56 protein-coding genes and 1 tRNA gene are annotated in these 41,555 nt (G+C 41.7%); 1 reads left to right on the plus strand and 56 read right to left on the minus strand.

The genetic code is table 11. The annotated features are described in order from the left end of the window. The 29 genes from WC356_02675 to WC356_02815 form a co-directional block, all read right to left on the minus strand. The coding region (locus WC356_02675; GenBank protein ID MFA5382043.1) for a DUF4116 domain-containing protein at positions 1 to 229 on the minus strand (229 nt) is incomplete at its 3' end. Positions 230 to 610: 381 nt separating this feature from the next. After that, a complete protein-coding gene (locus WC356_02680) occupies positions 611 to 1,234 on the minus strand; it encodes a hypothetical protein (protein ID MFA5382044.1) in 624 nt (207 codons plus the stop codon). A gap of 38 nt (positions 1,235 to 1,272) precedes the next feature. Further along, positions 1,273 to 1,470 carry a helix-turn-helix transcriptional regulator gene (locus WC356_02685; GenBank protein ID MFA5382045.1) on the minus strand — a complete coding sequence of 66 codons (198 nt, stop codon included), beginning with the start codon at positions 1,468 to 1,470 and terminating at the stop codon, positions 1,273 to 1,275. A 495-nt stretch (positions 1,471 to 1,965) separates the two neighbouring features. After that, complete coding sequence (locus tag WC356_02690; protein MFA5382046.1) at positions 1,966 to 2,220, minus strand: hypothetical protein; 255 nt, start codon at positions 2,218 to 2,220, stop codon at positions 1,966 to 1,968. A gap of 1 nt (position 2,221) precedes the next feature. Continuing rightward, the gene (locus WC356_02695; protein MFA5382047.1) at positions 2,222 to 2,476 is read right to left on the minus strand and encodes a hypothetical protein; all 255 of its coding nucleotides are present in this window, start codon (positions 2,474 to 2,476) and stop codon (positions 2,222 to 2,224) included. A 36-nt stretch (positions 2,477 to 2,512) separates the two neighbouring features. Continuing rightward, the gene (locus tag WC356_02700; GenBank protein ID MFA5382048.1) at positions 2,513 to 7,669 is read right to left on the minus strand and encodes an LPD38 domain-containing protein; all 5,157 of its coding nucleotides are present in this window, start codon (positions 7,667 to 7,669) and stop codon (positions 2,513 to 2,515) included. Further along, positions 7,660 to 8,436: a hypothetical protein gene (locus tag WC356_02705; protein MFA5382049.1), complete on the minus strand. Its 777-nt coding sequence runs from the start codon at positions 8,434 to 8,436 to the stop codon at positions 7,660 to 7,662. Before WC356_02705 ends, WC356_02700 begins: the two co-directional genes overlap by 10 nt. 15 nt (positions 8,437 to 8,451) lie before the next feature. Beyond that, positions 8,452 to 8,982, minus strand: a complete 531-nt coding sequence (locus tag WC356_02710; GenBank protein MFA5382050.1) for a hypothetical protein — start codon at positions 8,980 to 8,982, stop codon at positions 8,452 to 8,454. A gap of 9 nt (positions 8,983 to 8,991) precedes the next feature. Next, positions 8,992 to 10,077, minus strand: a complete 1,086-nt coding sequence (locus WC356_02715; protein MFA5382051.1) for a hypothetical protein — start codon at positions 10,075 to 10,077, stop codon at positions 8,992 to 8,994. Next, positions 10,077 to 10,493: a GNAT family N-acetyltransferase gene (locus WC356_02720; protein ID MFA5382052.1), complete on the minus strand. Its 417-nt coding sequence runs from the start codon at positions 10,491 to 10,493 to the stop codon at positions 10,077 to 10,079. Before WC356_02720 ends, WC356_02715 begins: the two co-directional genes overlap by 1 nt. After that, the gene (locus tag WC356_02725; protein ID MFA5382053.1) at positions 10,493 to 10,726 is read right to left on the minus strand and encodes a hypothetical protein; all 234 of its coding nucleotides are present in this window, start codon (positions 10,724 to 10,726) and stop codon (positions 10,493 to 10,495) included. The genes WC356_02720 and WC356_02725 overlap by 1 nt, the downstream gene beginning before the upstream one ends. Positions 10,727 to 10,730: 4 nt before the next feature. After that, positions 10,731 to 12,767 carry a hypothetical protein gene (locus WC356_02730; GenBank protein MFA5382054.1) on the minus strand — a complete coding sequence of 679 codons (2,037 nt, stop codon included), beginning with the start codon at positions 12,765 to 12,767 and terminating at the stop codon, positions 10,731 to 10,733. Between the two features lie 19 nt (positions 12,768 to 12,786). Beyond that, positions 12,787 to 13,659: a hypothetical protein gene (locus WC356_02735; protein ID MFA5382055.1), complete on the minus strand. Its 873-nt coding sequence runs from the start codon at positions 13,657 to 13,659 to the stop codon at positions 12,787 to 12,789. A 2-nt stretch (positions 13,660 to 13,661) separates the two neighbouring features. Then, positions 13,662 to 14,699 (minus strand): hypothetical protein, encoded by a 1,038-nt coding sequence (locus WC356_02740; GenBank protein ID MFA5382056.1) that lies wholly within the window; start codon positions 14,697 to 14,699, stop codon positions 13,662 to 13,664. A gap of 53 nt (positions 14,700 to 14,752) precedes the next feature. After that, the gene (locus tag WC356_02745; protein MFA5382057.1) at positions 14,753 to 16,681 is read right to left on the minus strand and encodes a hypothetical protein; all 1,929 of its coding nucleotides are present in this window, start codon (positions 16,679 to 16,681) and stop codon (positions 14,753 to 14,755) included. A 39-nt stretch (positions 16,682 to 16,720) separates the two neighbouring features. Then, positions 16,721 to 17,350: a hypothetical protein gene (locus WC356_02750; protein MFA5382058.1), complete on the minus strand. Its 630-nt coding sequence runs from the start codon at positions 17,348 to 17,350 to the stop codon at positions 16,721 to 16,723. A 52-nt stretch (positions 17,351 to 17,402) separates the two neighbouring features. Continuing rightward, positions 17,403 to 18,026 carry a hypothetical protein gene (locus tag WC356_02755; GenBank protein MFA5382059.1) on the minus strand — a complete coding sequence of 208 codons (624 nt, stop codon included), beginning with the start codon at positions 18,024 to 18,026 and terminating at the stop codon, positions 17,403 to 17,405. A gap of 45 nt (positions 18,027 to 18,071) precedes the next feature. Further along, positions 18,072 to 18,995, minus strand: coding sequence for a N4-gp56 family major capsid protein (locus WC356_02760; protein MFA5382060.1), 924 nt, complete (start codon positions 18,993 to 18,995; stop codon positions 18,072 to 18,074). A gap of 21 nt (positions 18,996 to 19,016) precedes the next feature. Beyond that, a complete protein-coding gene (locus WC356_02765; GenBank protein ID MFA5382061.1) occupies positions 19,017 to 19,892 on the minus strand; it encodes a hypothetical protein in 876 nt (291 codons plus the stop codon). 334 nt (positions 19,893 to 20,226) lie between these two features. Beyond that, a complete protein-coding gene (locus WC356_02770) occupies positions 20,227 to 20,436 on the minus strand; it encodes a hypothetical protein (GenBank protein ID MFA5382062.1) in 210 nt (69 codons plus the stop codon). Then, positions 20,433 to 20,651 (minus strand): hypothetical protein, encoded by a 219-nt coding sequence (locus WC356_02775; GenBank protein MFA5382063.1) that lies wholly within the window; start codon positions 20,649 to 20,651, stop codon positions 20,433 to 20,435. The genes WC356_02770 and WC356_02775 overlap by 4 nt, the downstream gene beginning before the upstream one ends. Beyond that, entirely contained in the window at positions 20,644 to 20,781 is a 138-nt protein-coding gene (locus WC356_02780; GenBank protein MFA5382064.1) for a hypothetical protein, read from the minus strand. The genes WC356_02775 and WC356_02780 overlap by 8 nt, the downstream gene beginning before the upstream one ends. A gap of 2 nt (positions 20,782 to 20,783) precedes the next feature. Further along, on the minus strand, positions 20,784 to 22,832 hold the full coding sequence (locus WC356_02785; protein ID MFA5382065.1) for a hypothetical protein: 2,049 nt from the start codon (positions 22,830 to 22,832) through the stop codon (positions 20,784 to 20,786). 2 nt (positions 22,833 to 22,834) lie between these two features. Further along, entirely contained in the window at positions 22,835 to 23,050 is a 216-nt protein-coding gene (locus WC356_02790) for a hypothetical protein (protein MFA5382066.1), read from the minus strand. 25 nt (positions 23,051 to 23,075) lie between these two features. After that, entirely contained in the window at positions 23,076 to 24,191 is a 1,116-nt protein-coding gene (locus WC356_02795) for a hypothetical protein (GenBank protein ID MFA5382067.1), read from the minus strand. Positions 24,192 to 24,516: 325 nt separating this feature from the next. Beyond that, entirely contained in the window at positions 24,517 to 24,882 is a 366-nt protein-coding gene (locus WC356_02800; GenBank protein ID MFA5382068.1) for a hypothetical protein, read from the minus strand. Beyond that, entirely contained in the window at positions 24,883 to 25,389 is a 507-nt protein-coding gene (locus WC356_02805; GenBank protein ID MFA5382069.1) for a hypothetical protein, read from the minus strand. It abuts the gene before it with no gap. A gap of 26 nt (positions 25,390 to 25,415) precedes the next feature. Continuing rightward, positions 25,416 to 27,653 (minus strand): sialidase family protein, encoded by a 2,238-nt coding sequence (locus tag WC356_02810; GenBank protein MFA5382070.1) that lies wholly within the window; start codon positions 27,651 to 27,653, stop codon positions 25,416 to 25,418. Between the two features lie 784 nt (positions 27,654 to 28,437). Continuing rightward, positions 28,438 to 28,731: a DNA cytosine methyltransferase gene (locus tag WC356_02815; GenBank protein ID MFA5382071.1), complete on the minus strand. Its 294-nt coding sequence runs from the start codon at positions 28,729 to 28,731 to the stop codon at positions 28,438 to 28,440. A 63-nt stretch (positions 28,732 to 28,794) separates the two neighbouring features. Here WC356_02815 and WC356_02820 point away from each other — a divergent pair, with 63 nt between their 5' ends. Next, entirely contained in the window at positions 28,795 to 29,295 is a 501-nt protein-coding gene (locus WC356_02820) for an HNH endonuclease signature motif containing protein (GenBank protein ID MFA5382072.1), read from the plus strand. Between the two features lie 235 nt (positions 29,296 to 29,530). On the opposite strand, the gene WC356_02825 is transcribed toward WC356_02820, so the two are convergent. From WC356_02825 to WC356_02955, 27 genes are all read right to left on the minus strand, one after another. After that, the gene (locus tag WC356_02825) at positions 29,531 to 29,953 is read right to left on the minus strand and encodes a hypothetical protein (GenBank protein MFA5382073.1); all 423 of its coding nucleotides are present in this window, start codon (positions 29,951 to 29,953) and stop codon (positions 29,531 to 29,533) included. 27 nt (positions 29,954 to 29,980) lie between these two features. Beyond that, on the minus strand, positions 29,981 to 30,661 hold the full coding sequence (locus tag WC356_02830) for a hypothetical protein (protein ID MFA5382074.1): 681 nt from the start codon (positions 30,659 to 30,661) through the stop codon (positions 29,981 to 29,983). Then, on the minus strand, positions 30,662 to 31,309 hold the full coding sequence (locus WC356_02835) for a DUF551 domain-containing protein (GenBank protein ID MFA5382075.1): 648 nt from the start codon (positions 31,307 to 31,309) through the stop codon (positions 30,662 to 30,664). It lies immediately after the preceding gene. Beyond that, positions 31,306 to 31,680, minus strand: a complete 375-nt coding sequence (locus WC356_02840) for a YopX family protein (protein MFA5382076.1) — start codon at positions 31,678 to 31,680, stop codon at positions 31,306 to 31,308. Before WC356_02840 ends, WC356_02835 begins: the two co-directional genes overlap by 4 nt. Next, positions 31,661 to 32,005 (minus strand): hypothetical protein, encoded by a 345-nt coding sequence (locus WC356_02845; protein ID MFA5382077.1) that lies wholly within the window; start codon positions 32,003 to 32,005, stop codon positions 31,661 to 31,663. Before WC356_02845 ends, WC356_02840 begins: the two co-directional genes overlap by 20 nt. Before the next feature lie 327 nt (positions 32,006 to 32,332). Next, positions 32,333 to 33,355, minus strand: coding sequence for an SPFH domain-containing protein (locus tag WC356_02850; protein ID MFA5382078.1), 1,023 nt, complete (start codon positions 33,353 to 33,355; stop codon positions 32,333 to 32,335). A gap of 45 nt (positions 33,356 to 33,400) precedes the next feature. After that, a complete protein-coding gene (locus tag WC356_02855; protein MFA5382079.1) occupies positions 33,401 to 33,706 on the minus strand; it encodes a hypothetical protein in 306 nt (101 codons plus the stop codon). Position 33,707: 1 nt separating this feature from the next. Beyond that, positions 33,708 to 33,977: a hypothetical protein gene (locus tag WC356_02860; GenBank protein ID MFA5382080.1), complete on the minus strand. Its 270-nt coding sequence runs from the start codon at positions 33,975 to 33,977 to the stop codon at positions 33,708 to 33,710. Positions 33,978 to 33,991: 14 nt separating this feature from the next. Further along, complete coding sequence (locus WC356_02865) at positions 33,992 to 34,213, minus strand: hypothetical protein (protein ID MFA5382081.1); 222 nt, start codon at positions 34,211 to 34,213, stop codon at positions 33,992 to 33,994. After that, the gene (locus tag WC356_02870) at positions 34,210 to 34,650 is read right to left on the minus strand and encodes a hypothetical protein (GenBank protein MFA5382082.1); all 441 of its coding nucleotides are present in this window, start codon (positions 34,648 to 34,650) and stop codon (positions 34,210 to 34,212) included. The genes WC356_02865 and WC356_02870 overlap by 4 nt, the downstream gene beginning before the upstream one ends. 73 nt (positions 34,651 to 34,723) lie before the next feature. Continuing rightward, entirely contained in the window at positions 34,724 to 35,221 is a 498-nt protein-coding gene (locus WC356_02875) for a recombination protein NinG (GenBank protein ID MFA5382083.1), read from the minus strand. A 61-nt stretch (positions 35,222 to 35,282) separates the two neighbouring features. Next, complete coding sequence (locus WC356_02880) at positions 35,283 to 35,453, minus strand: hypothetical protein (protein ID MFA5382084.1); 171 nt, start codon at positions 35,451 to 35,453, stop codon at positions 35,283 to 35,285. Continuing rightward, a complete protein-coding gene (locus WC356_02885; protein MFA5382085.1) occupies positions 35,450 to 35,701 on the minus strand; it encodes a hypothetical protein in 252 nt (83 codons plus the stop codon). The genes WC356_02880 and WC356_02885 overlap by 4 nt, the downstream gene beginning before the upstream one ends. Before the next feature lie 47 nt (positions 35,702 to 35,748). Beyond that, positions 35,749 to 36,720: a hypothetical protein gene (locus WC356_02890; protein MFA5382086.1), complete on the minus strand. Its 972-nt coding sequence runs from the start codon at positions 36,718 to 36,720 to the stop codon at positions 35,749 to 35,751. Position 36,721: 1 nt separating this feature from the next. Further along, positions 36,722 to 36,871 carry a hypothetical protein gene (locus tag WC356_02895; protein ID MFA5382087.1) on the minus strand — a complete coding sequence of 50 codons (150 nt, stop codon included), beginning with the start codon at positions 36,869 to 36,871 and terminating at the stop codon, positions 36,722 to 36,724. After that, the gene (locus WC356_02900; protein ID MFA5382088.1) at positions 36,868 to 37,578 is read right to left on the minus strand and encodes a DNA methyltransferase; all 711 of its coding nucleotides are present in this window, start codon (positions 37,576 to 37,578) and stop codon (positions 36,868 to 36,870) included. Before WC356_02900 ends, WC356_02895 begins: the two co-directional genes overlap by 4 nt. Beyond that, complete coding sequence (locus WC356_02905; protein MFA5382089.1) at positions 37,578 to 37,745, minus strand: hypothetical protein; 168 nt, start codon at positions 37,743 to 37,745, stop codon at positions 37,578 to 37,580. The genes WC356_02900 and WC356_02905 overlap by 1 nt, the downstream gene beginning before the upstream one ends. Further along, positions 37,742 to 38,248: a hypothetical protein gene (locus WC356_02910; protein MFA5382090.1), complete on the minus strand. Its 507-nt coding sequence runs from the start codon at positions 38,246 to 38,248 to the stop codon at positions 37,742 to 37,744. The genes WC356_02905 and WC356_02910 overlap by 4 nt, the downstream gene beginning before the upstream one ends. Before the next feature lie 18 nt (positions 38,249 to 38,266). Beyond that, the gene (locus WC356_02915) at positions 38,267 to 38,542 is read right to left on the minus strand and encodes a hypothetical protein (GenBank protein ID MFA5382091.1); all 276 of its coding nucleotides are present in this window, start codon (positions 38,540 to 38,542) and stop codon (positions 38,267 to 38,269) included. A gap of 153 nt (positions 38,543 to 38,695) precedes the next feature. Beyond that, positions 38,696 to 38,929: a DUF736 domain-containing protein gene (locus WC356_02920; GenBank protein ID MFA5382092.1), complete on the minus strand. Its 234-nt coding sequence runs from the start codon at positions 38,927 to 38,929 to the stop codon at positions 38,696 to 38,698. A gap of 2 nt (positions 38,930 to 38,931) precedes the next feature. Continuing rightward, positions 38,932 to 39,171: a hypothetical protein gene (locus WC356_02925; protein MFA5382093.1), complete on the minus strand. Its 240-nt coding sequence runs from the start codon at positions 39,169 to 39,171 to the stop codon at positions 38,932 to 38,934. Next, entirely contained in the window at positions 39,171 to 39,857 is a 687-nt protein-coding gene (locus WC356_02930) for an ERF family protein (GenBank protein MFA5382094.1), read from the minus strand. Before WC356_02930 ends, WC356_02925 begins: the two co-directional genes overlap by 1 nt. Positions 39,858 to 39,868: 11 nt before the next feature. After that, positions 39,869 to 40,477, minus strand: coding sequence for a lambda exonuclease family protein (locus WC356_02935; GenBank protein ID MFA5382095.1), 609 nt, complete (start codon positions 40,475 to 40,477; stop codon positions 39,869 to 39,871). A gap of 22 nt (positions 40,478 to 40,499) precedes the next feature. After that, on the minus strand, positions 40,500 to 40,763 hold the full coding sequence (locus WC356_02940) for a hypothetical protein (protein MFA5382096.1): 264 nt from the start codon (positions 40,761 to 40,763) through the stop codon (positions 40,500 to 40,502). 34 nt (positions 40,764 to 40,797) lie between these two features. After that, on the minus strand, positions 40,798 to 41,106 hold the full coding sequence (locus WC356_02945) for a hypothetical protein (protein MFA5382097.1): 309 nt from the start codon (positions 41,104 to 41,106) through the stop codon (positions 40,798 to 40,800). Positions 41,107 to 41,109: 3 nt separating this feature from the next. Next, positions 41,110 to 41,319, minus strand: coding sequence for a hypothetical protein (locus WC356_02950; GenBank protein MFA5382098.1), 210 nt, complete (start codon positions 41,317 to 41,319; stop codon positions 41,110 to 41,112). Between the two features lie 25 nt (positions 41,320 to 41,344). After that, positions 41,345 to 41,416 (minus strand) — tRNA-Met (locus tag WC356_02955). Positions 41,417 to 41,555 lie beyond the last annotated feature (139 nt).

The following is a 41,555-nucleotide window of genomic DNA, read 5'->3' on the forward strand; positions in this document are numbered from 1 at the left end:
TTCTTTCAACAGCTTTAAGGCAAACGGCCTCTGTCTGTTCTTTGACGTACTGGAGAGCGTCGCCGTTTCTTTCAACAGCTCTAAGGCAAACGGCCTCTGTCTGTTCTTTGACGTACCGGAGAGCGTCGCCGTCGCTTTCAACAGCTCTAAGGGCTTCTTTTTCAGAAGCGTACGCAATAATATCGCCCTCTTTTCCGCCGACTTTTTTTAAAAATTCTTGCAAAGTCATTTTCTTAATCCTTTCTAAGTTTTTAATTTTAAGTTTATAATTGCTGGCGGGCGGCCTTTAAAGCCACTCCCGCCGCTGTGCTAAACACCTAAGTGGATAAGCGTTTTATTTTCGGGGGTCGCTATTCACCAGATAACGACCGCCCCGTTTTGAGAAGAAGTTACAAAATTATTTCAAGGAGCAAAAAAACTAAAGAGCGACACGTTCCATATTTCTTAATTCACGCCGAAAATCATCGGCGCGGGCTATGTATCTGTTTCCAAGTTTGCTTAAAAGACCTCGCATAAATCCACGATTGTAAATCCATTTTCTCACCGTGTCGGACTTGATTCCGTGCTGTTTGCAAATCTGCGATAGATAAATTCTTTTCGACATAAGCTATTATCTTTTTAGATTGGGATTATTGGAGCAGTACAGTACCGTAGCATTTGGCGCGTCAAGAGAAGTCAGTTGATTATTGGAGCAGTACAGTACCGTAGCATTTGGCGCGTCAAGAGAAGTCAGTTGATTATTGGAGCAGTCCAGTTTCGTAGCATTTGGCGCGTCAAGAGAAGTCAGTTGATTATTGTAGCATCGCAGTTCCGTAGCATTTGGCGCGTCAAGAGAAGTCAGTTGATTATTGGAGCAGTCCAGTTCCGTAATTATTAGACCGCCGAAATCGGGCATTTTTTTATAATCCAATGACGACAAATCAAGACTCTTAATAATTCCTAATCTTTTGTATGTTGCCAAAGCCGTATTAAACAACCAGTCAAAAACCCTCTGCGTTTCTCTGTGTTCATTAAACCAAACAGGTTTATTTTCAAAGATAATCTTCCAGTCTGTTTCTTTTTGGGACAAAAAGGATTCGCCCACTGGAATCGCTTCGACTATAAGTAATTCTTTTAAGTCGCTCTTATGGTTATCGTTGAGGTTGAAAGCTTTTTTAATAACAGTGTGGCTATTAGAATCTTCGAGCCAATAAACGTCCTGTTCCGTAAATACACTTGAAACACCCTTACACATTTTTCAATTCTCCGTTTAAAAAATATAATTGCAAAGAGCTATTCTATTTTTGTCAATTCCGATACAGTAGTTTTCAGACTATCGGCAATTTTCTGCAAAGTAGCCAAACTCGGCGTTCCGTTATCGCCCTCGATTAGACAAAGGTGATTCTGGCTGATTCCGATAGTTTTTGCTAAATCACCTTGCGATATGTTTTGTTTTATTCTGGTTACTTTTATATTTGTTCCTAAGCTCATTTTTATCACTCCAAAAAGTATATCGGCAAATTACCTGCTATAAAATTACAAGTCAAGGATAATTTTTTAAAGAATTACGGCACAGTTATACAACCACAAGGAAAACAAGGGCTTATGAATTGATTTTAATTTAGTCCAGAATTTATTTTATTTAAGACCTTTGTTTTTGGGCTTCACATAACCGAACTTTATTAGCATTGCTGTTCTGGCTTTGTTGCCGTACCTTTAATGAGATTGTTTGTGAATGAAACGTGAATAAACTTATTACGCTGGAATGGATTAAGGGTCTTTGAAAGTCGCATTTTTAGCCGAATAATCCCGAATGTCCACAAATTTGTGGGCTAATTTTGATATTTGATAAGTTGTATGGATACGCACAGGGGTTAGGATTGGCGGTCTTAACCCCTGATTTTTATTCTTTGTCGGGAGAAAACGAACAGGCGGCCTACTGTTCGCAATAAACCGCCCGCCGTCGGAGGAGGATGAAGAAAACTATTATGCTTTCGGATTGTTCAGGTCTTTGATTTCGTCAATGGCAGTTATTTTGTCCCGCTCTGTATTGTCGTCTTTATTGCGATTCATAGCGATTTTACTCAACACTTTAACCGTAGGCAGTATTGGATTGTCCTGCCTAAGCGTAGGCAGTAGTTTGACGATTGCCGATGCCAGAGTAATAAAACTGGTAATTGCAAAAGTGATTATTACGCTGATTTTTTCCCAGTTGTCCAAGAGCCATTGCAACTTTTCCATATTAGTTACCTTTCATTATTCGATGAAAACCAGACGCTAATAACCAACCAATTATTAACGTTAAAATACCAAAGACAAACGTAGCCCAGACAGGCAAACGGTTTTGAATCTTTTGTATTAAATCCCATTGTCTCTTGTCTGATTCCTGTAAATTAGTAATATCGGAATCGTGCCGACCACATTTTTGCAAATCAACACTTATTCCATTTGTGCCATTTTGGCCGTTTCTGCCGTCCCTGCCGTTTTGTCCGTTCATTTGTTATTCCTTATCAAAGTTAGTTTGGCTGTGAATTTATCCTATTTTTCGTTGTTTCAATTCCGCGAGGTCTTTTTGGTTATATTTTTTAATCATATAATTTCGTACATCTTCTTTTGCGTCTTGTATGGTTTTCTCGATGGCATTTCTTCTCTGTTTGACAGAGGCTTTTTGCCAGTTAAAAGTTATGTCGAAGCCGTCTTTATTTTTAAATTTCATCTGGCCGTTTATGAGTTTGGTTATCTGGTAATCAATAAACTTCGCAGAACCGTCTTGATATTCTTTATACCTTTCATCGTTCAAATACCAGTCTTTTCCGATACTGCGAGACACCTGCGGAGTTGGTATTAAATTTTTCTTGAGTACTTCCTTTGTTTTATCGTTCAGTTTTAGCGGGTCTGGTTTGAGTTCAAAACTACCACCTCTTTGTGAGCGTTCAAATTTTGCTTTTTGTTCGGCCTCTGTTATTGCAGGATTTTTCTTTATCAAATACTGTTGAGCGTCTTGGCCGAGTTCGTCCCAATTTTTGCCGGAAATCTGATTAGCAAAATAGTCTTGGATTACTTTACGTTCTGAATCGGGATAAGAACCTCTGGCCTTAGAAAATCTGGCTGCTATTGCTTGGAGTGTGTCCTGACCGCCAATTTGTTCTGGTAGAATTACGCCTAACTTAGCTAATGTTTTATCGCTGGCATTAAGAGCCTGCGAGCCTACGCCGCCCAAAGTTCCTTTGATAAATTCTTCTACCTTTATAGGCGAAACATTAAGACCTGCCCCTATTTTTCTGGCAGTTCCAGAAGTATAAGGCTTAACCTGCATATCAACCGGCGCATTTTCTAAGCTTCTTGGTACTTGCTTTGAGCCGGTGAAGAAATTTTTATTAGCATACGCTTCAAGTGTCGGTTTGATAATCTGCGGGGTAAGCGTTGAGATAACACTGCCCTTTGTTGGATTTATTGGAGATACCGTTCCTATCAATGCCTTAGCGACATCATTAACAGAGACAGGCGATAGACCATACATCTGTTCAATAGGTCGTCTTGCCATTGACGCTATGTTGTTTATTTCCTGCGATAATGGAATTTTAATTACATTCCATTTGCCGTCTTTGCCCTTAACTGGATTCGGCGGAATGATGATAATGTTATTCTCTTTTTCCCATTCAGCAATATCCTCATAAGCCTTACGCCGTTTATCGTCTATCAGATTCCACGCCGTTGTAATTGCGACAGGAGCAAAAACAACTAAAGCCACTTTTGCGGCTGTCTGTATTGGTCTTTGCGATAAATTTCTCACGAAAGTTCTTGAACCCTGAATACTGGCTGGCAAGTAAAGAAGAGTGGCATTAAGTACTTGTTTCCATTCCCCGCCTCTGCGGAAATTGACAGTATTTTCTCTTGCCGCTCTTGACGCTAAAATTTGAGTATCAGATTCAGTTCGTCCTCGTTGTAAAGATTGTCTTTTTTTGCTAACATAATTTTGTATTCGCGAAAACTCCTCGCCCTTATTAACTATGTTCTCTGCTGCCCTTAGTAGTTCGTGAGGCCGCGTTACTGTGTAAAGTATCTTACTTTGTATATTTTTCCCTGCTCTTATTCTTTTAACCGTTAAAGGATTTGGATTTCTTGCAATATCAAAAGATGTTGATAGTGCGGAATTTCTCATCATCTCGTTATATATTTTACCGTGTCCAAAAGTCTCGAATAATACTTGTGTAAATACAAATGGATTTGCTATTGAATTACGAAGTGAAATATCGCCATTTATTATACCCGTAACTTGGTCTTTGGCTACGTTGGCCGCAAGAAAGGGTAGATTTACTCCGGTGATACCTAATTTAGCAACCCTGACAGGCGTGCTAACAATACGAAGAACTGTACCAAGTTGCTGGACATTGAGGCTTTTTGCGGCGTTGGCTATTTCGGGTGTGGTCTCAAAAGTTCTTTTAACGCCATTGTCTAAAAATGAGATTGTGTGTTGTGCTGATTCGCCCTTTTTTAATTCTCTCAATCCATAAGGATTATCGGGCAAGTCTTTATAACCTGCCAATATTCTGGCTGCTTTATTTTTTTCGCCTTGCTTGAAAGCGTCTGCGGTTTTCGCAAGTAACGAAGCGACCGGACTTTCAATTTCTCTTTCAGAGCCTTCAAGTTTTTGCACTACGGTTTGTTTTGAAAGCGAAGCGACCGCCTTTGAATTGAATTGTCCGCCTTTTTCAAGTTCATTAAAAACCCTATTCAATGGTACATAATTCGGGTATCGTTTTTTAAGCATATCCGAAATGTCTTTGCTGATTAAACCAGAATCAATAGAATAATCCAAAAGTTTTTGGGAATACTGATTTATTGCTTTTGCCTGTTCCTCATATCTCGGTGCGAATTGTTTTATCAACAAAGCGTCTTTTAATAAATCTCTGCCGGTTTTTATTCCTAACGCCTCGACATCACGGGCTTGTTTGGCAATCATATATTGGTCGAGATTACCAAGATTATCTGTTCGTCTAATAACCTCAACCAACCCATTATCTTTGGCAAATTGACTTGCAGGCGTAACCGTATCTAATACTTTATCGATTTGATTTGTAATATGGTTTTCCGGCAATACTTCATAACCGCCTTTTTTCTGTGCAATTCTCAAAGTGTCTTCAATCGGCGAAGCAAAGTCCACAAGTTTTGACTTTGCCTCTTTATATAGTTTGCTTGCATTTCCGATAATACCCAAAGATTCTGATTGTCTTGCGGTATTTTGTTTAGCCGTTTGCTGTTCAGCATATTTTTCAGCGTCAAAAGATTTTAAATCCTCCGGCGACATTATCGCCGCTTTCACTTCCGGCTTATTATATTGCAGTTTTACTTCGTCCCATATTTTTGTAAGGTGAGGCTTAATCCAATCACCGGCGTATTCCGTAACAAGTTTAGACCATTTCGCAAAATCTCTAACACCGTTTTCAAAGTGGTATGCGCCGATAATTAAAGCATCTGAAAAATCGCGGGGGTCAAGACCGCTTCGTAAACCTTTGCCGAATAATCTCTTTTTAGCTGCGGCGGCGGCTTCATCGGAAACAAAGCGAGTTTGTTTTAATTCTGTCGGGGCAAGAAATTCTCTGGCGTTTTTACGAGCAATCTCTAATGCTTTTGCCGTTTCAGTTTCAAGAGTAGTTTTCGCGCCCCCGCTTTCGGGGGCGGGCGGGTTAAAAGTTCCTTTTTCTGTCGATAGATATGTTATATTTTGTACGGAATCTTGCAACCTCGCGTCCGTTAATGCTTTTGCTACTCTTGTTCTAATTGTTTCAAGAGGAATTTTTTCATCATAATAAATCGTCAGTTTTGAATTATTTCCGTCCCAATATGATTTTTCTATTCCATCTAATTTATCTGTACGTTCTGTTATTTTCCCCTTTCCCGCTTCGGCTGTGTCTTGAGGGGACATAGCAGGCTCTTTTAAGTCGGGATATTCTGCGATAATTTTCTGTGAAAGTAATTCGGGATATTTTTTGATTAAGACTAACTGTTTATCATCTAATGGCTCGCCCCATAAATCAAATTCACTGACAGTTTTTTTAATAACAGCTTTTTCTATGGCAGTATTTATTGCTGAACGTATTTCAGATTCGGTATGCTTCCCAGCGTCAAAAATCAAATCAGAATCAAGACCCGCGTTCTTGCCTATTCCAATTACTACATCTGATTCGGATTCAGAATGAACTACTGGGTGTTCGGCTAATCTTATTCTCACTTCTCCATTGTCGAAATAATGAGCTTCACTTTTAGCGGAACGGTTAGGCGCAGGGAATCGTTCACGGAGTATTCGACTGACAGCGTTAAATACATCGTCTTGTTTTTCAATTATTCCATCATTCCCGCTTGGCTGTTGTTTAGATGGCTCTATGTTATCGCGGGCAGCCTGTTTTTCTGCCATTGAGGGAAGTGTAGCAGATTCGGGGGTTTTTGCAACAGGCTCTCTGTATTTAGCCTGTGGAACACCAAAACTACCCTCTGCTGTGTCCATCTGCACCGGCTCATTTTTGAAGTCTTTGGCGGTATGTTCTTCCCAAGTCTTTTGGGCAATGTCTTTCAGGTTTTTAGCGTTTTCTGCTACTTGCGCCCAAGCCTCTTTAGGAGATAATTTCTCATATCCGATATTGCCCTCGGCGGTTTCAATCTGGCCGGTTTTCGGTATCTGTGCCATTTTCAAGCCGAACTGCACAAGTGATTCAGGCGGTACGTCTTTTAATTCAGGGTGTTTGTTTTTTATGGCATCACCGGCCTTGATTATCTGTTCTCTGTATTTAGGTCTAAAGAACAAATCCGGCGTTCTCAAAATCGCACCGGATAATTCAAATCCCAAAATGGTTAGTACGGTGTCCTCAATATCTTTCTTTGTGCCACCCTCTAATGCCGTTAAGCCTGCAAAGCCACTGGTAATAGTTCCAATTCTTGCTATCTCTTTGGCCGTTTTTCCGGCTAATGATTTTGGTATCCACGGCTCGAAAGCCGCACCTGCAAAATGCAATGCCTGTCCAGTCATAGCAGAAGTTAAAGCCTCTTTCCCGATTTCTCCAGCAGTTTTATCGCTTCCGATATTTGTTAATGCAGAATGACCCGCAAATAGAGGGGCTAAATACCTTTTGCCTGGCAATGCGGCAAATTCCGCACCAACTCGGCTTACGGTAGAGGCAACGCCGGTAAGTCTTTCGCCTATTGGTAGTTTTTGCTCGGTATCATATTCTGAAAGAGCTTGTCTGAAAGTCGAATATAAGCCTTTTTTTGCATCATCGCTCCCTTTCATAAAAGCGATAAAAGACGGCTCAACAAGACCTCGCTTGCTTAACTGATTCATTTTATCGAAAAAGTCAAAAGCCGTTGAAGCCCTTAGTAAATTTCGTTCGTAAGGTTTCATTCCGGCAATTACGTCTTTTGCGTATTCCACAGGACGGCGTGCCTCTTGTTCAACCTGTGCGGCCTGTTGTATGTTCTGTTGTACAATTTGCGGTTTCGTCCCCATTCCAAACCGCTCTAACTGTGCAAAGTTCGGCTCTTGAATAAAAGGAGAGGTTATTGACCGTTCTTCCTGCTTCGGGGACTGTCCGATGTCGTCAAACGATTTAACGGCAGGCTTGCCAATTTCATCAAAAGGCTTGACTTGTTGAGATTGAGAATTTGTACCTATTTCTTCAAATGACTTTATTGCCATTTTTTAGCCCATTTATTATAATACTCTTTGGCTTTTTTTACATTTTTGGTTTTAAGGGTTTCTGTGTTTGCGTAAAATTCTTCAAGAGATTTAGGCTCTCCGGTTGATTGTATAGAATTTGCGTCCGCCCCGCCATTTTGTTGTTGATTTAAAAAATTATCAAAATCAGTAGCCGTATTGTCGCCGATAGGTATTTCAAGTTTTGTCTGTTCGCCAGTTGTCGGGTCGATACCATAATAACCATCCGCGCCTTTTACAATTCTCATTCTTGCGCCATAAGCTCTTGATTTCTGTCCTGATGCTATTTTAGCTTCTGGCGTGTTTTTGTATTTATCATTCATATACCACGGCGCATCGCTAAATTCCTGATTACCATTTTGCAATCTGCGTTTTGTGTATTCGGCCTGTGCCTGTTCGAGCGGAGACATCATTTGCTGTTGCAACATTTTTTGAGCCATTTCCATACCACCCGGCGTTTGGAACTGCGGTAACTGACCACCCATTTGTTGAGGATTCTGACCCTGATTCATCTGCGGATTAGCAAAAATACTACCCGAACCACTCGCGGAAAGCATAGGGTTTAATTGCATATTTGCAGGAGATATTCCACGTTGCATAAGATACTGATTCATTGCCTGCAAATCGGCGTTGCCCATATTTCTTTGGCGTTTTTCCTGATAACTTCGCTCGTAACCCTGCATCATATTATTGAGCATTTGAGCGTAAGGGGCGTATTTGTCCGCTTCAATTTGATATATCGTCTGCATAACTTATCCTTAAAATTATCTACCTAAAAAACCACTTAACAAACCACGATTATTTGTATTATTTGCCGGATACCCCCTACTTTGCCAATATCCCTCTCCGGTAGTTCCTTTATTACCGAGCAACATCGAAGATGCCATAGTTCCCGCTGCCTTACCGGCTACGCCGCCAAACATCGGAAGAAACATACTACCGGCAATTTGACCGGCTATCGGCAAGCCATCTCTGCCGGTTGCAATCATACCTTTGGGGAGTATTCCATTAAGCCCAAAAAAACCTAAGAGGCCATTTATTCCAGTTTGGGGTACATCTTCGTTAAACAAACCCTCAATTGCGCCGGGTTGACCATTTAAACCGCCCATTAAACCGAGATTATTTATCATACCGAGAGGCATATTTACCATACCCATCGGATTAGAAAGCATTCCCAGGGGATTTAAAAGACCGCCTATGCCGCCCGATTGTCCGCCGCCGCCGAACAGTCCGCCCAACAGTCCACCACCGCCGCCGCTACTTTGATTACCGGAATTTTGATAGTTTATTATCATATTAACCTTTTAAGCAAACATTGTTCCCATACCACTTGCACCAAATCCACCCATCATAGAGGCTGCACCGCCAAATGTATCACCACCCATTCCGCCGCCCATTAAACCGCTAAAAAGTCCACCCATCATATCTTGTCCCATTCCAGAACCCATAAACGAACCGAGTAATGGCATAAATGATGAACTTGCCGATGGCGCGGATTGTTGAACATTTGCCACATTTTCAAAGGCCGGAGTGCCAAGAGCCAAGCCCATAGTATTCAACCACGGATTATTGTAAGCCTGACTTTGCAACCACTTCTGTTGTTCCGCTGTTAAGTTCTGTTGAGTGTTTTGCTGTTGCAACGCACCGGCATTCATTGCTTGCCCCATCGTATCCATACCCATAGCACCTATCTGTCCGGCCTGTTGAGCTAATTGGCCGGGCATCTGTGCCATATTCATAGCCTGATTTATTCCGGTTTGTTGTCGGCCTAATTGCGCATTCCTACCCTGATACATCAAGTTTGCAAGTTGGGCGTTCATATTTGTTGACAAATCAACACCGCTGTTCGCAATAGCTCTGTTCATCGCACCGCTGCTGCCCGCACCCTGACCGGCATACTTTTCGAGAAGTTGGGGCATTATATTTCTCTGGTAATTCTGCATAGCGGGATTTACAAAAGCAGATTGCCAGTATTCCTTATCAGAAGCAGGGTTATAATCAGCAAGCATTGAGTTTAATGCCGGATTGGCTTGATTGAGATAGTTTTGGCCTGCATTTGCATCATAACCCTGCAATGCTTTGCTGAAGATATTCGCGCCCTGTTGCGCGGTCGGTATCATACCGCCATAGAAATCTATGCCCTGTTGTTGAAGATTGGAAAGCGGCGCAACCGTCTGGCCGGAGTAGGCAGGCATACCCTTGCCAAACTGTTCACCCAAAAGCGTAGTCATTTGGTCAAGTAAAGACCTTTGGCCAGGTGTTAATGTTGTAGCCTGTATTATATCCGTACTGGTAGAACCGCCGCCGCTGCCAGCAGTACCGCCGCCGCCCAAAATACCAGTCAATCCACCTAAACCACTGCCGCCACTGCTACCGCCGATATTTCCCATTATAATATCTCCTTTGAGATAAGAATTTTATCTACTTTGATATTGTATTTTCTTAGAAATGCTTTAGTGTTTTGAAGTCTTACTGTTTCACCAATCAATTTATGAATGCCTTTTGACTTTGACCATTCCTCAACACTTTTTAAAAGTTTTCCGGCAACATCTATGCCGTCTATCTGTTTTGAGACATACCAAAAAGACACAAATACATTTTGAGGATTAACCACTCTGCAAACAATCAAACCAACCGGCGATAAATCCATTGCAATCCAGCAACCAAAATCAACATTGCCGAGGTTTGTATCGAGCCATAATGAGAGTTCTTCTTGTGAAGAATTTTCAAACTTGTTAGGCATTTGTTTCAACAAGTCCAAAATGGATTGCTTAAACTTAATCTCATTGACATTTATTATTTTCATTAAACTACGCCTATTACAATTCCGTTTTCTACCGACACGGTTTCGCCGCCCGCCGCCGCAAAGGTATCTGTAATCGCATCGCCTTTATTTATTCTTTTAAGAAGCCAGTTAATCCGCCTGTTTTGATTTTCTATAATTTTTTCCAAGTCCGTCAATCTCCTGTCAATATAGACAGGCATCGTCTCTCCGGTTTTAATTTTAGGGAACAGTTCTTTTTCTTTTATGAGTTCCATTTTTTTAGTAAATCTTCGCCCCCTTTGCGAAATACGGAATTATCGAATGTATTCTCGGCCTGACTGAATTATCGTTTGTTATTTTGATACTATGAAATCTGGCCTGTTCGCCAAAATAAACTGTTTTTAAAACCTTATCTTCATTAAGAGACGTACCATCACAGGTTATAGATGCCGTTTTGATTATCTCCGTAGAACCGTCTTTGAAAAACTGAACGTCAAAAGTAACATCATCGTCTCTGTCAACAAGAAAACAAAGTTTGCCCAAATACGCCTTACTGTTTTCCTCGATAAAAGGATTCCACTGCCCGCTTTTGGCGATAAACTCAATATCAGTTCCGTTATCGGCACTACTTGAATTTAATTTATAAACATATCCGGTCGTGCAACCCATAAGAATTGTCGGATAGCCCGCCTGATTTGATTCATCGTCAAAAGAATAATCAATATCGTCAAGTGTGGTTTCTATATTGTCGAGAATTAAATCACTGGATAATTTGCTTTTGCCGAAACAGTGAGCCGGTAATTCGTAAATCGCAAAAGATTGATTTTCGTAATTATAAACCAAAACTCTGTCCGGTTTCGTTCCTGCCTGTGAAACATAGGAAATAAAAATCTGTTTATCTGCCTCTATGTTTATGGCGTTAGAATAGCTAATATAAGTCAAATTCCAACCAACAACCTCATCAGGAATTACAATGTTAATATCATAAGAACTTCTGCCATCGGTTTCTATAAGTGAAGTACCGTTGACATTCAAAAGCCTGTCTTGTCCCTGCACCTGATAAGTAACCATAGAATCTATCGCGTAACACCCGCCCTGCGCAATTAAATCCCATTGGAAAGGCAGGTCTGCATCGCCGGTGTAGGTATATCGCCATAATGAATTACTAAATCTTACATACAAATCCTCGCCAATAAAACCTGCCGAAACGATATAGTCGTTTGTTTTATCGTTATCGAGATAGTTTTCATCAGGCCATATTTGAGGATTATTTGCCTGACACCATCGGGCGCGTTTGCGGTATCTCGTTCCTCTTTCTGTGGTATCGAAAATTATCAATCGTCCGTGATAAACGACTATTAAGAGGCATCTTGTAATATCGTTATCCGCACCGCCGTCAACGTCTAAATCTATCTGTAATTTACTTAAAGATGTACCGTCATATTTGCATATCTGGTCAACGCTATTTGTGATGTATGCTATGTCATACCAGTTTGTGATTCTGAAAAAGTTCGTATCGTCTCCGGTAAATTCATCATCACTTGACGCGCCATCAGCAACGCCGAAAATCTCTGCGTGATTAGTGTGGTCAACGAGTGTTGCACCATTACGGAAAGCATTTGTAGCAGTAACGTTTTTAAAAATTATTGTACCATCGGCATTGCCAGATAACCACGCGCCGTGGTCTAAAACAACAGATTCTATCGTAGCGATTATTTCTGCCGTTCCAGTAGCATCATCGGCGACCCAAGTATCGACTATTTTAAATGTCGTAGCCGCTTTTTCTGATACAACAAAAGTTCCATTGTAATTTGTCGTTCCTGTAATATAAACAGTAGTCCCATTTTCTAATCCGTGAGCAATTGATGTTGTTACAGTAACCTTCCCACTGCCAGCGTCTGCAAAATGCGTAATAGTATTAAGGCAACCCACAACATCATTTGCAAGCGGTGTATGATTTTGCACCCCGCCGTGTTTAACGTGAACCTTATGCCTTGTCAAGTCAACAAATGCCGATGTTACGGTATCCCATTTATTGATTCTCTTTGTATCGCAAGCCAATAGATATTCACTTGCACCATTATTGTATGTAAGTAATCCCATAACCGCTAATGCGGGGTTTGTATCCGTCCCTGCGGTTGTACTGGTTTTTACTAATCTGCCAAATTCTTCATACCCCTTGCGTTTTTCAAGAACACCTCTTTTTATATGACAGTTGGTTAATTCCGTAAAAGCGTCTTTAGGGAGCAACCAAGCGTCTCTCTGTGAGACTTTGCCAAACTTCCAATCTAAAATAGGGTATGGGGTAAAATTCATTTGTTTCCTATTGGAATAATTAGTACTCCACCACAACAACGTGAATACTTGTTAAATTTATATCTGCATTTGCGCCATTTACACCTCTTACCCCAAAACTGCCAACTGCCACAGATTCCGCATAATCAATCGTGGCGTATGCACCTGTTGCCGTTACTGTTCCTATGCCAGAAACTACAATACAATAATTTACATCAGCCATTGATGGCGACAGATTGACTTTCCATCTGCCCGTGGCCGTATGGGTTACGCTCGATACGCCCGGATGTGAACCCAAAAATGCACCATCGGAATTAAAAACTGCGTAGGCTTTGATTTGCGGAACTATTGCACCTATCTGGTCATCGACATATTTTTTATTGGTAAGCTCTGCGTCAGCATCGGGCGCGGCAGAAGTGGCATTTTTAGAACCATCGGCCAATGTCGCTATTCCGGTAACGCCAAGTGTGCCTGCAACAAGCGTATCTCCAGTCGAAGCGGCAACATTGAACTTATCTGTATTTACCGCAAAATCACCTGTAACGCCAAGCGTACTTCCGAATACTCTCGCTGCGGCAAGAAACGTAGCGAATTGTTCAACAGATATATTTGTCCAAGTTGGTGCTGTTGCAGTTAGGATATAGATTTTATTGTCGTCAGAATCAATCCATACAGAACCTAAATCGGCAGAAGTAAAAGCCGTAACGCCGTCTAATCGTGTCGCTGGCGCGGTTGACTGAAAGAAACATCGAGCCGAGCCTTGAGCGTGAATGCCCGTCTGCGTTCCGCCTGTCGTAAAATCGTGTTCATTGTCTATCGCGGTTTCTAAAGCACCATTGTTATCTCTTATCGTATCGTCAATCGTTTTTGCCGCTACTCCGGCAGCAGGCAAATCTTTATTCCAAGCAGTCATTTTTAATAATTCCTTTCAATCTGTCTGTTCTTCATTTGCAGATATTTTTTCTGGTTTATAGACCTGACGTGATAGTCAACAATTCCCGAAACATCATTAGCTCTTTCGGTGTCTTTTTCTTCCTCTGTTAAGTATAATAACGCCGCAAGTGCGGCTATTAACGCACCCCATTTAATATCAAGGGGAGTATCGGAATCGCTACTCAAAGCGTCCGGCCTGCCGAGTACCGGACATTTCAACTGGTATGTATCGTTTGCTCTCGGCCTAACGTAAATATAATCCTCAAATATCGCAACCGTTTCAGGAGTTCCCCTGTTATCGGGGTCGCCGTCTGTGTAAGTATCCGTAATAGCCGCATTGTCTAATGCCGTTGTGCCTGGAATAAATCCGCCCGAATCCGTACTGATAACAGTTACGAACCCCATAAAAGCAGAATCGGAATCGGCGGCATTTAAACCCTCAATAGCAAGAGCAGGCGTAGCATATCCGGTCGCATTGCCGCTTGCTTGCGATATTGTTATCGTTCCTGCCGAATTTATTTTTAAAGCAAAAGCACCGTACTTGTTTTGCGGGATTGTACTTAAACCGCTGAAAGATACCTCACTTGTCGTTTTGGAATATGAATACCCGCCAATGAGATAAGAAAATGTACTGTGTTTAATTTTCTTCGTATCTGATGAACCTATCGCAAGCGTGGGCGCGGTTATGTATTGTTCATTGCCATCTTCGGGATAATCAGTAAAGAATTTTTCGGTATCACCCTCAAAGATTATTTCCTCGCCATTCAGAAAAACAGGTCTTGTAAAATCAAGTTCAGTTTGCAGAATTGCGTACTTGCCATTGTCGGTTGCCGATAGTGCCTGTGTATGCCAACTTTTAAATTTATCAAGTTTGAGAATTTCCGGCAGATGATTTCTGTAAGCGTCATTTATCCACTTATTACAAGTCGCAGACGTAATTTCAGACGTTGACGATTTGCCAATATGTGTTCTAAATCGTGTTCTTATTTCGCCTAAATTATGTGTAAATTCATCAGCCATAATCACCCTCAAAACAAGGGGTGAGGATTAACCCACCCCTTATCAATTTAAAATTATTGAGCAGTTACAACAGAAGAAGCACTAAGCGGAATATATCTCATATAAACCGTTAATTCTCCAGCACAAGTTCCATCGTGAACAGCAGTTAGTTCAACCATTCCAATAGGAACGATAAGCCCATAAGACACATCTGTTCCCATCGCCAGAGCAACGCCGTTCGTTACCTCTGTTAAGTCAGTAGCAAGAACACCATCCCAAGTATAAAGTGTACCAACCGCATCGGCGTTGATTTCAAGACCGGGCGCAGTGATACCAAAAGCCGTATCGGTCGCCGGTGTGGTCGGGTCGATATTGTAGCTAATAGTACAACTTTCGCTTGCAATAGCCGTAGTTGTTACATAAGCAACAATTTCCGTAATCTTTATCGGCCCGCCAGTAACGGCAAAAAGGTTATTTGCGCCATTAGCTATCGTAGATACTGTTTTGGATATAGACTTTTCCATAGTGCCAGTACCAGTAAGCGCCTGCATTTCAGAAGCCGTATCCATTGCAGCCGTATCAACAAGAACTGCCGTTAAATTAGCATCAAAGTCAGATAAATCTTCCTGAATAACAGCAATGTTTGAATCCACATCTACCAAATCGTGTTGTATTGAAATGATATTTGCGTCAACGTCAACAAGGTCGTGCTGAATAGCGTCTGTATCGGCATTGATTACTACCAAATTTGCGTCAATATCGACCGCATCGTGCAACAGACTATCAAGGTCAACATTTAGAGCCTGTAATGACATTGTTGTATTGTTAAATGTTGAGGGTGTGGCCGTTGCACCATTGCACATAATCATAGCAAGGGCAGAATCATTGACAAGCGTGGCTGGATAAGCACCTGTGCCATCAGAGCCGTAATACATCTTTTTCAGAATATCATCGGCAGAGCCAGCCGTTACAGTTCCAATAGCAGGTAAAGCTGGTATTCTGATTGCACTTAAATCTACAGTGTTGATACCGTAATTTTCAATGCAAGACATTGAGCCAGGGTCTAACGTGGTAGCAATCGTATCTGTGTACATCGAATTCTTCTCACAAACGCCGGTAGCTGCACCGCCAAACTCAATAGCATACTGGCCTGTTGACAGGTTTGTAACCGTATTGAAGCCGATATAGCAGTTTGTAGGCACTGCTGTACCAGCCCAGATACCAGCTTCGCTAAATGTGCCGTAAATTATATTGCCGTAACAGGTTGGATTTACAATAGTCGCCGCTTCAAGATTGATAAAATTTGCGGGTGCGCCAGTACAATAGTAAGTACAATTTGCAATAGTACAATCCGTTGCAGTAGTTCCGACAGCAATACCATCAAGAAATTCATCGGTCGCAGCCGCTTCGCCATCGGCAAATTCGCAGTTCACTATCGTTGCAAAATCACCTGCGTTTTCGACATCAATAGCGTGTGCAATACCTGTAACTGATGGGACAAATCGTAAATTACTGATAGTTACGTTTGCCGCACCGATAACAAATTCCCCGGCAGCGTTTGTATAAACAAACTCCGGTTTATCTGTGCCTTTGCCAAGACCAATAACAGTAATCCCTGCAACATCTAAATCCACTCCGTCAGCACCGGATAAATCTTCCGTATGTCCCTGCATAACGTAGATTATATCTCCGTTGTTTGCAGTACACTTTGCAACCGCAGCGTCAAGAGTAGGCAATGCCTCTGTTGGAGTTTTACCGTCAACTGTCGCGGCGTTTGACTTGCCGCTATCGACATAGAATACATTGCCAGTTCCGAGATTGCCGCTCGACTGGAGATTTGCTATATCAGTATCGTAAGTATCAAACCTGTCAGTAAGTACCCTCAAAAGTCCTTTTGTGTTACTGATATTCTTAAAGTTTAGTTCCTGTTTCTCGGCCAATCCCATTGACACAAACGCCAACAGAAATACAACCATAAAAACAGCTTTCATTGTGTTTTTCATAGTTAGTTCCTTTCACGAACTTTGATTAGTTTTTTTCTTTTAAACTTGTAATTCGGCTTCAGCTAAAATCTGATTGCCGACAATGCCGAGCTTATCAAGAATCGCCTTGTCGAGAACAACGCCAAATTGAGCATCTTTAGGTACTTCCGCGTCATTCAAAACTTCAAAGATGTATTTTCTGGACACTCCAGTTCTACGAGAGACAGGCTCACCGCTTACAGGGTGAGGAGTTGTTTCGTATTGCGGCTCTGTGCCGGCAATAGTTTTGCGCAGATTGTCGACAAGCCATATTGGGAGAATATGAACCCTGCCATCGTAAAGCGTGAAAGTGTGCAGACAGCCTTTGTTGATTTTCTCTGTTGCGCCCGGATTAGCGATATTTCTAAATAAGGCATAAACCTTTTTAGAAGCCTCAATCGCTTTTGATTCGGGGGAAGAAAAATCCTTTTTGGTTGTCGTTACACCTGCGTCTTTCAGGGTTTGTTCTGCCTTAACTTTCAACTCTGCCCTTACTTTTGCGTCAAGCTCGATTTCGTGCCTAATCGCGGCGGTTTCGACAAGGTTTTCAAGTTCGTTACGCTTTACGTTTTTTGGAACTTCAACTTTTAGCTTTACCGCTAAATCGTTAAGTTCCTCATTGTTCATTTTCTTTAGTTCTAACACGTTCATATTCAATTCCTTAAATTTCTATTTTTTAGATTAGTTTTTCATACCTTACGATTTATGCGCCGCATACTCCGCCAACCCAGCCGTCAACATCGCCAAAATCGACATCTTCATCGGATTCAATGGCTATAAAATACGCCTCATAACCATCAGCAACCATTGTTGCGGCAATTCTTACGCCCTGATAACCTACTCTTGTTTCGGGAACATTGACTCTTTCCCAAACAGTAGAACCATCTGTTACCTGTTCGCCTATACCGGCTGGCCAAGTCGGCTCGGTTGCCGCAGATGTGCCGTCCGTAACACATTCAAAAATAGCACTCCTGTCGGTATTTGATGTTGAACTCGGTCTAACATAAGTTCCGTGTGCCGTTACAGACCTTGCTGTCGCGGCAGAGCCTACCGCCTGTGTCCAACTGGTAATTGTCGGAGCTTGCGCAGCACTGTCATAAGCGGCTATACCACTGGCCGATGCTATTTCGGCATCAACGCCATCAGTGAACGACCAACCGTCAATTATTGTAGCCAGTTCGCCGAACTGTTTAAACCACTCATAAACAACCGCGTTCGTGGACGATGCACCCCTGTAAATCATCTTGAAATAGTTCGGTATAAAACCGAGAGGCAGGTACACAAGGCCGTTATCGCCTGTCAATTTTCCTGTTTTTATTTGATTCATTTGTATTTTCCTTTCATTTTTTCAGTTTTGTTTTGTTGTTAAAAATTAGATGGTGAATTTCAAGTTGTGAAGTCTGATTTCATCGAGAATCTTAGAAACGTGCGTCATATACCAGCCGATATGCTGAACTGGATTGATAACGCCTATCTCCTTGCGGATAATCGGCTCTTTGCTGCCGTCTATCTCGACATTGCCATAAGCACCGCGAGACAAAACCGTAGCATAGTAGTATGTACTGCCGTCATAATATCCATTAGAAGTCAAACACCATCGAGTCATACCGATAGAGCCAACTTCGCCAGGCAGAAGATTCGTCTGTGCAGGATAACTTGCGACCGGCACAAAACCCGATACCGCTTTAAGTTTCGTCCAGCATTTGACGTTTGCGATTACAGGGAAAGCCTGCTCAATCGGAGTAGTTCCTACGCCCCTACCTGCTTTGAGAATAGGATAAGGCGGTTCGCAATCTTCATTCAAAAGAGCCTGAACAACAGCGTCAATATCCTCTGCATTAAGGAATGTTGCTGTCCCTGTTCCGTGCGAGCAGGTCGTAGAAGAAGCCGCACCGGCAAGCACGTCTTTGCTAAGCGTATCGACCGTAAGGTCTCTTGCATCAATAAGCTCATCAACGGTCATCTGTTGTTCCTGTCCCAGTCCTGTCATATTCAGCCATTTAGACCGAACAACAACAGCACCGTAAGGCTTTACGGATGCCGATATATCGGTCTTTGAGCCGAGTAACGGGGTCGGTTCGCCTATCTCATTAAGCGGCGTTGTCTGTGCGCCAAACTTCGCAAGCCGTCTCCACTTAACAACCTCACCTGCGTTTTTCGGCATTCCTACTTTTTCCGCGAGTATAGCGTAAAGCAGTTTCGGCTTTAAAGTTTTGAGACACTGTTTCTGAAACACTACATTAACCGGATGGTCATATCTGGTAGTCGTGTTCACGTTTTTTGTAGTTGTTGCCATATTAAATTCCTTTCATAGCTTTTATTGTCTGTCGAACTCCCCAGACCTCATTCGAGCCGCTAATTGGTCGATTTTAGGGTCGTTAGGGTCGAGACCTGCTATCTGGTTTTCTATGCTTGAGCCTGTACCACCGCCTGCCGCTTGAGAAGAAACAACCCCCGTCTTTTCTCTAATCTTCTGCTGTTTGATAAACTCATCATTTGCGCCCGAAGATGTACGGAGTTCATCATTTTCTTTCTGCATTTTGGCAAGTTGGTATGCGACTTGAGCCATAGCCGGATTTTGCAAGGCCAAAATCTCAAGACCTTTAAGTTCTGGGTTATTCTGAATTACTTTTTTTAACGGTTCTGATACTTCGATGTTGCGTGTTACTGGATTCGCCCGACCTACGAGGTCGTTAAAATCGGGGTTTCGAGCAAGGAACATCTGCGTCTGCATCGCAATCATAAAATCCTGTTGCTGCATTGCGTTGATTTGCTGCATCTGCTCTGCCGTTACAGGGTCGCCCGGTTCAAGACCAAGTTTTTGATAGTAACCCTGCATCTGTTGCGGCTGTTGTTGTGCCGCATTCTGCTGTCCCTGTGCGGCCATCTGTTGACCGGCAAGAATCTGTTGCTGTAACAACATAACGGTTTGCTCTGCCCTTGTCCTTGCCTCTGCTTCTGCCTGCGCCTTTGCAATAGCTTCGTTTTTTTGGGTTATGACTTCCTGAAAACGAGGTTGTAAATGCAACGGTACTTCGTCCTGCTTTTGCTCACTGGCGACTTGAGCATCTATTATTTCGCCCTGCTCTGCTTGAGCCTGCTGACCGGCGACATCAGCAATACCGGCATCCTGCTGTTGATTTGCAAGTTCTTCGGTATTTGCGCCTGTTTGTTCTGTTTCTAAATTTTCCATAACATTGTTTCCTTTCGAGTAGGCGACTCTCGATAACTTGCGCCTATCCCTTTTTTAAAGGTTGGTAAAATAAAAAACCCCCGCTAACCGTGAACATTCACGATTAAAACGAGGGTCTATTTTTTAAGGTTGCCTCTGGTACTTATTTAGTTTTTTTAAGACTTACTGGTTATGCTCCCTGCTATTATTGTTGACTGTTCAAAGCCATAGTTCATATTGATTACTTTCTTATCAGGATTCAGATTAAATCTGAAATATACATTGCCATACATATCAGGAAATAACGCCCTTATGAGCTTTCCTATTTCAACAAGTTGCTTAGTCTGTTCGGCGGTCATATCTTTTTCTTTCTGATATGAATTTGTTGGTTTTTATTAACCTTATATTCCAGTTCGTCAACACGACATTTATACAGTTTCGCAGCGTCTTTCAACGCAAAGTCAATATGGCCTTTCAACTGTTTCTTTGTTAGGGTTCTGCCTTTAGAATGTCGCCAAAACGCAAATCTACCTAAGATATCATCAATTCTTTGCCATAAAGTCATTTTATGTCATACCTTTTTTTAAAGTTATCGCCAATATCAACAAGTTTTTGTGTCCGAATAGTCATTATTATATTGCATTCTGAACACTCATAACTTTCGTAAGTAGGGTCAACCGTGATTCTTCTAAAGTTATGAACACACCTAATCTGCCTTTCTATTTTTGATACTCTTTGCTCAAACTCTTCTAATTTTACTTCATTAGATTTTTTACTCATAGCTTACCCCTCTCTGTAACATAGGAACAAACTGAACTTTGCCAACATCGGGACAAATTAAATCGAAATCGCCAACCTCATTGGGAATACATTTATGCTTTTCACTGTATTTTATTTCTTCGTCATACATACTCATTTTATTCTCCTATTTCTTAGGTTTTTACTGCGGTTATTACGGGCATCATTCCTTGTTTTCCGCATATCAATAATCAGTCGTTGCTGTTTTTGTTGGAGTTCTTCAAGTTTTATGAGCCTGTCCATAATCTCAAGTTTGGGCTGTTGGGCGGTCTTGCTTATTTCAGTAGCCATTTTCATTCTGGCCAGTTCAGCATCGACTTTGTTTTCTTCTGTTCTGGCCAATTCAGCTTGCGAGCGTGAAGCCTCGGCCTGCGACTTATTGATTGTGGCTATGGTCTGTGCCTCTATGAGCTTGTCCTGTTTCTGCTGGGCGGCCATAGCTAACTGTTGAGCCTGTTGTGTTTTCTGCTCGCTCTGCTTAATCATCTGCATTAGCCGGTCTTTAAACTGCATCGGACTTGCTTCAATTAAAGCGGAGATAGGTATAACCTGCGCCGCATCTGGGAATCGCTCCCTTAACTCTTTAAGTTCAAGATAGAACAAATTCTGCTGCGTTTCAGTAAGCACGCCCTCGACCGGCGAACAATCGTATTTGCTAAAATCAGACTCGTAAAATGTAGGAGCTGGTATTTCGCCTATTAAACGCTGTATTTTTTGAGGTGGATAATTAACCTGAATCGCCTTAACGAGTTTAACACCTAACTGCCGTTTCGCCTGTCTAAACGAATTGAACGTGCCTTGTTGGCCTGTTAATGCCTGACCTGTCCTAAACATTGACAAAATACCAGGCATATTGGAATCATCATTCTGCCCTAAAGCATCAGAATTAAGACCGCCTATTGTGTCCTCGTTTTTCTCTATAATCTCCATTATATTAAAGAAACTGGCAGATACATCGCCGCCTTTTATCTGTTGGAATATCTGCTCTATTGGCATACTTTCAGGGGCATCGTCCGAAACGTGCAAAAATACACCCTGACCGCTCTTATAAGCATCTTCCGGGTTCTTGAGGTATTTATCACGGAATATACGACCGGACATTATCTGCGTTTCGATAATGTCCATAGCTTGATTCATACGCCGGTCGTTCAGCAAAGACGATTCCCGCAATATCCTCGCAAAACTCTGCAATTTTAACTCTGGCCGGTCTATCTCTGGCGTAAAATCGCCGTGAAGCCAAACAAATGGGTATTCGTCAATTCCCAACGGATTAGAACCAGTCCATACCGGCTCATCGTCAACAAAAATAGACAACGTAACTTCATCGTAAGATTTGTTATATTTCTCTACCGCCGGCCTGCCTGTCGGTAGTCGTGTTTCGGCTATCAGCCGTTCGACAAGTTGTTTGTTTCCGCCCGCCCTGTTCTTGATAAAAGTGTTATATTCTTCCTCTTGGCCAGTGGCATTGCTTATCAGCATTTGTCGAGTCTTTGTTTCTTTTTGCCACCATTCCTCGTACAGTCGCCGGTCGTCATTCTTTAGAATTGGTGGGTTAAGATACTGCCATCGGAAAGACGATTGAGATTTAATATCAATTTTATCAATCTTATCCGCATCTTTCGGCAGTAACATCTTGATTTTAGACGGCCTAAGCCAATTACCCGTGATAATACTCGAACAATCGCTTAAATCGCCCTCTTTGAAGTCTGGGGCAAGCAGAAATGAGTTAAAACCCCTGCGCCCAAACTTTAAATCGCCGTTACGGTCTTTCCATATTTCCATCAAATTTGAGCCGCTAACAAGACTGCCAAATTTAAAAGCATCTGACATACAGTCATACCCGCCATTGCAAGACATAAGCTGCATCACAATACCAGTATGCTGTTGGCAAGGTTTATCATCTTCTCGGCCTTGCGCACCGATTTTTAAGATGTGCCTATTTTTTATTTCGTGGCCGCTTATAAAGTTTATCTGCCTCTTGATTTTGTTCATAGGCAGATAAGACCTGCCTTGTTTTCTTGCCCGCTCTTCATCAACGGAATCAACACAACCCAAAAAACGCTCGGTATCATACAGAGCAGACGAAAGGAACGGCTGCCACCCCTCCTCCATCCACTCATAAGCGTCTGATTTATCTTGCTTTAGGTCGTTGAAATCGGACATTATTATTCTGCCTTTTTGTCTTCGCCGTTAGCTGCTTTTGCTTTTGCTTTTGTTGACACAGATGCCTTTTTGCTGAAAAACTGACAAGCGTTATCCGTTGCGTTCATAGAGCGGGGATAGCTTGGCTTAACAGGCTTATGACAGTTTCCTGCGATTTTACTCTTGCCGTTAGATAACTCAAAAAAACTACAATCTGCACATACTTCACTTTTTGCCATCTTAAAGCCCTTTCTAAATTTTTACTTAGTTGTATCCGTGTGATTCTTGTAACTGCTTAATTTTTTCAAGAGATAAGCCTGAATTAGCCTGTGATTTTAAAAATCCTTTTTCGCAAGTCATTGAGGCGTATCGCATAGCGTCTGCCGGATGGTCATTGCCGTCTTTTTCCGGCTCACCTGTAAATACAGGGTTTGTATCTGTGGATAATCGCTTATTAACCCGCTCGTGATAAGAAGATAGACGGTCAATGCCTATCCCGCAGTTTTCTTTATCAAACCGACATCGGGTTAGGAATTTGCTTGTTCTATAAATTCCCTCAATAACTTTATGCTCTTTTGGCAGAGGCGTAGCCATATAATTGAGATTGCGTAGCGTTTCAAGTGTGGTCTGGCCAGTAATTATCCTTGTAGCATTAGAATCCATATCGCAAGGTACATAAATCCCTGCGTAGTGATAGCCGTATTTGACCCTAAACTCATCAAACAACCGAGCATAGCCGTCAATTCCAACACCTGAATCCTCATAGTATCGAATAAAGTGTATATCAGTACCTATGGATTGGAAAAACCAAATAGCAGTTGTGTAGCCGGTATCAAGGACTATGTGAGTGCTGTAATGCGGATTGTGTTCGACAATGCCGATTCTGCCTGATTGTTTGAGTTTGTCAATTATTACTCCATAGTAAGAACCTAACGCCCTCTTACGGCTAACGCCACCCTTAATCCTGACATTGTATTCATCAGAATCAATACCATATTTAGTTCTTATTTCTCGCTCATATTCAACACCATAAACGCCAGGAATAACGGTTTTTCCTTGTATGAAATTGGGGGTATCCGTTACTGACACTTGAATAACATTCCAAAGTCCGCTGTTTATAGCCTCTGGAAACTCTCCTGTCCCGCTGGTTGCATTACCTACAGCAAGCCATCGTTTAAAAGGCGCTCCAATATGCTCGCCCGCCCGCCATATCTCCGGTAATATGCCCGCCGCCTCATCAAATATCAGCAAAAGATGTTCATTATGATAACCCTGCATTTTAGTAGCCTCGGCAGTTACAGTGTCGGCTCGTGTGCTAAAGCCAGTAGCAAACCACTTCCGGCCTGTTTCTTCTTGCAAATCAAGTTGTACTGTGGTCATTTTGCCACCAAGCCTAATCTTTGCTCCTGCGTGTGCTGCGTGTATCTCCCGCCAAAGCAAATCTTCAACCTGTGTACCACTTGGAGCGGTGGTTATCACTGTCGAAGGGCAATGACAATAAAGAAACTGCAAGGCTATTCTTGCCGCTGAAAACGTCTTACTAACGCCGTGTCCAGCAGGGACAACCGTTTTTTCGTTATCCCTCACTGAATAACCTATATCTCGCATTTTATCCCAAATATGGTCAGGATCAACATCGAGAACCTTTGACCAGAACCAATCAGGCTCTTGTTTGCCCTTAGCGTAGAGATTTGCTAAATCCTTTTTATTTATCGTCGTCTGCATCTTTGTTATTGTTACCCATTAAATCAGAAACAGCTTGAGCAAGGGTTAATGTTCCTGAAACATTATAATCCTGTTTTGGCTCTTTCTGTTCCAACATCTGCTTGCCGAGCCATTTGAGCATATCAACGCTACCTTTGCTCGCGGCTTTCATTTGCCATTTTCGCAAGGTTAATTTGCAACTTTCAATACCCGCCCTATAAGCCGTTGCAAAACTCCGCGAAATTTGAGATTTATCTACATTGTAAAAATCAGCGATATTCTGCATAGTGCAACCAAAAGATGCCATCTTTTGAACATCTTTTGCTGATATTTTTGCAACCTTGCTTTTTCTACCTGTTTTTGCCATTTATTTTACTCTGGCGTTGACATAAACTTTAATGTCGTCCATTAAAGTCGCCATATTTTGACGACCAATATACAAATCGCAACCAGCGAGCGAAAAACCGCCGAATACATTGCTATCTGGGTCATTAACCGTAGCTACCCCAAAATAAAACCCTGTCTCAATGGCAGTTCCGGTAACAGCCGTTGCTACTATTGAAAAAACCTTCACCGGATACAGTTTTTTAATCTGCGTCTCGCCAAGTTCTTTCAGGTCTGCATAAATAATAATCTGCGAATCTGCGTCCGTGCCGTTTGGGTCAATAAGGACATCTAAAATTTCACCAGAAAAATTAGAGTAAATCTTCTTGGCAGTAGAGACAGTGTTTGAGTCATTAAAGTCAACAGGGGCAACAGATGAACAATGATAATAAATCAACAACCTGCCATTATCTTCGCGGTAATCGGTAGTTGTTTCGGCAAAGCATATCCCCGCCAATCCCATTATCGCTGCAAAAATTACCTTTTTCATTTTAAAAACCTTTCAAAACTAATGTCTTATTTTAGCCAGTCGTAAGAGCCGAGCCAAAAACCAGCACGGAATAAACTTGATGGCAATGCTTCAACTTGAGTCTCGCTCAATGCTGTATTTTTGGCGTACCAAATATCGGTTATAAGTTCAGGCATTAGATTAGCACCCACATTATCGCCAACCTGCCAAGTTATTGTGCCTGTTAAGACTTCGGTGTCTGTTGATGCCGCTATGTGAGTCCACGATTTACCATCGTGGACAGATAAATAAAGTTCATCGCTTAATCTCCTGACTACAAATATAAGCGGATTTGCCGGTTCAAAACCTGTTGCCGCCGTTGCCGTAACGACCGGAGAGCCTGTGATATTAAGCAAGCTGAAAGTCCATTTCTTCTCCGAACAATCCCAATACACTTCTGCATAATGTGTAGCGTCTAATTTAAGCGTACAGACGTATAAATCTGTAGCCAGGTTATCTACCATTAAAGACCTGAATTGCGGTATCATTGTAAATTTAAACGACCAGTCAGCTCCTACGGTTATTGGCACTGACCACGTTTCGGCTACTCTGGCAGTACCGGCTATCTGCCACGAAGTCGGTGGTAACGCTTGTATCTGTGTGCAATCAACCCATATTTGGTTATAATATATTGCATCTGCGAGGTTAGTTTCTGGAAATTGACCAATAACAAAATACGACGCCCTTACGCTGTTTGCGGTCGATGCACTTACAGGTTTAGTCCAAATCCGTATCCATCTCTCGTCGTTTAGCGAGATATAGTCGTAATCCGTAGAACTCTGTTCCGTATATGCGGCAACGAATCTCATATACGCCCCCCTATTTAATTTCATTGCCATTCCACCACCCCGACCTTTGGCGTAGGCACTTGATACATAATAATTAGCGTCTCCGGTTTGTAAAGTCGATGCGTTTCCTCGAAGCGTTATAATTCTATTAGGAGTAGCACTTCCACCAACTCCCTCTTGTATGCGAACACTGTTTGGTCCGTAAAGCGAAGTGTCTGTAACGGAAGCTATTGTGCCATAGCCCACCCCTGCATCTGTAAATCCGGTAGCAGTATTCCCATCGCTTGCCTGTGCAGAAGTAAATATGTTGGTACAAGCAGGTTCTACGAGTATTCCCTTTGTCGATGTTATAGTGGCGGGTTTTAATAAAACGTGTTTCCAATTCGTTACCCCACCAAAAGGCAAAGATGAAGTTGCTGTCGAAGCGGCAAAATGCAGGTATCCACCTCTGAAGCCGGCATATATGTAATTGCCAATCACCGTACCATCGTTGAATCTGGCATAAGTTGTCCAGTTAGTCAGGTCAGTTGATATGCTTATTACGGCTGTTCTGCCAGAAGTGACAGAATCCCAAGAAGAAGCGTAATATATGCCATTTACCTTAACTACATTAAAACAGTTATGTGTGCTGCTTTTTGGCAGCCAGTTGATATTACACGGGTATTTTCTACCTGTGGCGAGGTCATATTGAAATACTCCATCAAAACCATCACTTGCACATAGTATACGAGTAGCGTGCCCTGTATCCAAAAATTGAACTATTTGATAATTCCACCCATTGCCTCTGCCAGTTGTTTGTGTTGCGATTCTCGACCACGTTACACCGTCATCGGTTGAGATATAATCCCAAACGTAGTCATTATGGTCAACTGCTATATCACCTGTATTTACAATCCAAGTATTGGAATCAGAAAGACAACCGATTGCGTGATAATGGTTGGCACTAACATAATCACTGCCAGATATTAACAGTGAAGTGTCTGTGCCATCAAGAGTAGAATAAAGTTGCGACCACGTTGCACCATTATCAGTTGAACGCTGCATTGTGGATGTCGTAGCAGAACTATAAGTAACTGCCATCCACGTTCCGGTATTAGAATTTTTCGCCACACCCCAAGCGGCGAAATTACCCTTTAAATTCGCGCCAGTAGAAACAGTCCACGTCGCACCATTATCGTCAGAATAGCAGAAGTGGTAATGACCATCGGCGGCGACATAATAAGTCCGTAAAAGCCTATCGTTATCCAAACAAAACAGATTACAAGAAGCGGCACCGGCCGTTTGAGTAGTTACCACAGGGTCTAATGTTCCCAAGTCCGCCCAAGTATCACCATCAACAGACCTGTAAAGTTTGGCCGCCGTGCCATCAATACCAAATATATACGAGGAATTACTGCACAATACTTTCAGTGTATTCTCCGCAACCGGCCCGCCAGTGTCATTAGCCCTAACAGTCAATACCGCAGGATTTACGTTAGTAATATCTATCGTTCTGCGTAACCCACTGGCCACAAGAGACATCGTATCGGCAGACGGGTCGTATAAATATGCCGTTGAAGCTCGCTCAAACGTACCATCGGATTCTACGTTGATTTTTAATCCTGATACTCCCCACCCCACCGACCCCATCGCCAAAACCAATAAAAATATCAACTTTTTCATAATTCCGCCCATAATATGTTTTTTATGTTCCATTACAGAATCTGTCTATATGTGGAATTATAAACTATGGATATGGTGAATTGAAAGTACACAGAGTACAGAATCTGTACATTTTGTTAAAATTTATTTCTGATAATAAAAAAGCCCCGCGATTTTGCAGGGCTTTGCGTTTGTTTTTGGAGTAATCAACATAATTTTATTTGGCCGACCTACTCAAGTAAAGCCTGAAAAATACCGGTGAAGTTTTATTGTTCTTGTTCGAGCCGATAACTTAGTATTTGAGCATAATACGCCTCGCTTCCCGCCTGGCATATAATTGTAAATGTAGTATTTAAAAACGAAAATCCACTCATTGAATCGCCGATACCATATCCAACCCAGTTTGGCTTTGCCGGAATAGCTATGGCCGCCGTAATCGGTTGTTATTGTGCCGTGTTTCATTTTTCTACCGATTTAAAGCTGTGGCCGCAGTTTTTACATTTATGCTTGCGGACGTGTCGGCTCGGCGTGCCTTTTACTGGGCAATCCTTGCTTCCGCATTCAGGGCAACCGCCCTCAACCCCTGATTTATGATAAATCGCTATTCTCTCTTGCTCTGTTGTCGCCATTCCTTTGGCCTGCCTTTCGTTTCTCTTGACTCGGAGACATTTCTTGGTCGGCTCGCCCCGATGTTGGCGTTGGTAACAATCCATTCATTATTTAAGTCCTTTACGTTTTCACAAATCGGCACATTCGGCCAATGTTTCTTTAATACCTGCTGACAAAATTTATCACATTCACAAAAACTTACTATCTCTAATTCCTTTTTCCATACCCAACTTGCCGCCAAACTAAATCCCCCTATTCCGCTAAATAAATCCAACATTCTAAACATTTTACTTGCACCCTTTATGATTTTGTTGTATTCTGTATTGAGTTGAAACAGAAAGGAATAAAAATGGTTTACAAGAATAGGGGTTGGGAAACAAAGGCGATACAATCCCAAATAGAACAGAGATTAAAAGGTGGCGAGAGTATGCGGTCAATCGCTCGGTCATTTGGGATAACTTATCAGAGCATTCAGTACTCCAGAGAAATGCGTGGGTTGCCAAAAATGAAACTAAACCAAAAACACGGAGCAGAACACCCAAACTGGAAAGGTGGTAATTCTGTTGATAGGCAGGGGTATAGGCTTCTCTATGCACCTGGACGGAAAAAGGCACACCCATATACTTATGAACACGTTTTAATCGCAGAGAAAATGATTGGTAGGCGTTTAAATAAAAACGAACACGTTCACCATATAAACGAATTAAAGCTGGATAATCGGCCTGAAAATCTTTTAGTTTGTACGGCATCAGAACATAGGACTTTGCATCGCCAACTTGAACAATTGGCAATAGAATTGCTCCGCAAAGGTCAAGTTGTATTCCGCAACGGCAGATATGCCTTTGCGTAGTCTGCGTAAATAAATCGAGGTGTCTCATATTCCGCCTGCAAATAAATCAATGATTAGCTCGGTCATTTCTTCCGTCCCCTTTTTGCGCAAAAGCTATTTGGCAGTAAGCGGAGACAAAAAGGACATATATGGCTGACGATAATGCCGTTGCTTTGTCTTCTGATAAATTTTACGTCCAACATCTGTCCGCAATGGATGCACGGTTTTAACTCTGTTTTTTTTTTAGCCATTATTTTTACTCCGTTAAAAGTTTTGGCATTGTTCCATCGCTAAGCATTTTTTGAAATTGAGGCTCTAAGACCTGAGATACTGTTTGCCCACTCGGCAAACAGGTCTGAGCAAGAAATACGTTCTCAAAGGTCTGGAGTCCACAATCCACTTTTTCTAATGCTGCTTTAATCCAGAGAAGCTCTACTCGCCATAGTCGGCGATGCTCTCTTTGCTGGTCAATTTCACCTTTACAATTTGAAGAAAAGTTATCTCGACGCGGTAAAGGTATTTCTTCCTTAATAACTCGGTCTTTGTACCTAAATCCTATAACCGCACCTTTGCCAGACGTGCCATAATAAAACCCATCCGCTCCGTATTTCATCAGGGTACGTTCTATTTCGGTTTTTGTCCGTTCAATCGGAACGCTTGTATTGTTCGCGTATCCCATCTTTAACTCCTTGCCCGCAGGCTTAAATTATTTTTTTCCTGCTAAAAGCAGGTTTCCGTCCATCGTATAAAAATCAACTCCGCAATAGTGCAGGGTTGTAGCTGATAACAGCGGCGACATTGTATCGAGCAATTTATTGGTTATTCGTTTGAGGACATAATTTACTGGTGTATATTTCATTCCGATTTTTGCGTGATGATTGCAGAACTCCGAACATATCCATTTATCTTTTTCGCCGATTCCCAAAGGCAGGAAGAAGTTTAAAATCATTTTAACGTCGTAGCCCTGATTCGCTTCCAATTCGACTTGCATCATATCAGTCATTTGCTTATAGCCGAAATCGCTTACTTCAAATTCGGCATAAAACCATCGCTCTGGATTCTTAAAAACTTCGCTTGCCGGTCTGCAACATACGCCAGAGCCTTTGCGGTCTTTGCCGCCGAGTTGTCCCATAGTTGCAGTCCAGGATTTTCCAAGATACATTTCCGGTCTGCCCAGAGAAGTCGTGTAGAAAAAATTACCCTCGTTCGGTGTATGTAATTCCTCGTGGCTCGAATAAAGTATTTTCAGCACTTTCAGCCGCTCAAAATCCAGCGTTGCAATGCTGCCGATTCTGTTCAACAGCAGGGTATAATTTCCTATCATATCATCAACGTGGCTTCCGTCTTTTTTGTCAGGTATATAAAATACGAGTCTGAACTTTTTCATTTACTCGCCGCCTTTTTCTGGTAAGTTTATTTCTGTCCAATCAGTAACCTTTGCTGTATGCGAAAACCCCTTTCTTTTAGTACCCCATTTCCCATTTCCTTGATACCAACCAGTGAAGGGACATTTCGTATCTGCAAACCATACAAGACAATATGCTTTAGCTTCTGGCAATCTATTCTTAACGCTAATCCAGTTTATCCCGCCTTTTTTCAGCCGGTCGTTTTCGGCCTTGAGGTCGGTAATCTGGTTCGTAAAAGAACTATCTCTTAAAATCAAAATTCTATTCGCTTCCAGCAATTCCTCAATTTCCGCCGTCTGCGCGTCGAGCTTTGCTTGATTTGTGGCAAGGCGAAAAGCGGCAATGGCTTCGGACAACGATATTATTTTGGGTGGATTAAATTTACGCAATGTCCAGAAAAAATTGCACTGTTTGCATTCAAACCAGAAAATAGATATGGCCTCACCATATTTTATTTTTCCCCCGCACCCGCATTTCAATTCGCCCTGCCCTAACTTCTGGCGACCTATACCATCGCAGGCAGGACATTGAACTGATGTCTCTATTTTTGCAATACTTGCCCCATTATAATTTATTGTTTTTGGCATTCTTCCGCTTCCACCGCAAATTTTGCATTTCTTATCGCTCATTTTTGTTCACCTGCCTTGTCGTGAATGTTGCCGATGACTTCGTAAATGCCTGTTTTATATAATCCAAAAGAATGTTTTTCGCTTGTAAGCATCCAACCGCTTGACTCCTCGAACCAAACAACTCTACATATTTCTGGAAGCCCACAAGTATAACTACGCTCTTTATTGCCGAGAAAATTAACTTCATCATCTTCATAAATATCTTTATCATTCCTATCTACTCGTCCTGTCCATTCCCCGACTGTTTCAGGGATAACAATATAATAACCCCCCCTATCATAAATCTGCGATTCTCCATCAACCACAATATGGTGGCCGTATCGCCATATATTTGTACCAATTTCTATGCCTCTAAATTTTGTCTGTCTCATTTTTTAGCCTTTCTCTGGGATTAAATTTAATCTTTAAGCATTTCGCTATTTTAGCAATAGCGGGGTTTCGTCCACAACCATCGCCTATGCCGATATAGATTCGCGCAACATCTGCCATAGCCTCACACTTCCACTCCACCTCTCCAACCATAGAAGCAAACCATTTCTCTGGATTCAATAGAATATCGCACCAAAATAGTCCAGCTTTTTTAGTACAGGCGGGACAAGCCCTGGGATTCTTTTCAGTAATATCAAATAAAATTTGACTAAAAGAACAGGGCACGCCAGATAAACAACATTTACCGCAATGCTTGCATTTTGCCATAATCATTTTCCTTTTATTTTATAATAAAACCGGCGGGCTTATGCCTATGGGCTATAATCGTACAAAGCATTAGCTGATAAACTGCCGCCGGTTATTCACTTTTAAAATAATGCTGATAGGCCAATTTGTTACGGCCAGTATATTTAACGTCGCGCGTTTCGACTCGGCTCGTTGAATCGTTAATTGGGAACTACTCGCCTTTTAAATTAAACCGTAACCCTTATGCGATTATTTCACGCCCACTATCAGCACTATTCACTTTTCAATGCCGCCCTGCAAAATTTCTCGAAAAAACAGAGCGGTTGCCATACCGACACAGGTATAGATTTATTTTAAACTTGTTGAAGCAGGAGTATTAACTATAATCCCTAAATCACTTGTATCGCCCGTTGCCCAATATGTTGTCGGGTATTGTCCATTCCACTTGACGATTCTGGCCTGTTCAACTTCCAGTTTCCTTAATTCCAAAAAAGCTGGATTTTTATTAGCTTCGCCCTCTGCTTTAGTTATTGCCGCATTTCTAACGGCAAGGGCGGCCATCTCAATTCTCTTATTAGTGTCCTGCTGTGCTTGTAATTCGGCCAAAGCTATATTTTTCTTTTGCTGTGCCACAAATACATCATCAATGGACTTTTGTATTTCTTTGTTTTCATATTGAAAGCCACCAAAAATTCCCAAAGTAGTAATTGTTATACCTCTTGCTTTGAAAAATGTCTCAACATCTGCTTTAATAGCCTTTGTTAATTCAACCTTGCGAGAACGTAAAGCGTCCATCGTAAAAGATATATCACTGGCTTGTGTTGGATTTACAAAATTAGCTGCGGAAGTTTGAACTCGACCCCTTATTTCGGAGTTCATAACAGAGGCCAAAGAGCCACTTGGATAAAAGTATAAAAACGTAGCCGCATCTTCTTCTTTGATATAGGCCGCACAGGTTATACCAATAGAAAATCCAACAGAGTCGCTACTCTCTATCCATATCGCTTCATTTTTTCTCCCTGTTCCAGAAGTTTCGTCCGCTGTCCAATCCTGTGATATTGGAGTTCTGTCAACTTTCAAAATCAATACAGTGGGAATCCATTTTCCCTGCCAACCATATCTTCCCGTTTGTCTGAAACGAATTGGAATTTGTATTCTTTTGGCACTTACCTGCAAGGCTTTAATTTGTTCAATCGAAGCAAGTTTTACCTGTTTCGACATAGAATCTTCCAATGGAACTTCGCCGGTTATAGGATTAGTTAAATCTGTCTGTTGCAACCCTACCCTCGTATCAGTTTCCGGTTCTATCATTTGCGCAAAAATAAAAATGACCAAAACTGCCAATAATATACTAAAAATTATCTTAAACATTTCCTTCCTTTCTAAAATTATTTTCCTGTTAAATTTTCTGCAACTTTATTTAGGCCAAGAAAAAGGCATAGGCGACCAACCACTGGTCTTTACGCCCTCGCCAATCTTAACCCAATCATTGCCATCGTAAATAAATGCAGACTTTGAGAAACTCACGCCAGAACCATCAGAGATAATTAAATTAGCGTCCGTGATAGTAGAAGTCTGCATAGCCTTGCCGTAATCCAATACCCATTCTTCGCTTAACTTATTGCCTGTTTTTGGGTCATACTTGACCGTATGCTTATAGCCACTGTCAAGACAACCCACCATAAACACAACCACCAGTAAAACCAACATTACTTTTTTCATACTATTTCCCTTTCTTTGAATAAAGTTTTAATTGAATTTTCTTAATCGGGAATTTCTCGCCCGCCTTTTTGCATAGTTTGATAAATTTACGCTCGGCATAATTCGGTTTGCCTGCTGTTAAAATTAACTCTTTTGCTGCCCTCACGCATCGAGAAGTCGCTTTTACCGTCAAATTATCACTGACGTACTTGGTCGCCCTTTTGAAGCTATTGTTAAAAACCTCAAAAGCCACCTCGCCATAATACTTTTTCATTTTCATATTGTTTTCCATAAAAATCCTTTCTGCTATAAATTATTGTTAATTGTTACGCCTAATTGTAATGCTTGTTCTACTCTTTTAATTTCATCATTTAGAAATTCAATCTCGCCAACTTGCTCTTTAGGGACAATCTTCAGCTTTTCAATCATAAGTTGTTTGTAGTTGCATAAAATTCTTTTTATATTTAACATTACTTCACCTAAAAAAATTGTTGCTATTTTCCGCTGCGACAACCGCAGTTTTTTCACTTATCAAAACTTACTTTTGCCAATTTAACTGCTAAAATATACTGCTTTGCAAATTTGCTATTGCCGTGCTTTCCCTTAACAGCCTTCTCGAACTCTTTGAGCGTTCCCAAAAAACAACACGTGCGAACATAGATGCCTTTTTTGAGATTATAGATAGTGCAACCATCGCCACGACTGCCGATATTATTTATGCGGATAAACGGCGGATTGGTTTTTGCTTCACCGATAGCCTCATAGGAACACCGCTCTGCGAAACTGCACCCCTCTGCGAAACTGCACCACTCTGCGAAACTGCACCCCTCTGCGAAACTGCACCCCTCTGCGAAACTGCACCACTCTGCGAAACTTTTTATTTCCGTGTAATCTCCGGTCGGGCATTTTCTTGTGCCGTTGACGACTTCAAAACTTTTCATATCTTCGATTGTGTATTTTTTCATATTTTCCTTTCATCGCCGTGCAGGGCTGCCTTGCGACAGCCCCCACAGCATCGCCACGGAGACCAATCAGTGGTTATCTAAGCCCATTTTCAACTAACAACTGTTCGTATTTTTCTTTATACATTTGCTCTGTTGCCATCATCGCAAAATCAGAAAAGTTCGGCGTTATGTGGTGTTTTGCTTCGAGTTCGTCAATCACTTTTTGGCCTCGCTTTTCTCTGATATATTGCTCGTGTATTTTTTCTTGCTCGCTTCCAAAGCCATTACAGGTTTTACATTGTGCGTCCCAGTTTCTTTCGTCAAAATAAACTCCGCTCGAGCCGCCAATCCCCCTGCCTATCCAGTGTCCGCAATCCATTCTAATCCACGGCAAAACCTTGCGGCAAGTACAACACTTCACAATAATGTCTTCTGGTCGATTAAATTGCCGTAAGTCAATTCCATTTTCTTTACAATAAGCAATAGCGTCTCTTAGTCTGCCGTATCTGCTCGCTGCGCCCCAAGCTTTGCTTTTTGGCGTAGCCTTTTTCGGTTTTCTTATAAAACTCCTCTTGCTCTTTTTAAAGCCCATAAAAACCTTATGATGTTGTGTTAGAGAAATTCGCATTATTTATTTTCCTTTTCAATTGTCATTAGATTCTTGCCTCATAATTTGCCATAACCGTATCTCCAAATTTCATTGTTATTTTCGCTATCCATTCAAACAGCCCGCCAATAGCCATAAAAAACGCACAAGTTAAAACTACCGCCATACACAAGCCCAGAACAAAAACCAGAGGCACAAACAAAATAACATTTTTCATTTCTCCATCTCCGCCAGAAGTTCTTTCGCTTCTTTGAGTTCCGGGCTATCTTCTGCTTCCAGCCCTGTCTGCTCATTCATAAAATCAAAATGCTTTATCATCCAGTCGAGCGTTTTGGCAATGTTCTGCAATTCGCTTAATTCAAGAATTGCCAGATACCGAGCGGACAATATGAAATTTTCTGGCATTCCAGAAAGCTCCAATGCCCCCTCCTCAAAACAGCCAGATTGTATTTTCATTTTTATCATAACTTTCCTTTTTAAAAAATGGGAATCCGTTCCCGTTAGTCAATCCGTTAAACTTCCTTGCCGGTATTCTGCGTCTGCGATTTCGCTTTTTGTTTTAAAATCAAATCTTCAATCTGTTGCTTTGAGAGTAAGTGTTTTGGCATTGGCTTTTGGCTGTTGAAGTATTTCGGGGCGGGTGCAACGTCGAAAAGTTTTTTACAATTCGCACAAAGACAAACTCCGGTTTTAATTTCAACTACTGCCGGCTCTTTATCGACAAAGCATTGTTTCGGCTGATTAGTTTTGGCGGGAGCGATTTTCGCATTCATAGCCAATTCCAGTTTGTCAAATTTTTCTCGCAGCTTCGCCGTTGATAAAATATTATTTTGCCAGCCTTTCCATTTACCGCCGTCCCCACAATCAGCTTGACACCAGATAATTATTTTTTCAATCGTCTCCGGTTTTCGGTTATCAATCCGAATCATCTTGTCAATATGCTCTGCCCATTTTTGTAGGTCTGGTTTTTTAAAGTCCGGTTTCCTGTCGGTGATTTTTTTAAAAAGTAAAACGGCAAGTCTTGACGTTACTGTATTTGTATCTGTATTTGTATCTGTATTTGATGGAGAGTTTTCGGAACGTGCGCGTAACGTTTCTGTTTCGCTTTTGGTATCTTCTTTAGCGGCAAGACTTTGCGGAAATCTAATATCTGGATTTATGTCTTTACGGAGGTGTTTTTTGCATTTTTCAATGTGTATATATTCCACACCATTGACCTTGTATAATTTAATAAGGCCAGCCTCTATAAGTTCGTTCCGTAATCGTCCCATTTTCGGCACGTCGATAAGACCAGCGTCAAATCTTTTCTTGAAAACTCCGCACATTATCAATGTTGGTTTGCCATCATAATTAGCATTGTCATCACACGCCGCAATAAGTCGTGTATAGAGCGTCTCTGCTTCAAAGGAAACATTATTCACTTTTTCGCTATCCGGATAGCTGCATAAAAGAGGATTCCAGGGTTGTCGTTTTTCTTTAATCATATTATTTCTGTCCCTTTTTTATAATTATTCCCATTTTTTCAGGCTCTGATTCTGTCTGTTTTACGTTGTCTTTATTCACAAAATTAAATCCAAAATCCAGCTTAACTGTGCCGGCAAAAATCCGGTTGCCGTGTTCAGAAAATTCAATCATTTGCCACTTGGAAATAACGCCATTTGTCCTTGCCTTGTTTCCTTTACTGGCACGCCGGTATCTACTGCGTCAAGCCGTTCTTGTGCAATCTTGCAGTATTCAGAGCTTATGTCTATGCCTATGTAGCGTCTGCCAAGCATTTTAGCGGCAACGCAAAAAGAACCAGAACCGCAATAGCAATCAAGTATTAAATCGTCTGGCTTTGAATACTTCCCAAGAATCCACAGGCCAAGAGCAACGGGCTTTTGGGTAGGATGCGTCCTAAAATCTTGCAACGCTTCAGCTCTGGAATAATCGAAAATTCGCAACGCTTTTCTTTCGCTTGTCCAAGCTAACTCTCCGTCTGCCAAAGAAAAACCCCTTTGTCTTTTATCCCACATAAGCCAACCCATAGAAGCGGGCAATAGGTCGGCAAAATAATTCCCCCCCCAAATAATAGATATTTTTGAAATTCTAATCATACTATCAAAGTATTGCTTTTGGGGTCTATTTTCGTCCCAAGCTGTTTGTGGATACAATTTCCATCCTCTGCCCGCCTTGCTATTGCCGTCAGCCTTAATTCTTTGCAATGCAGCCTTATTTTGTTCCCTATCAGCATTTATTCCATACGGCGGGTCTGTCAATACCAAATCTACGCACTTATCTGGCCATTCCCGCATAACTTCAATACAATCCCCGCAGATGATTTTATTTATAGGTAATTCCATTACGCCACCTCGTCCGGTATATAAACGCCGTAAAGCTCTATAACTTCCTGTGTAGTCAATTCAGCTACGTCTTTGACCATTCTGATTGACTGCTCTCTTGACAGCCCGAACATTGACTCAAAAGTTTGCCTGGCTAACTCAATGTCTGTAATATCGCTTTTAATCATTTTGCGGATTCCTTTTCGTTTTTAAACCAGTTCGGGTCGGGGTCAGGAATAACAATGCCAAGTGGCGCGAATATGTTTTGCAGACCTTTGTATAAATTCGTTGCCTGCACAGTGTTCATTTTTGACAGAGTAACCCGCTTCCCATCATCGCTTGTTGTCGGGCAAATTACATACATTAGTTCGTGAATAAAATCCTGTGTTAATCCTTGCCCTTTGGGTATGTTGTCGGCTACGAGATATTTAAGTAGGTATGAAACATCTATGCCTAAATCGTTGGCTTGTGCTATTATATTGTTTATAGCAACGCCGAAAATAGCACCGCATTGCTTGTGTGTTTTTTCTTTTGGGGTTTTTTTGACTTCGCAGGTATATCGGCCTGCGGGCGCATTAAGCCAGAACCCGTCAAGAGACTCCTCTTGTCCCGCCCTGTACTTATATTCAAGTTCGGGCAGTTTGCCATCAACCTTTTGTATGAAATATGTTAGTTCACCTTTCCGTGGCATATCGAAAATCCTTTTATGCTACTTGTCGTTTTTCTTTCGCTTATCCGTATATGCCCATTTGCAAAGCATATACGCCTCATACAGCGATAAAACATTTAATGCCCGATACTGTATCATCTGGACTTCTCGCTCGATAATGGGATAAGGAGCTCCAAGCTCTAACAGTCTTTTGAGCCGGTCAATACAAGACAGCATCAGATTTGGCGATGCGGCCAATTCGTCTTTTTCTGTTTCGAGTTGGCCTAAAAGAGCCTGCCTCTTAATTTGATTTTTTTCACTTTTAGTCTTTTCCATCTTTTTAATCCCTTAAACTGTTATTGGTTTCAGAAAAAATTTGCTTTCAAAATCTTATAATTTCGTCCGGCGGGCAGGCTACGAAAATCCTTGCTTGTCCTGCACGTTTGTTTTGCTATGCTGGAACAATTCGCCGGAGTTCTGCTTTCAAAATTAAAACGATATATCTTCTCCGCCCGCTGCCGGCTGTTCGCTCTGCGGTCTATCCTGTTTTTCGGTCAGGGCTAACGATAAGAACGTTCCGCTTTTGCCCTTTTTTTTCCAGCCTGAAATCCAATAAATTTTGCCCTCTATACAGGCATTGCCCTTGTAGTCAGGGTGATTATCTTTTGTCTTTTTATCGTTGCCAAACAAAACGCCCGAATTATTTTTTTGTTCGTATGCCATTTTTATCCTTTCGTAATTCCATCTAACTTATTAGCCAGTTCGACAAACTCCGCAAACGGTGTGTTGTTGTCTAAAAGCCTGTCTAAATCGCTCTTAACTTTTTCCGGCTCTAAAACCACTTCCAAAGCCGCCTGTTTTTCAATCTTAACTTTTTCTTTCGCCCGCTGCCTTGCGGCTAATAACTCCGCTGCGTAGGCGTTTGTTTCTGATAGTCTGACAAGCACATCATTTAACCGGCTCATTATGTGGTTTTCTTCAGCGGCTTGCAGACCTGCATCAAGTTTTTGCCGGTCAATAAGTGAGCAATGAATTTATCAACCTGCTCTTTTGTTTCGGGATATAATTTTGTTTTGGCATACGAATACGCCTTAATGCTATTCTTGTCCGGGGACAACCCCTGCTCGCTTGCGGTGTCCAAAATTTTATTATAAATATCGTCAATGGCTCTTTGCTCTGTCGGGGTTATGTCTTTGATTTTGGGTTCATCCTTTAGTGGTTTATCATTGTCAGGGTCTAAAACGGAATCATCTATACAAAACAATCCGCTTAATGCGTATTTTCTGGCATAACTTGATGCCGTGCCGGTTATCTGGCTTTCATCCATTCCTTTTTTATTCAAAGGCTCTCTGGCGAAAGCCGATACCGATTGGCTTTCAGTTCCCAATTTTATCGTGGCTGTTGCCTTAACATAAAAACGACTGCCGTCAACGTCATATTGTTTATCTTTTGCTAATGGAGATTGAAATTGTTGTGTTGGTGTCGATGCGATATAAATTATTTCGTCTGTAAGCGTTAAAACTGCCCCATTCAATAATGGCTTAACGGCTTCGAGAATGTCGCCGCAGGTTCGATAATTATACCCGCCGAAAGCGTTTTTTTGCGTCTTAGGCACTTTCAAGTCTTTTTGTATTTTGTTCAAAATTTCCATTTTAGTCTCCGTTAAAATTCTGTCTTTTCAAACTGTTTAACTAATTCATTTAGCTGGTCTGCAAATATGTTTGTTTCTGATTGCAGATTTGCGATATAATCTTTATCTCTAAATACTCGCTTACACCAAAGTGGCCTACCGCTTACTCGTGGGTCAAATGATATAAAGTCGCACCATTGCCGCCCTGTAATCCATAACTGCCCTTGTATCTGTGGTATGTAGCAAGTCGGCACTTCGTTGCTTAAAACAGTTTCAAGGTGTGTCGTTGTATAAGGGCATTTAATCTCAATAATCCCATCTTCTTCAACTAATCCATCGGGCGAGCAGCCGATAAAATCATTTAACTTTACAAAGCCAACTTCTTGCACGAAACAGCCGTTTAACTCTTGATAGTATTCTCTTGCCTTTGGCTCGTTTTCTTTTCCCCATTCCATTGCACCATTAGAATACGTTTCCTGCTTTTCTCCGGTTAGCCTTTCAGCAGCAACTCTTAACATATAAGCCCTGCGGGTTTTGCCTTGCCCCTTTGCCAATACATCGCCAAAACAAGAGGCTGTAATTATCCCTAATCTGGCCTTGTCCCATTCCGGCGTACCCTGCTGGCAGTTTATGATTTCCATTTTAAAGTCTCCGTGTAAAAAGTTATCTGTATAGTTCTCTTAATTCTTGATATTCCTGCAAATCTTCTGTTTTGCCGGTTCGCTGTAATTTTTTTGAAGCCAGCCACAAAACCACTTCTTTATATGTAATTTGCTTAATTGAAAATCCTGTCTCTTTTGCGATTCTCACAATCGCTTTGGCGAGATTTTTCCAGCAGGTTTTGTTCCACTCTAATTGCCGCCAATAGAGCCGCATATATAATGAGGCATAAGCGTTAGTATCGAATTGGCGTATATTGATTTTCATTTTAGGTCTCCGTTTTAAAATTTTTAATTTGCTTTTATAAAATCCACCAAGTCGCACAACCGTCTCGCGTTATTACATCATCACGTTTTACAAATCCGTTGTGCTTTAAATCAGCCATTCGCTTATGAACTTGTTCCGGCTTTAACCTGCCGTCTAATAACCTTTGAAGCTCTTTTACCGTTGAGCCATTGTTTTGACGCAGGCAGTTCAAAATAATTTGACAATGAACATTTGCTTTGCCGGACTTCACTATCGCCTTGCCCGCTACCTCTGATGTTGCAGGGTCGATTCGCCTGTAATTCTGCGAAAAGTCGATAACAAGTTGATTGCGACAATCAGGCATTTACTATCTTATTCCTGCTTTCACTTCTTTTACGCCCAACTGTATCATCGCAAGGTTGACATCATCGGTATTGGTGTACACGTTATAAATCGGCGTTTTGATTTTCGCATTTTCTCTCTTAATCGAAGCCGTCTGCATCATCGAGCCGATTGAAACTATTATGCTTATCCACAGGCCAATTACTAACCATCTGATTTGCCGTTGCTCTGTCATAAGGTCTCCAAAAAAAATAATTTAATTGCGGCGGCAGGAATCGAACCTGCAATTTTCTGGTTATGAGCCAGACGAGTTACCTTTGCTCTACACCGCGATAAATTTCTACTTCTGCGTAATTTCCAAAGAGAATACTTTTTTATTGACGTACTGGAGAGCGTAGCCGTCGCTTTCAACAGCTTTAAGGCAAACGGCCTCTGTCTGTTCTTTGACGTACTGGAGAGCGTCGCCGTTTC

It is taken from the genome of Candidatus Micrarchaeia archaeon (assembly GCA_041653315.1).
In the GTDB taxonomy this organism is placed as follows: Archaea; Micrarchaeota; Micrarchaeia; order Anstonellales; family JAHKLY01; genus JAHKLY01.

What these genes read in the sequence shown, in the direction of transcription:
- WC356_02800 (MFA5382068.1), bottom strand. Translation starts at nt 24,882, where the DNA reads ATGGCAAAAACAGGTAGAAAAAGCAAGGTTGCAAAAATATCAGCAAAA.
- WC356_02765 (MFA5382061.1), bottom strand. Translation starts at nt 19,892, where the DNA reads ATGGAAAATTTAGAAACAGAACAAACAGGCGCAAATACCGAAGAACTT.
- WC356_02735 (MFA5382055.1), bottom strand. Translation starts at nt 13,659, where the DNA reads ATGACTGCTTGGAATAAAGATTTGCCTGCTGCCGGAGTAGCGGCAAAA.
- WC356_02755 (MFA5382059.1), bottom strand. Translation starts at nt 18,026, where the DNA reads ATGAATCAAATAAAAACAGGAAAATTGACAGGCGATAACGGCCTTGTG.
- WC356_02730 (MFA5382054.1), bottom strand. Translation starts at nt 12,767, where the DNA reads ATGAATTTTACCCCATACCCTATTTTAGATTGGAAGTTTGGCAAAGTC.
- WC356_02795 (MFA5382067.1), bottom strand. Translation starts at nt 24,191, where the DNA reads ATGACCACAGTACAACTTGATTTGCAAGAAGAAACAGGCCGGAAGTGG.
- WC356_02750 (MFA5382058.1), bottom strand. Translation starts at nt 17,350, where the DNA reads ATGAACGTGTTAGAACTAAAGAAAATGAACAATGAGGAACTTAACGAT.
- WC356_02700 (MFA5382048.1), bottom strand. Translation starts at nt 7,669, where the DNA reads ATGGCAATAAAGTCATTTGAAGAAATAGGTACAAATTCTCAATCTCAA.
- WC356_02870 (MFA5382082.1), bottom strand. Translation starts at nt 34,650, where the DNA reads ATGAAAAAATACACAATCGAAGATATGAAAAGTTTTGAAGTCGTCAAC.
- WC356_02850 (MFA5382078.1), bottom strand. Translation starts at nt 33,355, where the DNA reads ATGTTTAAGATAATTTTTAGTATATTATTGGCAGTTTTGGTCATTTTT.
- WC356_02915 (MFA5382091.1), bottom strand. Translation starts at nt 38,542, where the DNA reads ATGGAAAAGACTAAAAGTGAAAAAAATCAAATTAAGAGGCAGGCTCTT.
- WC356_02930 (MFA5382094.1), bottom strand. Translation starts at nt 39,857, where the DNA reads ATGGAAATTTTGAACAAAATACAAAAAGACTTGAAAGTGCCTAAGACG.
- WC356_02890 (MFA5382086.1), bottom strand. Translation starts at nt 36,720, where the DNA reads ATGATTAAAGAAAAACGACAACCCTGGAATCCTCTTTTATGCAGCTAT.
- WC356_02905 (MFA5382089.1), bottom strand. Translation starts at nt 37,745, where the DNA reads ATGATTAAAAGCGATATTACAGACATTGAGTTAGCCAGGCAAACTTTT.
- WC356_02880 (MFA5382084.1), bottom strand. Translation starts at nt 35,453, where the DNA reads ATGAAAAATGTTATTTTGTTTGTGCCTCTGGTTTTTGTTCTGGGCTTG.
- WC356_02770 (MFA5382062.1), bottom strand. Translation starts at nt 20,436, where the DNA reads ATGACTTTATGGCAAAGAATTGATGATATCTTAGGTAGATTTGCGTTT.
- WC356_02790 (MFA5382066.1), bottom strand. Translation starts at nt 23,050, where the DNA reads ATGGCAAAAAGTGAAGTATGTGCAGATTGTAGTTTTTTTGAGTTATCT.
- WC356_02720 (MFA5382052.1), bottom strand. Translation starts at nt 10,493, where the DNA reads ATGAAAATAATAAATGTCAATGAGATTAAGTTTAAGCAATCCATTTTG.
- WC356_02895 (MFA5382087.1), bottom strand. Translation starts at nt 36,871, where the DNA reads ATGATTGAATTTTCTGAACACGGCAACCGGATTTTTGCCGGCACAGTT.
- WC356_02860 (MFA5382080.1), bottom strand. Translation starts at nt 33,977, where the DNA reads ATGGAAAACAATATGAAAATGAAAAAGTATTATGGCGAGGTGGCTTTT.
- WC356_02940 (MFA5382096.1), bottom strand. Translation starts at nt 40,763, where the DNA reads ATGAAAATCAATATACGCCAATTCGATACTAACGCTTATGCCTCATTA.
- WC356_02725 (MFA5382053.1), bottom strand. Translation starts at nt 10,726, where the DNA reads ATGGAACTCATAAAAGAAAAAGAACTGTTCCCTAAAATTAAAACCGGA.
- WC356_02875 (MFA5382083.1), bottom strand. Translation starts at nt 35,221, where the DNA reads ATGGGCTTTAAAAAGAGCAAGAGGAGTTTTATAAGAAAACCGAAAAAG.
- WC356_02885 (MFA5382085.1), bottom strand. Translation starts at nt 35,701, where the DNA reads ATGATAAAAATGAAAATACAATCTGGCTGTTTTGAGGAGGGGGCATTG.
- WC356_02945 (MFA5382097.1), bottom strand. Translation starts at nt 41,106, where the DNA reads ATGCCTGATTGTCGCAATCAACTTGTTATCGACTTTTCGCAGAATTAC.
- WC356_02830 (MFA5382074.1), bottom strand. Translation starts at nt 30,661, where the DNA reads ATGAAAAAGTTCAGACTCGTATTTTATATACCTGACAAAAAAGACGGA.
- WC356_02835 (MFA5382075.1), bottom strand. Translation starts at nt 31,309, where the DNA reads ATGAGCGATAAGAAATGCAAAATTTGCGGTGGAAGCGGAAGAATGCCA.
- WC356_02685 (MFA5382045.1), bottom strand. Translation starts at nt 1,470, where the DNA reads ATGAGCTTAGGAACAAATATAAAAGTAACCAGAATAAAACAAAACATA.
- WC356_02820 (MFA5382072.1), top strand. Translation starts at nt 28,795, where the DNA reads ATGGTTTACAAGAATAGGGGTTGGGAAACAAAGGCGATACAATCCCAA.
- WC356_02825 (MFA5382073.1), bottom strand. Translation starts at nt 29,953, where the DNA reads ATGGGATACGCGAACAATACAAGCGTTCCGATTGAACGGACAAAAACC.
- WC356_02695 (MFA5382047.1), bottom strand. Translation starts at nt 2,476, where the DNA reads ATGAACGGACAAAACGGCAGGGACGGCAGAAACGGCCAAAATGGCACA.
- WC356_02855 (MFA5382079.1), bottom strand. Translation starts at nt 33,706, where the DNA reads ATGAAAAAAGTAATGTTGGTTTTACTGGTGGTTGTGTTTATGGTGGGT.
- WC356_02925 (MFA5382093.1), bottom strand. Translation starts at nt 39,171, where the DNA reads ATGAGCCGGTTAAATGATGTGCTTGTCAGACTATCAGAAACAAACGCC.
- WC356_02920 (MFA5382092.1), bottom strand. Translation starts at nt 38,929, where the DNA reads ATGGCATACGAACAAAAAAATAATTCGGGCGTTTTGTTTGGCAACGAT.
- WC356_02780 (MFA5382064.1), bottom strand. Translation starts at nt 20,781, where the DNA reads ATGTATGACGAAGAAATAAAATACAGTGAAAAGCATAAATGTATTCCC.
- WC356_02690 (MFA5382046.1), bottom strand. Translation starts at nt 2,220, where the DNA reads ATGGAAAAGTTGCAATGGCTCTTGGACAACTGGGAAAAAATCAGCGTA.
- WC356_02710 (MFA5382050.1), bottom strand. Translation starts at nt 8,982, where the DNA reads ATGATAATAAACTATCAAAATTCCGGTAATCAAAGTAGCGGCGGCGGT.
- WC356_02815 (MFA5382071.1), bottom strand. Translation starts at nt 28,731, where the DNA reads ATGTTTAGAATGTTGGATTTATTTAGCGGAATAGGGGGATTTAGTTTG.
- WC356_02900 (MFA5382088.1), bottom strand. Translation starts at nt 37,578, where the DNA reads ATGGAATTACCTATAAATAAAATCATCTGCGGGGATTGTATTGAAGTT.
- WC356_02680 (MFA5382044.1), bottom strand. Translation starts at nt 1,234, where the DNA reads ATGTGTAAGGGTGTTTCAAGTGTATTTACGGAACAGGACGTTTATTGG.
- WC356_02840 (MFA5382076.1), bottom strand. Translation starts at nt 31,680, where the DNA reads ATGAGACAGACAAAATTTAGAGGCATAGAAATTGGTACAAATATATGG.
- WC356_02785 (MFA5382065.1), bottom strand. Translation starts at nt 22,832, where the DNA reads ATGTCCGATTTCAACGACCTAAAGCAAGATAAATCAGACGCTTATGAG.
- WC356_02715 (MFA5382051.1), bottom strand. Translation starts at nt 10,077, where the DNA reads ATGGGAAATATCGGCGGTAGCAGTGGCGGCAGTGGTTTAGGTGGATTG.
- WC356_02805 (MFA5382069.1), bottom strand. Translation starts at nt 25,389, where the DNA reads ATGAAAAAGGTAATTTTTGCAGCGATAATGGGATTGGCGGGGATATGC.
- WC356_02910 (MFA5382090.1), bottom strand. Translation starts at nt 38,248, where the DNA reads ATGCCACGGAAAGGTGAACTAACATATTTCATACAAAAGGTTGATGGC.
- WC356_02845 (MFA5382077.1), bottom strand. Translation starts at nt 32,005, where the DNA reads ATGGCAAAATGCAAGCATTGCGGTAAATGTTGTTTATCTGGCGTGCCC.
- WC356_02705 (MFA5382049.1), bottom strand. Translation starts at nt 8,436, where the DNA reads ATGCAGACGATATATCAAATTGAAGCGGACAAATACGCCCCTTACGCT.
- WC356_02935 (MFA5382095.1), bottom strand. Translation starts at nt 40,477, where the DNA reads ATGGAAATCATAAACTGCCAGCAGGGTACGCCGGAATGGGACAAGGCC.
- WC356_02950 (MFA5382098.1), bottom strand. Translation starts at nt 41,319, where the DNA reads ATGACAGAGCAACGGCAAATCAGATGGTTAGTAATTGGCCTGTGGATA.
- WC356_02740 (MFA5382056.1), bottom strand. Translation starts at nt 14,699, where the DNA reads ATGGCTGATGAATTTACACATAATTTAGGCGAAATAAGAACACGATTT.
- WC356_02760 (MFA5382060.1), bottom strand. Translation starts at nt 18,995, where the DNA reads ATGGCAACAACTACAAAAAACGTGAACACGACTACCAGATATGACCAT.
- WC356_02775 (MFA5382063.1), bottom strand. Translation starts at nt 20,651, where the DNA reads ATGAGTAAAAAATCTAATGAAGTAAAATTAGAAGAGTTTGAGCAAAGA.
- WC356_02745 (MFA5382057.1), bottom strand. Translation starts at nt 16,681, where the DNA reads ATGAAAAACACAATGAAAGCTGTTTTTATGGTTGTATTTCTGTTGGCG.